Origin of the sequence: Pseudomonas frederiksbergensis (genome assembly GCF_001874645.1) — a bacterium.
Lineage (GTDB): Bacteria > Pseudomonadota > Gammaproteobacteria > Pseudomonadales > Pseudomonadaceae > Aquipseudomonas > Aquipseudomonas frederiksbergensis_B.
This window is the reverse complement of the sequence record NZ_CP017886.1, coordinates 4,560,007-4,617,076: the sequence shown is the minus strand read 5'-3', so window position 1 is coordinate 4,617,076 and position 57,070 is coordinate 4,560,007. Positions and strand designations below refer to the sequence as shown.

54 protein-coding genes and 1 pseudogene (2 of these 55 running past the window's edge) are annotated in these 57,070 nt (G+C 58.5%); 16 read left to right on the top strand and 39 right to left on the bottom strand.

All coding sequences use genetic code 11. The features are described from left to right. The 4 genes from ubiG to BLL42_RS22190 form a co-directional block, all read left to right on the top strand. Positions 1-681 carry the 3' portion of a bifunctional 2-polyprenyl-6-hydroxyphenol methylase/3-demethylubiquinol 3-O-methyltransferase UbiG gene (ubiG, locus tag BLL42_RS22205; RefSeq protein WP_019692990.1) on the top strand. 18 nt of this gene lie to the left of the window's left edge, so 681 of the gene's 699 nt are visible here — the last part of the coding sequence; its start codon lies beyond the left edge, outside the window; the stop codon is at positions 679-681. Between the two features lie 4 nt (positions 682-685). Continuing rightward, complete coding sequence (gene mupP, locus BLL42_RS22200; RefSeq protein WP_071554216.1) at positions 686-1,357, top strand: N-acetylmuramic acid 6-phosphate phosphatase MupP; 672 nt, start codon at positions 686-688, stop codon at positions 1,355-1,357. Between the two features lie 131 nt (positions 1,358-1,488). Further along, on the top strand, positions 1,489-2,229 hold the full coding sequence (locus BLL42_RS22195; RefSeq protein WP_071554214.1) for a YciK family oxidoreductase: 741 nt from the start codon (positions 1,489-1,491) through the stop codon (positions 2,227-2,229). Positions 2,230-2,600: 371 nt separating this feature from the next. Beyond that, on the top strand, positions 2,601-3,527 hold the full coding sequence (locus BLL42_RS22190; RefSeq protein WP_071554212.1) for a GGDEF domain-containing protein: 927 nt from the start codon (positions 2,601-2,603) through the stop codon (positions 3,525-3,527). Positions 3,528-3,638: 111 nt separating this feature from the next. Here BLL42_RS22190 and BLL42_RS22185 read toward each other — a convergent pair whose 3' ends face one another. Then, positions 3,639-4,400 carry an iron-containing redox enzyme family protein gene (locus tag BLL42_RS22185; RefSeq protein ID WP_408004005.1) on the bottom strand — a complete coding sequence of 254 codons (762 nt, stop codon included), beginning with the start codon at positions 4,398-4,400 and terminating at the stop codon, positions 3,639-3,641. A 78-nt stretch (positions 4,401-4,478) separates the two neighbouring features. Then, complete coding sequence (locus BLL42_RS22180; protein ID WP_071554208.1) at positions 4,479-6,938, bottom strand: EAL domain-containing protein; 2,460 nt, start codon at positions 6,936-6,938, stop codon at positions 4,479-4,481. Between the two features lie 255 nt (positions 6,939-7,193). On the opposite strand from BLL42_RS22180, the gene BLL42_RS22175 reads away from it, so the two are divergent. Then, positions 7,194-11,888, top strand: a complete 4,695-nt coding sequence (locus BLL42_RS22175; RefSeq protein WP_071554206.1) for a hypothetical protein — start codon at positions 7,194-7,196, stop codon at positions 11,886-11,888. A 1-nt stretch (position 11,889) separates the two neighbouring features. Here the strand turns inward: BLL42_RS22175 and BLL42_RS22170 are convergent, their stop codons facing one another. The 5 genes from BLL42_RS22170 to BLL42_RS22150 all read right to left on the bottom strand — a co-directional run bounded on the left by BLL42_RS22170 (position 11,890) and on the right by BLL42_RS22150 (position 16,319). Then, entirely contained in the window at positions 11,890-13,707 is a 1,818-nt protein-coding gene (locus tag BLL42_RS22170; protein ID WP_071554204.1) for an ABC transporter ATP-binding protein, read from the bottom strand. After that, on the bottom strand, positions 13,700-14,302 hold the full coding sequence (locus BLL42_RS22165; protein WP_174553372.1) for a DsbA family protein: 603 nt from the start codon (positions 14,300-14,302) through the stop codon (positions 13,700-13,702). The genes BLL42_RS22170 and BLL42_RS22165 overlap by 8 nt, the downstream gene beginning before the upstream one ends. A 36-nt stretch (positions 14,303-14,338) precedes the next feature. Continuing rightward, the gene (gene trhO, locus BLL42_RS22160; protein ID WP_019692998.1) at positions 14,339-15,280 is read right to left on the bottom strand and encodes an oxygen-dependent tRNA uridine(34) hydroxylase TrhO; all 942 of its coding nucleotides are present in this window, start codon (positions 15,278-15,280) and stop codon (positions 14,339-14,341) included. Positions 15,281-15,482: 202 nt separating this feature from the next. After that, positions 15,483-15,782 (bottom strand): BolA family protein, encoded by a 300-nt coding sequence (locus BLL42_RS22155; protein ID WP_071554200.1) that lies wholly within the window; start codon positions 15,780-15,782, stop codon positions 15,483-15,485. A 12-nt stretch (positions 15,783-15,794) separates the two neighbouring features. Further along, on the bottom strand, positions 15,795-16,319 hold the full coding sequence (locus BLL42_RS22150; protein WP_054593477.1) for a DUF2059 domain-containing protein: 525 nt from the start codon (positions 16,317-16,319) through the stop codon (positions 15,795-15,797). Between the two features lie 192 nt (positions 16,320-16,511). Between BLL42_RS22150 and BLL42_RS22145 the strand changes: the two genes are divergently transcribed. After that, a complete protein-coding gene (locus BLL42_RS22145) occupies positions 16,512-17,906 on the top strand; it encodes a class II fumarate hydratase (RefSeq protein WP_071554198.1) in 1,395 nt (464 codons plus the stop codon). A gap of 92 nt (positions 17,907-17,998) precedes the next feature. Here the strand turns inward: BLL42_RS22145 and BLL42_RS22140 are convergent, their stop codons facing one another. Next, positions 17,999-18,961, bottom strand: coding sequence for a DMT family transporter (locus BLL42_RS22140; RefSeq protein ID WP_071554197.1), 963 nt, complete (start codon positions 18,959-18,961; stop codon positions 17,999-18,001). A gap of 209 nt (positions 18,962-19,170) precedes the next feature. Between BLL42_RS22140 and BLL42_RS22135 the strand changes: the two genes are divergently transcribed. Further along, a complete protein-coding gene (locus tag BLL42_RS22135; RefSeq protein ID WP_071554196.1) occupies positions 19,171-19,356 on the top strand; it encodes a DUF6316 family protein in 186 nt (61 codons plus the stop codon). 83 nt (positions 19,357-19,439) lie between these two features. On the opposite strand, the gene pap is transcribed toward BLL42_RS22135, so the two are convergent. Then, entirely contained in the window at positions 19,440-20,963 is a 1,524-nt protein-coding gene (gene pap / locus BLL42_RS22130; RefSeq protein ID WP_071554194.1) for a polyphosphate:AMP phosphotransferase, read from the bottom strand. Positions 20,964-21,102: 139 nt separating this feature from the next. Between pap and mnmC the strand changes: the two genes are divergently transcribed. Next, positions 21,103-23,097, top strand: a complete 1,995-nt coding sequence (gene mnmC / locus BLL42_RS22125) for a bifunctional tRNA (5-methylaminomethyl-2-thiouridine)(34)-methyltransferase MnmC2/FAD-dependent 5-carboxymethylaminomethyl-2-thiouridine(34) oxidoreductase MnmC1 (RefSeq protein ID WP_071554192.1) — start codon at positions 21,103-21,105, stop codon at positions 23,095-23,097. A 167-nt stretch (positions 23,098-23,264) separates the two neighbouring features. After that, positions 23,265-23,492 (top strand): YheU family protein, encoded by a 228-nt coding sequence (locus BLL42_RS22120; RefSeq protein ID WP_071554191.1) that lies wholly within the window; start codon positions 23,265-23,267, stop codon positions 23,490-23,492. 21 nt (positions 23,493-23,513) lie between these two features. On the opposite strand, the gene csrA is transcribed toward BLL42_RS22120, so the two are convergent. The 9 genes from csrA to BLL42_RS22075 all read right to left on the bottom strand — a co-directional run bounded on the left by csrA (position 23,514) and on the right by BLL42_RS22075 (position 32,277). Continuing rightward, positions 23,514-23,699 carry a carbon storage regulator CsrA gene (gene csrA / locus BLL42_RS22115; protein ID WP_071554189.1) on the bottom strand — a complete coding sequence of 62 codons (186 nt, stop codon included), beginning with the start codon at positions 23,697-23,699 and terminating at the stop codon, positions 23,514-23,516. Positions 23,700-23,840: 141 nt separating this feature from the next. Next, entirely contained in the window at positions 23,841-24,173 is a 333-nt protein-coding gene (locus tag BLL42_RS22110; protein ID WP_071554187.1) for a YnfA family protein, read from the bottom strand. A gap of 64 nt (positions 24,174-24,237) precedes the next feature. Next, entirely contained in the window at positions 24,238-25,053 is an 816-nt protein-coding gene (locus BLL42_RS22105; protein ID WP_071554185.1) for an SDR family oxidoreductase, read from the bottom strand. A 218-nt stretch (positions 25,054-25,271) separates the two neighbouring features. Then, positions 25,272-27,365: an LTA synthase family protein gene (locus BLL42_RS22100; protein WP_071554183.1), complete on the bottom strand. Its 2,094-nt coding sequence runs from the start codon at positions 27,363-27,365 to the stop codon at positions 25,272-25,274. A 313-nt stretch (positions 27,366-27,678) separates the two neighbouring features. Then, positions 27,679-28,554 carry a polyamine aminopropyltransferase gene (speE, locus tag BLL42_RS22095; RefSeq protein WP_071554181.1) on the bottom strand — a complete coding sequence of 292 codons (876 nt, stop codon included), beginning with the start codon at positions 28,552-28,554 and terminating at the stop codon, positions 27,679-27,681. A 300-nt stretch (positions 28,555-28,854) separates the two neighbouring features. Continuing rightward, positions 28,855-29,046, bottom strand: a complete 192-nt coding sequence (locus tag BLL42_RS22090) for a PLDc N-terminal domain-containing protein (protein ID WP_071554179.1) — start codon at positions 29,044-29,046, stop codon at positions 28,855-28,857. Positions 29,047-29,134: 88 nt separating this feature from the next. Continuing rightward, positions 29,135-29,665 carry a hypothetical protein gene (locus tag BLL42_RS22085; protein ID WP_071554177.1) on the bottom strand — a complete coding sequence of 177 codons (531 nt, stop codon included), beginning with the start codon at positions 29,663-29,665 and terminating at the stop codon, positions 29,135-29,137. Between the two features lie 157 nt (positions 29,666-29,822). Beyond that, positions 29,823-30,341 carry an ankyrin repeat domain-containing protein gene (locus tag BLL42_RS22080; RefSeq protein ID WP_071554175.1) on the bottom strand — a complete coding sequence of 173 codons (519 nt, stop codon included), beginning with the start codon at positions 30,339-30,341 and terminating at the stop codon, positions 29,823-29,825. Between the two features lie 97 nt (positions 30,342-30,438). Continuing rightward, the gene (locus BLL42_RS22075; RefSeq protein ID WP_071554173.1) at positions 30,439-32,277 is read right to left on the bottom strand and encodes a long-chain-acyl-CoA synthetase; all 1,839 of its coding nucleotides are present in this window, start codon (positions 32,275-32,277) and stop codon (positions 30,439-30,441) included. Between the two features lie 437 nt (positions 32,278-32,714). Here BLL42_RS22075 and BLL42_RS22065 point away from each other — a divergent pair, with 437 nt between their 5' ends. Beyond that, positions 32,715-32,993, top strand: coding sequence for a DUF3509 domain-containing protein (locus tag BLL42_RS22065; RefSeq protein ID WP_071555822.1), 279 nt, complete (start codon positions 32,715-32,717; stop codon positions 32,991-32,993). Positions 32,994-33,060: 67 nt separating this feature from the next. Here BLL42_RS22065 and BLL42_RS22060 read toward each other — a convergent pair whose 3' ends face one another. The 6 genes from BLL42_RS22060 to aroC form a co-directional block, all read right to left on the bottom strand. Then, positions 33,061-33,327 carry a helix-turn-helix domain-containing protein gene (locus BLL42_RS22060; protein ID WP_071554169.1) on the bottom strand — a complete coding sequence of 89 codons (267 nt, stop codon included), beginning with the start codon at positions 33,325-33,327 and terminating at the stop codon, positions 33,061-33,063. Positions 33,328-33,572: 245 nt separating this feature from the next. Continuing rightward, positions 33,573-34,256, bottom strand: coding sequence for an acireductone synthase (gene mtnC, locus BLL42_RS22055; protein WP_071554167.1), 684 nt, complete (start codon positions 34,254-34,256; stop codon positions 33,573-33,575). 4 nt (positions 34,257-34,260) lie between these two features. After that, complete coding sequence (locus BLL42_RS22050; protein WP_071554165.1) at positions 34,261-34,806, bottom strand: 1,2-dihydroxy-3-keto-5-methylthiopentene dioxygenase; 546 nt, start codon at positions 34,804-34,806, stop codon at positions 34,261-34,263. Between the two features lie 99 nt (positions 34,807-34,905). Next, positions 34,906-35,526, bottom strand: a complete 621-nt coding sequence (locus BLL42_RS22045; RefSeq protein WP_071554163.1) for a methylthioribulose 1-phosphate dehydratase — start codon at positions 35,524-35,526, stop codon at positions 34,906-34,908. After that, positions 35,523-36,668 carry an MFS transporter gene (locus tag BLL42_RS22040; protein WP_071554161.1) on the bottom strand — a complete coding sequence of 382 codons (1,146 nt, stop codon included), beginning with the start codon at positions 36,666-36,668 and terminating at the stop codon, positions 35,523-35,525. The genes BLL42_RS22045 and BLL42_RS22040 overlap by 4 nt, the downstream gene beginning before the upstream one ends. A 34-nt stretch (positions 36,669-36,702) precedes the next feature. Continuing rightward, entirely contained in the window at positions 36,703-37,794 is a 1,092-nt protein-coding gene (gene aroC, locus BLL42_RS22035; RefSeq protein ID WP_071554159.1) for a chorismate synthase, read from the bottom strand. A 79-nt stretch (positions 37,795-37,873) separates the two neighbouring features. Between aroC and BLL42_RS22030 the strand changes: the two genes are divergently transcribed. After that, positions 37,874-38,884, top strand: a complete 1,011-nt coding sequence (locus BLL42_RS22030; RefSeq protein ID WP_071554157.1) for an alpha/beta hydrolase — start codon at positions 37,874-37,876, stop codon at positions 38,882-38,884. Between the two features lie 99 nt (positions 38,885-38,983). Further along, entirely contained in the window at positions 38,984-39,775 is a 792-nt protein-coding gene (locus BLL42_RS22025; RefSeq protein ID WP_071554155.1) for a hypothetical protein, read from the top strand. A gap of 88 nt (positions 39,776-39,863) precedes the next feature. Here BLL42_RS22025 and prmB read toward each other — a convergent pair whose 3' ends face one another. Beyond that, a complete protein-coding gene (gene prmB / locus BLL42_RS22020; protein WP_071554153.1) occupies positions 39,864-40,772 on the bottom strand; it encodes a 50S ribosomal protein L3 N(5)-glutamine methyltransferase in 909 nt (302 codons plus the stop codon). Positions 40,773-41,010: 238 nt separating this feature from the next. Here prmB and BLL42_RS22015 point away from each other — a divergent pair, with 238 nt between their 5' ends. From BLL42_RS22015 to BLL42_RS22000, 4 genes are all read left to right on the top strand, one after another. Continuing rightward, the gene (locus tag BLL42_RS22015) at positions 41,011-41,601 is read left to right on the top strand and encodes a cysteine hydrolase family protein (protein WP_071554151.1); all 591 of its coding nucleotides are present in this window, start codon (positions 41,011-41,013) and stop codon (positions 41,599-41,601) included. A gap of 132 nt (positions 41,602-41,733) precedes the next feature. After that, on the top strand, positions 41,734-42,054 hold the full coding sequence (locus BLL42_RS22010) for a hypothetical protein (RefSeq protein WP_071554149.1): 321 nt from the start codon (positions 41,734-41,736) through the stop codon (positions 42,052-42,054). A gap of 75 nt (positions 42,055-42,129) precedes the next feature. Next, entirely contained in the window at positions 42,130-42,687 is a 558-nt protein-coding gene (locus BLL42_RS22005) for a Smr/MutS family protein (RefSeq protein WP_071554147.1), read from the top strand. A 691-nt stretch (positions 42,688-43,378) separates the two neighbouring features. Further along, entirely contained in the window at positions 43,379-43,774 is a 396-nt protein-coding gene (locus BLL42_RS22000; RefSeq protein ID WP_071554145.1) for a type II toxin-antitoxin system PemK/MazF family toxin, read from the top strand. Between the two features lie 4 nt (positions 43,775-43,778). On the opposite strand, the gene BLL42_RS21995 is transcribed toward BLL42_RS22000, so the two are convergent. The 14 genes and pseudogenes from BLL42_RS21995 to BLL42_RS21930 all read right to left on the bottom strand — a co-directional run. Next, positions 43,779-44,300, bottom strand: a complete 522-nt coding sequence (locus BLL42_RS21995) for a lysis system i-spanin subunit Rz (protein ID WP_071554143.1) — start codon at positions 44,298-44,300, stop codon at positions 43,779-43,781. A 5-nt stretch (positions 44,301-44,305) separates the two neighbouring features. Then, positions 44,306-44,731, bottom strand: a complete 426-nt coding sequence (locus tag BLL42_RS21990) for a structural protein (protein ID WP_081427322.1) — start codon at positions 44,729-44,731, stop codon at positions 44,306-44,308. A 51-nt stretch (positions 44,732-44,782) separates the two neighbouring features. Further along, on the bottom strand, positions 44,783-45,733 hold the full coding sequence (locus tag BLL42_RS21985; RefSeq protein ID WP_071554141.1) for a phage tail fiber protein: 951 nt from the start codon (positions 45,731-45,733) through the stop codon (positions 44,783-44,785). Between the two features lie 64 nt (positions 45,734-45,797). Further along, entirely contained in the window at positions 45,798-46,478 is a 681-nt protein-coding gene (locus tag BLL42_RS21980) for a hypothetical protein (RefSeq protein ID WP_071554139.1), read from the bottom strand. Then, on the bottom strand, positions 46,478-46,789 hold the full coding sequence (locus BLL42_RS21975) for a hypothetical protein (RefSeq protein ID WP_071554137.1): 312 nt from the start codon (positions 46,787-46,789) through the stop codon (positions 46,478-46,480). The genes BLL42_RS21980 and BLL42_RS21975 overlap by 1 nt, the downstream gene beginning before the upstream one ends. A 15-nt stretch (positions 46,790-46,804) precedes the next feature. After that, the gene (locus BLL42_RS21970) at positions 46,805-50,437 is read right to left on the bottom strand and encodes a TipJ family phage tail tip protein (RefSeq protein WP_071554135.1); all 3,633 of its coding nucleotides are present in this window, start codon (positions 50,435-50,437) and stop codon (positions 46,805-46,807) included. 56 nt (positions 50,438-50,493) lie between these two features. Continuing rightward, on the bottom strand, positions 50,494-51,054 hold the full coding sequence (locus tag BLL42_RS21965) for a tail assembly protein (RefSeq protein ID WP_081427361.1): 561 nt from the start codon (positions 51,052-51,054) through the stop codon (positions 50,494-50,496). 75 nt (positions 51,055-51,129) lie between these two features. After that, positions 51,130-51,528 carry a hypothetical protein gene (locus tag BLL42_RS21960; protein ID WP_071554131.1) on the bottom strand — a complete coding sequence of 133 codons (399 nt, stop codon included), beginning with the start codon at positions 51,526-51,528 and terminating at the stop codon, positions 51,130-51,132. A 33-nt stretch (positions 51,529-51,561) separates the two neighbouring features. Continuing rightward, positions 51,562-52,317: a C40 family peptidase gene (locus tag BLL42_RS21955; protein ID WP_071554129.1), complete on the bottom strand. Its 756-nt coding sequence runs from the start codon at positions 52,315-52,317 to the stop codon at positions 51,562-51,564. A 2-nt stretch (positions 52,318-52,319) separates the two neighbouring features. After that, positions 52,320-53,068: pseudogene (locus BLL42_RS21950) on the bottom strand (phage minor tail protein L). A gap of 9 nt (positions 53,069-53,077) precedes the next feature. Beyond that, complete coding sequence (locus BLL42_RS21945; protein WP_071554127.1) at positions 53,078-53,416, bottom strand: phage tail protein; 339 nt, start codon at positions 53,414-53,416, stop codon at positions 53,078-53,080. Further along, complete coding sequence (locus tag BLL42_RS21940) at positions 53,416-56,682, bottom strand: phage tail tape measure protein (protein WP_071554125.1); 3,267 nt, start codon at positions 56,680-56,682, stop codon at positions 53,416-53,418. The genes BLL42_RS21945 and BLL42_RS21940 overlap by 1 nt, the downstream gene beginning before the upstream one ends. Then, positions 56,679-56,936: a DUF1799 domain-containing protein gene (locus tag BLL42_RS21935; RefSeq protein WP_071554123.1), complete on the bottom strand. Its 258-nt coding sequence runs from the start codon at positions 56,934-56,936 to the stop codon at positions 56,679-56,681. Before BLL42_RS21935 ends, BLL42_RS21940 begins: the two co-directional genes overlap by 4 nt. A 59-nt stretch (positions 56,937-56,995) precedes the next feature. Further along, positions 56,996-57,070, bottom strand: partial view of a phage tail assembly chaperone gene (locus tag BLL42_RS21930; RefSeq protein ID WP_071554121.1) — the final stretch only. Its footprint extends 306 nt past the window's final position; 75 of the gene's 381 nt are visible here — the last part of the coding sequence; the start codon falls outside the window, past its right edge — the gene reads right to left on this strand; the stop codon is at positions 56,996-56,998.

The window sequence follows — 57,070 nt, the reverse complement described above, 5'->3', positions numbered from 1 at the left end:
GCTGAAATCGCCAAATTCGAAGCCTTGGCTCATCGCTGGTGGGACCGCGAAAGCGAGTTCAAGCCGCTGCACGACATCAACCCGCTGCGGGTCAACTGGATTGACGAGCGCGTCAAACTGGCCGGCAAGAAGGTGCTGGACGTCGGTTGCGGTGGCGGCATCCTCAGCGAATCCATGGCACAACGCGGCGCCACCGTGATGGGCATCGACATGGGCGAAGCGCCGTTGGCGGTCGCGCAACTGCATCAACTGGAATCCGGCGTCAGCGTCGAGTACCGGCAGATCACCGCCGAAGCCCTGGCAGAAGAAATGCCCGAGCAATTCGACGTAGTCACCTGCCTGGAAATGCTTGAGCACGTGCCCGATCCATCGTCGGTCATTCGTGCCTGCTTCCGTATGGTAAAGCCGGGTGGCCAGGTGTTCTTCTCAACCATCAACCGCAACCCGAAAGCTTACCTGTTCGCTATCGTCGGCGCCGAATACATCATGAAGCTGCTGCCGCGCGGCACGCATGATTTCAAGAAATTCATCCGCCCTTCCGAACTCGGTGCCTGGAGCCGCCAGGCCGGCCTGAGCGTCAAGGACATCATCGGTCTGACGTACAACCCACTGACCAAGCACTACAAGCTGGCCGCCGACGTTGACGTCAACTACATGATCCAGACGCTGCGCGAGGAGTAAGCCGATGGCAATCAGAGCAGTTCTTTTTGACATGGACGGCACCCTGCTCGATACCGCGCCGGACTTCATTGCCATCTGCCAAAGCATGCTGGCAGATCGCGGGTTGGCGCCGATCCCGGACAAACACATCCGCGACGAAATTTCCGGCGGGGCGAAAGCCATGGTAGCGGTGACGTTCTCGATGGACCCGGAATCGCCGGGCTTCGAGGAATTGCGACTGGAGTTCCTGGAGCGTTATCTCAAGGGTTGCGCGGTTCACAGCAAACTCTTCGACGGCATGGCAGAGCTACTGGCCGACATTGAGAAAGCCAATCTGATCTGGGGCGTGGTCACCAACAAACCGCTGCGCTTCGCTGAACCGATCATGCAACAGCTGGGACTGGCTGAACGCTCGGCGCTGCTGATTTGCCCAGACCACGTGACCAACAGCAAGCCGGACCCGGAGCCGTTGATCCTCGCGTGCAAAATGCTCGACCTGGACCCGGCCAGCGTGCTGTTTGTGGGTGATGACCTGCGCGACATCGAGTCTGGCCGCGATGCCGGCACCAGGACCGCCGCAGTGACCTTTGGCTACATTCACCCTGATGACAATCCAAGGAATTGGGGTGCCGACGTGGTGGTGGACCACCCTTCGGAGTTGCGCAAGGTGCTCGATAACGCGCTGTGTAGCTGCTAACTCAGTCGGAAGATCGTCCGAACGCGGCCCGAACCTGCGGCAGCTCCTACAGGGGACCTGTGATCAACGTAGGAGCGGCCGAAGGCTGCAATCTTTTTCGTCCCTGTTAATGGATTGTGTAGAGGTTTTTTATGTTTGATTATTCCGCCCGCCCCGAACTGCTCAAAGATCGGGTCATTCTGGTCACTGGCGCCGGTCGTGGTATCGGCGCTGCTGCGGCAAAAACCTATGCTGCTCACGGTGCCACCGTGCTGCTGCTGGGCAAGACCGAAGCCAATCTGACTCAGGTTTACGACGAAATCGAAGCGTCCGGTTATCCACAGCCCGCAGTGATTCCGTTCAATCTGGAAACCGCCTTGCCGCATCAGTACGACGAACTGGCGGCAATGATCGAAACCGAATTCGGCCACCTCGATGGCTTGCTGCACAACGCCTCGATCATTGGCCCGCGCACGCCACTGGAGCAACTCTCCGGCGAAAACTTCATGCGCGTGATGCACGTCAACGTCAACGCCATGTTCATGTTGACCAGCACCCTGCTGCCACTGCTCAAGCTGTCTCAGGACGCCTCGGTGATCTTCACCTCCAGCAGCGTAGGCCGCAAAGGTCGTGCGTACTGGGGCGCTTATGGCGTGTCGAAGTTCGCCACCGAAGGGCTGATGCAAACCCTGGCCGATGAAGTTGACACAGTCGCGCCGGTTCGCTCCAACAGCATCAACCCGGGCGCTACCCGCACCAGCATGCGCGCTCAAGCGTATCCAGGCGAAAACCCGGCCAACAACCCGACGCCCGAAGAGATCATGCCGGTCTACCTGTACCTGATGGGACCGGACAGCACCGGCATCAATGGTCAGGCGTTCAACGCTCAGTAGGCACTTCGCTACGCCCCGCTGCCGCGACGGCATACCGTCGCGGTACGCTCTTCACCCCCTTCAAGCGTCCACTTGAAGTCAAACAAATGCCGCCACATCAGCCATCATTAACGACCATACAACCCAACAAGTTGATCTGGAACGCTTTTTTTTAAAACTGAACCGAATGGCATGACTTTCGCTCTAACCCTGTTTAAACACGCAGCGTGTTAGCGATCGGGCAGCGCCATGTCGAGCTTACTTTTGCTCGACAAAGCGGACTAAAATCTAGCCACATGTCCTACGGGACTGATGGACCAGTATGACGCGCAGCCCAAAGCCGCTCTCACCCAGCCTGTAAGACAGCATTCCTGCTTAGGGGCTCACGCCATATGAAATCTCCAACCCAGACCAACGCAATTGACTTCGATAGCGCCAAAATGCAGCGACTGGGCTTTGGCCAACTGCCTCCCCTCCTGGAGCGCCCCGCCAGTCTCGGTCATTTGCGCCGGCAAATGGGCCTGCAACTGCAAACCAGCCTTGAGCCGCAGCGCATTCTGGGACTGTTTTTCCGCGAAGTTCAGCGCCTTGTCCCACTGGACGCCTTGAACTATCAGCACAAGACCAGCGATCTACGCTTGGAGTTCGGTCAGCGCGGACATCACTCGGTGAGCTACAACCTGAGCCACGAAGGCACACACCTGGGCGAGCTGGTGTTCCGCCGTAATCAGCGCTTCAACGAAAAGGATCAGGGCAACCTCGAATCCCTGCTATCCACCCTGCTCTTCCCGATGCGCAACGCCCTGCTCTATCGAGCAGCCACGCAAAGTGCACTGCGCGACCCACTGACAGGCACTGGTAACCGCATTGCCATGGATCAGACCCTGCAACGGGAGATCGACATGGCCCGGCGGCACATGCAGCCGCTGTCGTTGTTGATGCTCGATATCGATCACTTCAAACAGATCAATGACAACTACGGTCACAGTGCCGGCGATGACGTGTTGAAGGCTGTCGCAACCTCGATCAAAAACCAGTTGCGCAACGTAGACATGGTCTTTCGCTTTGGCGGAGAAGAGTTTCTGATTCTGCTTTCCAACACCAGCCGCGAAGCCGCTGCGATGATAGGCGAACGCCTGCGCTACGCCGCGCAAGCCGAGGAGTATTCGGCGGATGGGACGCCGGTCGGCTTGACGGTCAGCCTCGGATGCTCGACGCTGCTGCCGGGTGAGTCCGCAGATAGCCTGTTACGGCGTGCCGACAGTGCGTTGTATGTGGCCAAGCGCGAAGGGCGTAACCGGTTGGCGATGGCGGGTTGAGCCTTGAACTCAAGTGTTCCTGAAAAAATCGCAGCCTCCGGCAGCTCCTACAGGCTGCGGCCTGTCATGACACCCCACCGAATGTAGGAGCTGCCGCCAGGCTGCGATCTTTTAGCTTTCGACCAGCACCATCCGCTCCCGGGCTACCGGAACCCTTTCCGAGTACTCCAGTTGCATGCAGCGCTCCAGGAACAGGAACATATAGTCGTAGCTCTTGCAGACCGCCTGACGCAGTTCAGCTTGCAGGGATTTGCTGGGGTTCAGACCCGCCAGCGTGCAGATGATTTCCAGGGCTTCCCACGGATGGGCATCATCGTACTGAGCGTGCATTTTCAGCCACTTCATCGCGCGCTTGCGGTCTTCTTCAGGGAACGCAGCCGCATAGACCCCACTGGAACACACCAGCGCCGACCACTCCCCGGTTGCCCCTTCAATGGCATAGTTGGTCGCCGCAATGGCAACAATCAGCGAATCCGACGAGCTGGTATGCCAACACCAATGACTCAACGCATGAAGCTCAGGTGCAACCTGCTGTGCCTGCAAATCCTCCAGGCTCACGCCATGCGCGCGACTCCAGTGCACCCAATAATCAGCATGATTAAGTTCAACCCGAATGTTGCGCATCAGCCAGCGACGCGCCATGTCCTCGCCGGGATGGCGGGCAAAGCGGGTCTTCGTCAGGTTTTGCGCCATGTACAACGCGAACTGTTCAACGACCGGCCAGCCACCAATCAGGTACTGACGCATGGTCCTTGCACTGAGTTTGTTGTCACGCATCCGCTGATACAGTTCATGTTCGACAACCCGACGCTTGCTCTCGCTGCAATCCTGGATCAGTTGCTGAGCCCAGGCTGGGTAACTTGCGGCTTCCATAAGCGGGCCGGATCTGTTGAATGTATCGATCACTGTCGCACTCCTTTTGATTGTGATTGTACGGATCAGCAAGAGATTTCAACGGAACGTGCCAGGCGCCTTGAATAACAGAGGCTGCGGTCTGGCGGGCCGACATTGCAGGCTGTCACAGGTAAACAATTGCGGGCGCTCAATGACATACCCTTGAGCGTAATCCACCCCGATCTCCAGCAATGCCTGCTCGATCTGGGGCGTTTCAACAAACTCGGCAATGGTGCGCTTACCCATGACATGACCGATGTGATTGATCACTTCGACCATTGCACGGTTAATCGGGTCGTCCAGCATATCCTTTACGAAACTCCCGTCGATCTTCAAGAAGTCTACAGGTAAATGTTTCAGATAAGCGAATGAGGACATACCGGCACAAAAGTCATCCAACGAAAAATGGCAACCTAACCCTTTGAGTTCATTAATAAATTTTATTGCACTGGCCAAATTGGAAATCGCGCTGGTTTCAGTGATTTCAAAACAAATCATTTCAGGCGGGATGGCATAGGTCGTGAACTTCTCACGCAGGAAGTGCAGAAAAGCCTCATCTCCGATGGTAATGCCAGACAGATTGATCGCGCACATGGCCAACGGCCCTTTGCGCTCCTGCGCGATGCCCTGCGCAATGATCCTGAAAACATTCTCGACCACCCAACGATCCAGGGACGTCATCAGGCCATAACGCTCGGCAGCAGGAATGAAACTGTCCGGCAGAATCATCCGCCCGGCTTCGTCATGCAGACGCAGCAGGATTTCGATATGCCCACCGCCCCGTTCTGTATGCCCCAGCGCAGCGATTTCCTGTGAGTACAGGCAGAAACGGTTCTCTTCGAGCGCCATGTGCAGGCGCTGGATCCAGGCCATCTCGCCAAAGCGCAGGGACAACTCGGAATCGTCAGCATGATAGACCTGCACCCGGTTGCGGCCCTTTTCCTTGGCCATGTAGCAAGCCATGTCTGCGGCACGCAACGAGGCTTCGAGAGTGTTCGGGGTTTGAATGATGTGCACCAGGCCAATGCTTACGGTGGTCACGAACGGCCGGTCTTTCCAGACAAAATGCAGGTTTTGCACTGTCTGACGCAGGCCCTCGGCGATTTTCTCCGAGGCTTCCGGCGAGCAGTTTTCCAACAGAATGCCGAACTCGTCACCCCCCAATCGGGCCAAGGTGTCACCTTCGCGCAAACCCGACTGCAACAGCGCACAGATATGCCGCAACAGCTCATCACCCGCAGCATGTCCGCAGGTGTCGTTGACCAGTTTGAATTGATCCAGATCGAGGAACATCAAGGCATGTCGGCCAGGTTGGCGCGTCAGGTTGTGCAGCGCCTGCTCCAGGCGATATTCGAATTCGCGGCGGTTGGCCAGCCCGGTTAGCGCGTCGTGGGTGGCCTGCCAGGAAAGATTGGCGATGTACTGCCGTTCCTGGGTCATGTCATGCAACACCAGCACCGTGCCACTGACTTTGCCGGCATTGCGAATCGGCGCCCCCACCAGCGTGACCGAAACCGTGCTGCCATCCAGCCTCTGAATCAGCTTGGAATGCTCACTGCCGCCGCTGAGCTGGCCACTGAGAATATGCTCGATCAGTGTAAAGCCATCCGCCTGGGCATTTTCATCCAGTAGATTGAACAATGCCGCCAGCGGCAGCCCGATCGCCTGTTCAGCCTTCCAGTGAGTCAATTCCTCGGCTGCCGGGTTCATGTAAGCGATGGCGCCTTCAACGTCGGTGGTGATCACGCCATCGCCAATAGACTGCAAGGTGATTTGCGCGCGTTCCTTTTCCAGTTGCAAGGCATTGGCAAACGCGTGGCGTTGCGCCAGAAGCTTATGGGTCCGCAAGAGTGCCAAGGCAATCAACCCCAACGCCGTGGCCAGGTTGGTGAACAGCAACAACCGCAGAATCAGCCGCGACCCCTCGCCCAATGCGTCGCTGAAGGCTTTGGCGGCGGGTGTCACCTCTTCGTTGATGGCAAATATTCGGGCTTTCCAGCGCTGAATGTCGGCGTCGCTCGCCCGGTCGCTGGCAATGCGCCGATGCATTTCAAGGGCGACGTTATCGAGCTGCACCAGGTAAGCATCACCCACGGTCCAGCGATCGATAGCGGTTTCCAGGTAACTGAAATGCCGGAAGTTCAGGTACAGCCAAATCAGGCTTGAAACGTCATCGGGATGGTTACCACCCTTGAGGATACCCCGCCTGGCGGCCTCAAGATCAGGCGGTTGATGATCCAGCGCGACCCGCAGTTCATGCCCGCCCTGGGGAACTGAAATAGCATTCTGGTACTTGAGGAAAATCGACTCGTCGCGACTGTCAGCGTAGAGATTGAGGTAATAGATAGCGTCTTTCTGACCCTTGGACCACAGACTTTCTCCGGCAACGTAGCCGCGAACCGCCGACAAAACGTACAGGCTGACGCCGCCCAACAGGGCCTGAAATAACACGACGGCGATAAATGGCCAGACGATGCCCAACAACCGTGGCGTTCCGAGAGTCCGCGCTTGATTCATGAGGTCCCTTGATTTAGTACTGCTCAATCGCGATCCGGACGAACTCGCTACCGCTAGACTAGGGGGCGTTCTACGTCCCTGCAAGTGAGAACCTGCGGTCTCCAGCAAGTGCCCGCAATAATAAATAAAAACACCCTTCGATCCCCTCGATATACATATACCGCACGGCCTCCATCCAAGCTCGTTGTAATCGGTAGCCATCACCCCTGTAGACCCACAGGGAAGCACCCGAAACAACACAGGAAAAGCCGTATCATGCAAACAGCCCCTTCAAAAGGCGATTCAAGCGTCCCAACCACCTCATCCCCCACCACCGCTCAAGCCCACTCAGGTCAACTCCAGGACTATGAACTGCTATTAACTGCTTTGCGCAGGGAAGTGGGTTCGCTATCTCGATTTTCACAAACGCTACTCAGGCCAAGCGCTTTTTCACCCCTGGATCAGGAAAACGAAACCGGCCAAGGTGCGTTACAGCAATTGATCAAGGATTCCGACTACCGGACATTGTGTCAAAAAAACAAAGTGTCGCCGGACTATTTGATCGTCACTTTGAAAGACGAGGCCTTTGTCTACGAAACATCGAATCGCGACGGAGCAGACAAGACCGAACTGACCCTGACAGGAAACGCGACATGGCAGGGACTTCAAACCCAAATTGAAAAGTCCGTCCCTTTGATGGGTGGACAAATTCGCTATGACCGCCTTGTCTCGGTACCCAGGATTGCCACATTTTACGGAATGACGCCGTGGGATCCGACCCACACTGCTGACCATCAAGCCGCCAGCGACGCCCTTAGAGAAAAGATCGCAAGCTACAAGTTGGGGCTTGAAGAAGATTTCAACATAATGGATCTGAAGCGAGTTCTTTCCAGCGAAGATCGCCAGGTTGTGTTTCAAGGCGTCCCGACAGCCGATTCTCATGACGAACTGCATGTTCAGTTCATGTCGGGGAAAATCAAAAACGCCATCCAAACGTTTCTGCCTGATGGGGTCACATCCCCACTGACCCATCTGGCCAATGACATTCTTGAATCGGCCACGCCTGAAAGGGTTCGTGCGCTGCCAACTGTTTTCCTGAAAAGAGTCCTGCAAAGCCCAGACGCCAGGAAACTGGGAGAGCACTTGCTATCAACGATGGATTGGTACGGCGCAAAGCCCGGTGAAGAGAGCTCGCCTCACATTCGCGTCAAGGTGATAGCCAACGCGTTGCAGATCTGGTTCAAATCGCAACTTATTGAATATCCCGACAGTATCGCCGGTTACGATCTGCAATCGCGCTCAAACTATGGAAAGAGCTATCAGGATATCCGGGCGGAATTTGAAAGGCATTTGTTAACGTCTAAACGGGCTGTTTCGGAAAAAGAAGCCATTGTCATGGCGAGGTTGTACCTCAGCCAATTTCCAGCCGAGTTCCGCATCACCGACATTCCAACAGATCTGCCTTATAAAAGTTCTGCTGTCTGGGTCAATTTTGTTCATGGTCTGAGTCTGGCCGAAGCCAGGGTGCCTGATCGGGTCCGGCACATGTCTTTTCAGCAACTGGTCGACTTTCCTCTACAACAATCTATCGAGGCCAGCGCAGAAGAGCTCGAGATCATTGCCTGCTGCAGAATTCCTCCTGCTCTCGATTGGGCAAACGCCAATGGCGTTGTTCGTGAGCGAGCGGACTCCACATACAGCGATGAGGAACAAGAACGAGCACTGACAGCACTTGAAAAACACACTGACGCTTTGAAAAAAGCGATCCAGGCACTCGACGCAGATCCACCGAAAAGAACCGAACTCGCCGAAGGAGAAATGTGGCAACTTTTCGGACACCCGTTGTTTATCTCTGACGGGCGCATGTTGATTCAGGATTTCGGAGACGATAACAGCGGTGGGTTCATTCAAACACCCACGCTAAAGGAAAAAACCTACTCCTTTAGAGACGTCTACATGTCGGGGATGCTTCGCACCAAGAAGTGGTTCGTGACAGCGCGGGACGGACAAACCAAAACGACCGCCCGGATCCAGATCAATGCAGACGGTGAAGTCATTACCACATCGAAGTGGATTCTTGACGCCGTACAGCAACGTAAGTTGCCTGACTTGGAAAAGTTATTTACATCGCAATTCAACGCATACCTTTCTTCAAGTAAAAGCGCGTACCAAACCGTACTGGAGAGCCTATTTTCTTCACTTCCTCATGATAATCGTCAAGCGATCGAGTATGGGGAGGTAAAGGTCTATACTTTACGTCGAGCGACCAGTGATAGAACACTGAAAAATGAAACGCCCGCCATCACACTACCGCTTAGACTTCGAATGGGCTTCATTGTGGAAATGAGTCATAACGGCAAAACTTCTTATTACGAGTGTTTACCTCGGGTGGGAATTATTCGAAAACGCGAAGACTTTTCGGCCAGCATGCTTAACGGAAAACTGAATTCAGAAACTGTCGACGCCGTTTATGTGGATGAAACTATTACAGTGCGACGTGCCAAGGGGATTCCCTTCGATTGGGCCGCCCATGAAACCGGCAGCCAGCCCCAAAAAAACGCTTCATGTGACGCCATTATTGATCAATTTGGCGAGGCGTTTACTGCTATTACCCCTGATGGCTATCCAATACCTATCTCTTCCAACCGCGCCTCAGAAGTAGCCATATTCATTTCAAAAAAATTCTTTTACTACGATGAAGACAAGCTTCTGGACGCCGCAAGAGCCGAAACAGAGTTGGAGCGCAAGGCCAAGCGCCCCCATTGGCTTCATTCGGTGAAGGACTTCCTGCCGTTCTACGGCAGTATTCAGGATCTGAATTCGGAGGATCCCAATAGAAAAGCATGGGGCATATTTGGTTTGCTCGTCGACATCGCCTCGTTCGCCTTTCCCATTGGAAAGTTTGTTTCAGGCACGGCAAAACTGGCATCTACGGCGGCACGATCAGGTTATCGAGCCGCACTTCCGAAGTTTTCCACGTTGTCCAGAAAGCTGCTGGTGTCCTCTGCGCAAAACCTGAACCCCATTGATGGTTTGCCATCACTGTTCAAAGGGACTGCACGCGGTGTGTACCGCGTGAACACATTTGCATTGAGAGCAGCGGTAAAAAAAATCGAGAGGCTGGCCGGACGATCGGGCAGGTATGACTTTGTCAACGGACTACCGCAGATTACCGATCCAGGTCGCTATCGATTATTGGCTGCTACTGATGATCTGGCGTCCATCAAGGGCATTGACGACGTACCTGTACGCAACGTCGGCAGCTCCGCTTCAGCCGACTTCAGGATGATCGACCCGATTTCCGCCAAGCCCTATGGACCGCGTCTGGCCAGCAATAGTGACAACCTTTCGTTAGGCCGGTCTGCCTACCAGACCCTGGCGAAAACCGATCACCACATCACCGTGGAACTGGCGGAAAAAGCCAAGGTTCGCGAAGTATTGGAAGTCGACGGCCGGACGACGATGTTTATCGACGACGTACCGTATCGACTGGATGGCGACACGCTGCGCCGCGTAGGCATGTTTGATGACAGCGCCGCACTGAAGCTTATCCCCTGCCGCCCGCGCCGTGCACCAGAGGGGACCACCTGCCCTATCAGCTACGTCAATGGAAAACCCTTCGCCACCCCTACTGCCGGCTCGTTCGATGAAACCAAAGATTACGCCCCATGGTTCGGCGACCGGATATCCACCCCAGACGCCAGACCGGGCCAGGACCAGAGTTTTCTGGCCCTTGACGGGGTTGTTTATCAGGGATCGGGGAACACCCTGACGAAGTTCGACGGAGACCTGACAACACTGGGCTTCAGCAAGAAGTGGTTAGTCCCTAACAAGACCATCCCGGCAACACTGGAATTCCAGAAGGGAATTTACGGACGCATCATGGTCAAGGGCACTTATGAAGGTGCTAACGATTCGCACAAAGTCGGAGCGATTGTGGCGCAGTCCCTCGATGAATCGACGACCTATGTTTTCACCCGGCTCAATACAGACAAGTACTACGTCGCGACGCTGTTAAAAGGGCAAGACCTGCGCGAACCACTGGTGCTGAATCGGTTATTGAAAGCCGATGTGGCCCCTGGCACCGTAGGTGCAGAACTGCAGCGGGTGTACACCGGCTCCCTGAGCGCCAACAACATCGCACGCATCCACGGCGTCGACGCACTTGAACGCGCGATGAAGACCATGGATGAAATCGCCATTCCCATCGGAACGACTGCCGCCCCGACCAGCAACATGAAATGGTTGAAGGTCGACACGAGTCCAAGTGAGGCATTGATGTTCGATCACTCGACCCGAATGATTGTCACCAAACTGGAGAACGGTGCGACAACCTGGTCACGCAGCAAGGTAGCACCAGAAGCCTTCCGTCAAAGAACAGTGGAAATTTTCGATACGTTGTTCCTTGAGCCGTCCATCACGCTAAAAAATGCAGACAGCGCCTTGCGAATCGATAGCACGATGAAAAAGCTCCACGACCTGATCCCTCGTAAACAGCGCCCGCGCAATCCGAGGAACATCGCCTACGCGGAAGTGACCAAAACCGACGGAAAACGGGAGGTTTACGTCAGCGTTTCGGGAGCGCAGGGGGCGACCGGACATCTGCCATTGTTCAAGAGGAATCTGGGGGCGGATCAGATCAACGTGGACGAAACGACCTATTTCAATATCGATATGAACGAGGTATTTCCCAGCACCTCACTTCACGTAACTGACCAAGGCAAGCTACTCGCAATACCACCGACAATTAAAAATGTCGGGAGCTACTACCCGGCACTGAGCCACAAACCCACGTCACTGGACAGCGAAAGTAAATTGATCAGCGTGATCCGTGAAAAATACCCCGATACCCAAACGATCAAATCGGTCGACGTCGCCACCACCATGCCACCCTGCGATTCCTGCTCGGTGGTGCTCAAGGAGTTCGGATACGACGGAGGGGGAAATGCCCTGAACGTTTTGTGGCACTAATCTATAGCTGCTGCAAATGCCCATATAACTTGGCGTACAAACCACCATCAGCAATCAACTGCTGATGGTCGCCATCTTCAGCTATGTGGCCGCCATCGAACACCAGTACCCGGTCCGCCTGTTTTACCGCCGACAACCGGTGGGCAATGATCAGTGTTGTGCGACCGCTGAGAAACCGCGCGAGCGCCTGATGGAGGTTGTATTCGGTGGCGGCGTCCAGCGCTGAAGTGGCCTCATCGAGGACCACGACCTTGGGTTCGGCCAGCACCATGCGCGCAATGGCCAGGCGCTGGCGTTGGCCGCCGGACAAACGCACACCGGAACGGCCAACGACGCTGTCCAGGCCTTGCGGCAATGCCTTCACCGTCGCGTCGAGCTGGGCGATTTCCAGCGCCTGCCAACAGGCTTCATCGCTGCGCTCGCGGCCCATGCTCAGGTTGGCCCGGATGGTGTCGTTGAACAGCGCCGGGTGTTGCAAGACCACCGCGACATTCTCGCGCACGGTTTCCAGGCCGATGTCCTGTTGAGTGGCGCCACCAAAACGGATGCTGCCCGATTGCGGCGTATAGAGCCCCAAGAGCAATTGCACCAGTGTGCTTTTACCACCGCCGCTGGCGCCCACGATCGCGACTTTCTCGCCGGGGGCGATGGACAGGTTCATCTGATCCAGCACCCGCTCACCGCCGTAGCCGAAACTCAAGCCTTGCACCTCGATGCCCACCGTCTCGCGCCCTTTGAACGGGTCGACGCCACCTGAGTACTGCGGCTCATCGGCACGCGACAACAGCTCGTTGATTCGCGTCAGCGCACCGCCGGCCGCGTAATAGGCGTATTGCAGATTCAGCAGTTGTTCGACCGGCCCGATCATGAACCAGAGGTAGCTGAACACCGCGAGCATCTGACCGATGGACAAGTCGGAGAACAGCACGGTGAGCATCGCGGCGGCGCGGAAGATATCGATGCCAAACTGGAACAGCAAACCGCTGGCACGGCTCGAGGCGTCGCTTTTCCACTGTGAGTTGACGGCATAGTTGCGCACTTCCTGCGCCCGCAAGCCAAGCCGGCCAAGGAAGAAACCCTGACGATTGCCAGCGCGGATTTCCTGTATCGCGTCCAGGGTTTCGGTCAGCGCCTGAGTGAACCGGGAGGTGCTGTCATTTTCGAGTTTCTTCAGGTGCTTGACCCGTTTGCCCAACTGCACGGTGGCGTAGATCACCAGCGGGTTGAACAGCAGAATCAGCAGCGCCAGCTTCCAGTGCATCCACACCAGAATGCCCGCCGTGCCGACCAGCGTGAGCATCGCCACCAGAAAGCGGCTGAGGGTTTCGCCGACGAATTTGTCGAGCGTGTCCAGGTCGGTAACCAGGTGCGTGGTCACCGTGCCGCTACCCAGACTTTCGTATTCGCCAAGGGAAATGCGCTTGAGCCGTTCGATCAGCCGCACACGAATGCGATAGACGATGTCCTTGGCCAGACCTGCAAACAGACGCGCCTGCAAGACGTTGAACATCAATGCACCGCAACGCAGGGTCAAGGTCACCAGCAACATCAAACCGATATAACCGGCAGCGCTTTGCCAGCCAGTAGGCAGCGCGTGGTTCATGACTTTCAGTGCGGCGTCACCATGCCCCAGCAGCACTTCGTCTACCAGCAATGGCAGCAGTAAAGGGATCGGCACACTGCACAGGGTTGCCAATACGGCGATGCCGTTGGCGATCCACAAGGATTTTTTATGCTGAAGCGCCAGACGACGGATTTCCGCCCAACTCAGCCGATCGACCCGCGTGGGCTGTTGCACATCATCGGGTTGCTCATACACAGGCAGCGCGCTCCAGCCAACGGCCGAGCAACGGTGACAGATCGCTGAGCGGTTGGTAGCCATTGGTCAATAGCGCCAATTGACCATTGCGCTCGGCCAGCAAGGTCGGGAAGCCGGCGATGCCCAGATCCTGAACCCAGGTGAAGTCTGCCGCCGTAGCCGCGTGCTGATCGGCACGGTCGAAAGCTGCGGCGAACTCGATACGTGGCAAACCGGCTTGTTCGGCCAGCTCCACCAACACGCTGGCGCGGGTGACGTCACGACCCTCGACATAAAAAGCCTGCTGGATGAGTTTGAGCAACTTCCAGGCACAATCCGGCGCCAGGCTGCGCGCCGTCACCAGCGCGCGGCAGGCCGGCTCAGTGTCGTAGACAAAACCGTCGGGCAGCGCGCCTTCGAACTTGAACGGCTGGCCGGTGGCTTCGGTGACCGCCTGCCAGTGTTCGAGAATGTAGCGCCGGGTGGTGGGCTCCAGTGCCGCACCACTACCGGTGCGCAAACCGCCCACCACCAGATGCACTTCAACGCCCGCAGCCTGCGCCTGCTCGACCAAGGCCTCGGCCACCGGAGCGAAGCCCCAGCACCAGGAGCACATCGGATCCATTACATAGAGCAGGCGTGCGGACATGGTTCAGGCCTCGGTGTTTGATTGCTTGTAGTTGTAACCAATCGGGTGCGGCTGATTACGGGCCTTGGCCAGTTCGATCTGTTTCTGCCGGTCGATCGCACTGCGACGGGTCTTCTCACTCAGCTTATCCCAGCAATGCGGGCAGCTGATGCCGGCGACGTAGTGCTCGGATGCGCGGTCTTCCACGCTCACTGGCGTACGACAGGCATGACATTGATCGTAGTCGCCTTCACTCAAGTCGTGGCGAACGGTGACGCGGTTATCGAACACAAAGCAGTCGCCCTGCCATTTGGTTTCTTCCTGCGGCACCTCTTCGAGGTACTTCAGGATTCCGCCCTTGAGGTGGAAGACTTCATCGAAGCCCTGGCTGAGCATGTAGCTCGAAGCCTTTTCGCAACGAATGCCGCCGGTGCAGAACATCGCGACCTTCTTGTGCCTGGCCGGATCGAAGTTGGCTTTGATGTAGTCGGGGAACTCGCGAAAACTGGTGGTTTTCGGATCGATCGCGCCTTCGAAGGTGCCTATCGACACTTCGTAGTCGTTGCGGGTATCGATCAGCAGCACTTCAGGGTCGCTGATCAAGGCGTTCCAGTTCTGCGGATCAACGTAGGTGCCGACCTTCTTGTTCGGGTCAACGCCTTCAACACCCAGGGTGACGATCTCTTTCTTGAGTTTAACCTTGGTGCGGTAGAACGGCTGCTCATCGCAGTACGACTCTTTGTGGTCGATGTCGTCCATGCGCGGGTCGTTCTTGAGCCAGGCCATCAGCCCGTCGATGCCTTCGCGGCTACCGGAAACCGTACCGTTGATGCCTTCTTCGGCAATCAGCAAGGTGCCTTTGATGCCGTTGTCGACCATCGCCTGCAACAGTGGTTCGCGCAAGGCGACGTAATCTTCAAGGGTGACGAACTTATACAGTGCCGCCACGACAATCTGTTGTGTCATGGATGATTCTCCAGGTGGCTACCCGCGTAAGGGGTGAACCGGATGCGAAAAAAAACGCGCCGGCTAAGCGGCGCGTTGCGGATTCTAGCAAAAACTGTTGCGATTGGCTGCAGACCGTCAAGATCGCAGCCTGCGGCATCGCCTACAAAGCCCAGCCTTGCGCAACCCCGTAGGAGCTGCCGCAGGCGGCGATCTTTTGATCTTAATGCTTGCTACCGCCAGCGCAGGTCGGCGAGGCAGGTGCCGCGCCGGTCTTCGCCCACTCCTCAGGCGTATAGGTATGCAGCGCCAACGCATGGAATTCGCCCATCAGGTCACCCAACGTGGCGTAGACCTTCTGGTGACGCTTGACGCTGTTGAGCCCGGTAAACTGCTCGCTGACCACCACGGCCTTGAAGTGGGTTTGCAACCCACGGCTGTGCATATGGCTTTCGTCCAGCACATCCAGATGCGCAGGTTGCAAAGCGCTCAGCGCCGATTCAATACGTTGTTGCATGGTCATTGGGGGCTCCGCTCAAGGCTTTTTCTTGGCTGGAGCGGCGGCGTCTTTCGGCGTCAGCTCGGCAGTCATGTCAGCCAGCAGTTTGTTGACCACAGGCACCGCGCTTTCCAGTTTGGCTTGAGTCATCTGGGCCGATTGTTGAGTCAGCTGAGGCATTTTTTCCAGGACTTTCTTGCCCAGTGGCGACTGGTAGAACGCGACCAGATCCTTGAGTTCGGATTCACTGAAGTTGGTGGTGTAGAGCTTGACCATGTCCGGCTTCAGTTTGTTCCAGCCAATGGCCTGGTCCAGAGCAGCGTTGGCCTTGGCCTGGTAGGTTTCCAGCAGGGCTTTTTTCGATTCTGGCGCTTTGGTTTGTTCAAAGCGCTGGGCGAACATTTGCTGCACTTGCATGTACACCGGAGTGCCCAGTTTGTCAGCGTGCGCCAGGGTCAGGAAAGCTTCGGCACTGGCGTTGTGGCTGGCGGTATCGGCGAAAACCTGGCCGCTGGCACAGACCAGAGCAACCGCGGTACAGATGGCACGAAGACGAGTCATCGAGTTTCCTTTTCTAGCAGGCGAGGTAAAACCCCAAGGGGCGCCATTCTGCGCCTAAAAAACTCGTGCGCTCAACCCCTCCCCCTTGCCAGGCCTGATTTTCAGGAGCGAACGGTAGAAAAAACGACTGATGGAACCCCAAGCGCCAATCACGGCCTAAACTGCGCTATCAGACCTACAGGAATGTGACCGATGAGCCGTATCGAAACCGACAGCCTTGGCCAAGTGGAAGTCCCGGATGAAGCCTACTGGGGCGCTCAGACGCAGCGCTCGCTGATCAACTTTGCGATCGGCAACGAACGCATGCCGCTGGCTGTACTGCATGCCCTGGCCCTGATCAAGAAAGCCGCAGCGCGGGTCAATAATCGCAATGGTGATCTGCCCGCCGACATTGCCCGGCTGATCGAACAGGCCGCCGACGAGGTGCTCGACGGCCAGCATGACGACCAGTTCCCGCTAGTGGTCTGGCAGACCGGCAGTGGCACCCAAAGCAACATGAACGTCAACGAAGTGATCGCCGGTCGCGCCAACGAACTGGCCGGCAACCCCCGTGGCGGCAAGGTCCCGGTGCACCCCAACGACCATGTCAATCGCTCGCAAAGCTCCAACGACTGCTTCCCCACCGCCATGCACATCGCCACGGTGCAGGCGGTGCAACAGCATCTGTTGCCGGCGATCTCTGAACTCTCCGGAGGTTTGGCAGAGCTGGCAGCCCGACACATGAACCTGGTGAAGACCGGTCGCACGCATTTGATGGATGCCACGCCGATCACCTTCGGCCAGGAGCTTTCGGCGTTCATCGCGCAGCTCGATTACGCCGAACGCGCCATCCGCAGCGCCTTGCCCGCCGTCTGCGAGCTGGCTCAAGGCGGCACTGCGGTGGGGACCGGCCTGAACTCGCCCCATGGCTTTGGCGAGGCGATTGCCTCCGAACTGGCCGCCCTCTCAGGTCTGCCGTTTATCACCGCGCCGAACAAGTTTGCCGCGCTGGCCGGGCATGAGCCGCTGACCAGCCTGTCGGGCGCGCTGAAAACCCTCGCCGTGACCCTGATGAAAATCGCCAACGACCTGCGCTTGCTGGGTTCCGGGCCGCGGGCCGGTTTTGCCGAGGTCAAGCTGCCCGCCAACGAGCCCGGCAGTTCGATCATGCCGGGCAAGGTCAACCCGACTCAGTGCGAAGCGCTGTCGATGCTCGCCTGTCAGGTGCTGGGCAACGACGTGGCGATTGGTTTCGCCGCGAGCCAGGGTCACCTGCAACTGAACGTGTTCAAGCCGGTGATCATTCACAACCTGCTGCAATCGATCCGCTTGCTCGGCGATGGCTGCAGTAACTTCCAGCAGCATTGCATCGCGGGCCTCGAGCCGGACGCCGAGCAGATGGCCGCTCACCTGGAACGCGGTTTAATGCTGGTGACAGCGCTGAACCCACACATCGGCTACGACAAATCCGCCGAAATCGCCAAGAAAGCCTATGGCGAAGGGCTGACCCTGCGCGAGGCAGCGTTGCAGCTGGGTTATCTGACGGATGAGCAGTTCGATGCCTGGGTAAGGCCAGAGAATATGCTGGAGGCCGGGAAGCAGGGTTAATAATCCGTAGGCGCTGGCGAAGCCTGCGATCTTTTGCGCGCGCTGACGGTAAATGCCGAGCCCATTGAAAAGATCGCAGCCTGCGGCAGCTCCTACGAGTTATTCACAAGCCGCATCCGCCGGGCCTTGAGCCCGGCGATCAGCGACGGCCCCAACGCGACGAGTGCAGAACCCAGCACCACCAGCACTGCACCGCCGTACGCCAGGCGGTTGATCTGTTCGGCACGCACATAATCGGGCCATAACCAGGCGGCCAGCGCCACGGCCGCGAAGGTCACCAACGGTGTGATGGCGAGCGTCGCACTGACCCTCGACGCCTCCCAATGGGCCAACGCCTCGGCAAAAGCGCCATAGGCAATCAGTGTGTTCAGGCAGCACGCCAGCAGCAACCAGCCTTGCAGCGGGCTCAGTTGCAAGGCTTCCAGTGGACGCACCCACGGCGTCAGCAACAAGGCGCAAAACAGGTAGATCACCATCATCACCTGCAACGAATTCCACACCGACAGCAGTTGTTTCTGGCCCAGCGCATAGAAGGTCCAGACGGTCGACGCCGCCAGCACCAGCAACACGCCTGCGGTGTAATCACTCAACGACGTCAGCAACTCGCTCAGCCGCTGATTGAAAAACAGCCCGAAGCCCAACAACAGCACCAGCAGGCCCATCCCCTGCCCCACGCTGAAACGCTCCTTGAACACAAACAGACTGGCGATCAGCAACAGGATCGGGCCCATCTGCACCACCAACTGCGCGGTCCCCGGACTCAACAGGTTCAGGCCCATCAGGTACAGCACGTAATTGCCCACCAACCCGAGTACCGCCATCAGTACCAGCCAGCCACCTTTAGGCCCGAGCGCTCGTCGGCTCGGCAGACGTCTGGTCGCTGCCAGATAAAGGAACAGCACGCTGCCGGACACCATCAATCGAAACCAGGTCACCGTGACCGGGTCCATCACCAGCAGCACTTGCTTGAGTTTGATCGGCAGGACTCCCCACAAAAACGCAGTCAGCAAGGCGAGGAACAGACCATAAACCCAGCGACCGGAAGAAATGTGCATGGAAACCCCAAAGGCCAACGGCGAGAAAACCCATTCTAGGCTGCCGTCGAGGCATCACACAGGGACAGTTGGCGACAAGCCGCAAATGAAACGGTATCGGTCGCACCGATAAATTGACGGTCTGCCGCTGATCGGATGATCAGGCACTTCAAGTGATTCGGACATAAGCTGATTTTGTTCCGACTCAAGGTCCGCTCAAGGAGACCGCCATGTACGGCATGCGTGCCCAAGACACCACCCCTGCCACGCACTTTCGCAGTGCCCGGTTGTGTCGGGTGAATGGTGATTTGTACTTCAGTACCCGGGAGAACACCCAGGAAGGACCGTTCGCCAGCCATGAAGCGGCCGAGCGGGAGATTCGTGCGTACATCGAGCGGATGCAGTTTCGCACATGAACGCATGACCGCAGCGCCTGCATCGCGAGCAAGCGGAACGCCGCCTGGCCGCTCCCACCGCTCGCGTATGCAAACCCATCGGACTACTTCTTGTCCTTTTTCAACTTCTTCTCGTGCTTGTCGGATTTCTCGAAGGCGTCTTCCAGCGCGCGGTTGAGGGTGCGCAGCACTTTGACCCGGGCCCAGCGCTTGTCGTTAGCTTCCACCAGGGTCCAGGGCGAGACCTCGGTGCTGGTGCGGTCAACCATATCGCCGACGGCAGTCCGGTAGTCGTCCCACTTCTCGCGGTTGCGCCAGTCGTCTTCGGTGATCTTGAAGCGCTTGAAGGGAATTGTTTCGCGCTCCTGGAAACGCTCCAGCTGGGTCTGTTTGTCGATGGCCAGCCAGAATTTGACCACGATCACCCCGGACGCGCTGACCTGCTCTTCGAAATCGTTGATTTCGCCATAGGCTCGCATCCAGTCGGCCGGGCTGCAAAAGCCCTCGATGCGTTCCACCAGCACCCGGCCGTACCAGGAACGGTCAAAAATGGTGAATTTGCCCCGTGCAGGAATCTGTCGCCAGAAACGCCAAAGATAGGGCTGGGCACGCTCATCCTCGGTGGGCGCGGCAATCGGCACGATGCTGTACTGGCGCGGGTCGAGTGCGGCAGCCACACGACGAATCGCCCCGCCCTTGCCCGCAGCGTCATTGCCCTCGAATACCGCGACCAGTGCGTGTCGACGCATGCGTTTGTCGCGCATCAGGCCGGATAAGCGCGCCTGTTCGGTAACCAGTTGCTCCTCGTAATCGTTCTTTTCCAGCCGCTGGCTCATGTCCAGACTACCCAGCAGGCTCTTTTGATCGACACTCGCCAGCAGCGGCGCGGCGCTGACTTTGTCCGGGCGAACCTTGGGCCGTTCGAGGGCGTGTTGCAGACCATCGAGCAGGATCTTGCCAACCGTCAGACTGCGGTAATGGGCGTCCACGCCTTCGATCACATGCCAGGGCGCGTAGTCACGGCTGGTCCGGCGAATCACGCGCTCGCCGTATTTCACGAACTTGTCGTAGGTTTGCGATTGCTGCCAGTCCAGCGGGCTGATGCGCCAGCTGTGCAACGGGTCGTCCTGCAAGGCCTTGAGGCGCGCCTTCATTTGTTGCTTGGACAGGTGAAACCAGAACTTGAAGATCAGCGCGCCTTCATCGCAGAGCATTTTCTCCAGGCGCTCGGTCTGATTGATCGCTTGATCAAGCACCGCGTCCTTGAACTCACCATGAACCCGCCCCTGCAGCATCTGGCTGTACCAGTTGCCAAAAAACACCCCCATCCGCCCCTTCGCCGGGAGCATCCGCCAATAGCGCCAGGCCGGTGGTCGCGCCAGCTCTTCATCGGTTTGCTGATCGAAAGTGCGCACTTCGATCAGTCGCGGGTCCATCCACTCATTGAGCAATTTGACCGTCTCGCCCTTGCCCGCGCCTTCGATCCCGTTGATCAGCACGATCACCGGAAAACGGCCCTGCTGCTGGAGGTCGAACTGGGCCTCGAGCAAAGCCTCACGCAGCGCGGGTACTTCAGCTTCGTAGGTTTCTTTATCAATCGCATGACCGATTTCGGCAGATTCGAACATGAGCGGCTCCCTTCCAAGATTGAGCAAGATTAGCGGATTGGCCGAGCGTTTGTCCGGGCATTCCAATCCGCGTTGCCATGGATCAATCGGCTTTGTCGCGATCGGCTAGAATGACCGCCTTGCTTCGCCTGAGCCGACCATGAATCCTGAAACACTGCCGAACCCCGTACCGCATGCCCAGCTCGACTGGGACGACCAAGGTCGCCCGCGCTCGCGGGTGTTTGACGACGTGTATTTCTCCGACCAGTCGGGCCTTGATGAAACCCGTTATGTGTTCATCGAGCAAAACCGCCTGAGTGAACGTTTTGCCGAACTGCCGGCCGGCGAAAGGTTGGTGATTGGCGAGACCGGTTTCGGTACCGGGCTGAATTTTCTCTGCGCCTGGCAGCTGTTCGAGCAGCAGGCTGTGGCTGGCGCACGGCTGCATTTCATCAGCGTCGAGAAGTACCCGCTGAGCCCAGCAGATATGCAACGGGCCCTGGCACTCTGGCCCGACCTCAAACCCTTTGCCGATCAGTTGTTGGCGCAGTACGTCGCCATCCACCAGGGCTTTCAGCGGCTGGTGCTGGACAATGGCCGCGTGACCCTGACGCTGTTGATCGGTGACGCGCTGGAGCAACTGCCACAGCTGGACGCGCAAATCGACGTGTGGTTTCTCGACGGTTTCGCCCCGGCGAAAAACCCTGACATGTGGACCGCCGAACTGTTTGCCGAACTGGCGCGTCTGGCGGCACCTGGTTCGACCATCAGCACCTTCACCAGCACCGGCTGGGTACGCCGCCTGCTTAATGCGGCGGGCTTCAAAATGCGTCGCACGCCGGGCATCGGTCACAAATGGGAAATCCTGCGTGGTGCATTCGTCGGCTGGCCGCAAGAGACACCGGCTCCGGCAACCGCCAAGCCATGGTTTGCTCGCCCGAATCAGGTTACCGGCGAGCGTCGTGCGCTGGTGATCGGCGCCGGGCTGGCCGGTTGCGCCAGTGCTGCCAGCCTCGCCGCGCGCGGTTGGCAGGTCAGCCTGCTGGAACGGCATGCCGATCTGGCGCAAGAAGCCTCGGGCAACCCCCAAGGCGTGCTGTACCTGAAACTCTCGGCCCACGGCACTGCGCTTTCACAATTGATCGTCAGCGGTTTCGGGCATACCCGGCGCCTGCTTGAACACTTGCAGCGGGGTGTTGATTGGGACGACTGCGGCGTGCTGCAACTGGCATTCAATGCCAAGGAGGCCGAGCGGCAGGCGCAACTGGCGGCGGCTTTCCCCGCTGATTTATTGCACCTGCTGGACCAGCCGCACGCGCAGGCCCAGGCCGGAATCGGCCTGGCCCACGGTGGGCTGTTCTATCCAGAAGGCGGTTGGGTTCATCCGCCGGCCCTGTGCCAGTGGCAAGCGTCGCCCCCCAATGTCCAACTGCTGGCGCACCGCGATGTTCTGGAACTGCGCAAGGTTGATGATCAATGGCAAGCCTGGGACGGCGAAACCCTGCTCGCCAGTGCGCCCGCGGTGGTACTGGCCGGCGCGGCGGAAATCAAACGCTTCGCGCAAAGTGCCGAGCTGCCGCTCAAACGCATTCGCGGGCAAATCACCCGATTGGCGCAAACCGCTGAAAGCCAGCGTCTAGCGACCGTGGTCTGCGCTGAAGGTTACGTCGCACCCGCACGTTTGGGTGAACACACCCTGGGCGCCAGCTTCGACTTCAAGAGCGACGACCTCACCCCGACGACCGCCGAACACCTCGGCAACCTTGAGTTGCTCGAGGAAATATCCAGCGATCTGGTCGCTCGCCTGCACGCCCGACAGCTGGACCCGGAACAGCTTCAAGGTCGCGCAGCATTCCGCTGCACCAGCCCCGATTACCTGCCAATCGTCGGCCCGTTGGCTGACAGCCAGGCGTTTGCCCAGGCCTACGCCGCACTGAGCAAGGACGCCCGACAGGTGCCGGACATCGCTTGCCCATGGCTCGACGGCTTGTACGTCAACAGCGGTCACGGTTCACGCGGATTGATCACCGCGCCGCTGTCTGGCGAGTTGCTGGCCGCGTGGCTGGACAACGAACCGTTGCCACTGCCCAGAAGCGTCGCCGAGGCCTGCCATCCGAACCGGTTTGCTTTGCGCAAGTTGATTCGCGGCAGCTGAATCGACAGCGCAATGCCGCCTTCCCCGCGTAGGAGCTGCCGCAGGCTGCGATCTTTTGATCTTAGGCGCCATTGAGGGCGCTAAAAAGATCGCAGCCTGCGGCAGCTCCTACTGGCCGTTGATGTTCATCCGCCGTAGGATCGCCGGATTGATGACCCGAGGTGCCTATGCTGATTCCCCACGACCAACTTGAAGTCAACACCCTGACCCGCCTGATCGAAGACTTCGTCACCCGTGACGGTACCGACAATGGCGACGAAACTCCGCTGGAAACCCGCGTGTTGCGGGTCCGCCATGCGTTGAGCAAAGGCCAGGCGCTGATTGTCTTCGATCCGGAAAGTCAGCAATGCCAGCTGATGCTCAAGCACGATGTGCCCAAGCACCTGTTTGACTGAGCAGCTATTTGACCGAGAGCTTCAGCTGCGTTTGCCCTGCGCCCGTTTGGCCTGAATGCGCTCATAGACTTCGGCGCGATACACGTTGATGTTTTGCGGCGCTTCGACACCGAACCGAACGCTGCTTCCGTTCACGGCGAGGATACGCACAGAGATGGTGTCGCCAATGGAGATCAATTCGCCCACAACGCGGCTGAGTACGAGCATGGCTCTAGTCCTTGAGGTTACCGGGCCTTGAAGATGACCGGCTGACGCCGGGTCTACAATGCAACAGCGGCAAAACAGTCCCCCCCTACGCAGCAAAACGACTCCTCTTACAGACTTTCCTTTCACCGCAATGCCAAGGACTCAAGGTGCAGTGAAGCGCGGGCCAAACAGTATGATGCTCGCGCCTAATACGCACAGCGCAACGCCCAGCCAATCCGAGCCCAGCGGCCGAATCCGCTCGACCACGCCGAGCCAGCCGATGGACGCGATGATGTAGATGCCGCCGTAGGCTGCATAAGCGCGGCCCGCGTAGGTCGATTCGACTTTGGTCAGCAGAATGGCGAACAGCGTCAGGCTCAGCAGCGCCGGCACGACCCACCAGGCGCTTTTGCCCTGCCGCAACCACATCCAGAAGGCGTAACAGCCAGCGATTTCGAACAACGCGGCGAGGAAGAACCACAGGTAATTGAGCATGCACACATCTCGTCAAGGCTGCCAGATGCGGCAACCCTAACGACGTGACCCGTTACTCGCAAGTTCAACTGGCGCTTTGCCTGGCCTTGGCGCGCATCTTGTCGGCCATTACGGTCATTTCGTTGTAGAGCAGTTGCGGGTTCTTCTGTTTGAGCGCCCAGGCCATACGACCCTGCTCGTGGGGCAGGATCATGAACTCGCCGGCGGCAACGTGCTGGTAGATGTAGTCGGCGATATCGCTGGCGGTAATCGGCGAGCTTTCGAGCAACTTGCCGACCTGGGCTTTCATCGCTGGGGTCGGGCCACGGAAGGAGTCCAGCAGGTTGGTCTGAAAGAACGACGGACAGACCACATGCACACTGATTTCCTGCTGTGCCAGTTCAATCAGCAGGCTCTCGGACAGTGCCACCACACCGGCCTTGGCCACGTTGTAGTTGCTCATGGCCGGCCCCTGCATCAACGCGGCCATCGAGGCAATGTTGATGATCTTGCCTTTGCTCTCTTCCAGCAGCGGCAGGAACGCCTTGCAGCCTTTGACCACGCCCATCAGGTTGATCGCAATCTGCCAATCCCAGTCTTCCAGCGACAGCTCACTGAAGAAACCACCAGAGGCCACACCAGCGTTGTTGACGATCACATCGATACCGCCCAGCTTCACCTCACAGGCTTGTGCGAAAGCGGTCAGCTGGCTGTAGTCGCGCACATCGCAACGCTGAATGAAACCATCACCACCGGCCTCGCGAACCTGTTTCAGGGTTTCTTGCAGACCCGACTCGCTGACATCGGACAAGGCCAACTGCCAACCTTCTCGAGCCCAGCGCAGAGCGATTTCACGACCCAGGCCGGACCCGGCACCAGTGATCATCATGCGATTTTGCATAGGGAGTTGCCTTGTTGTTCTGGGGGAAGATGCTCGCAGTGTAGCGAAGGATTTTCCTACACCCATGACCATCAAATTGCTGAATGCCCCAGGCAAACCGTGGCGATTACAGGGCGCGAGACCGCGTCAAGCCGCTCGGATTTTCGGCAGAGTTTGACCACCAACAGATGCTGCAGACAAAAAAAGAGGCCCTTGCAGGCCTCTTTTTTATTGCAGAATTACTTGTTCTGCATGCTTTCGGTTACACCCGCGGTGTTATCCAGCAAGCTCTTGGTCGCGGTCTGCAGGAACGCTTCCAGCTTGAGCTTCAGCTCAGCGGTACGCGGTGCATTCGGGATGACTTCGGCATGCGGGTTGGCACCCAGTTGGTACTGGTACATCTTCGGATCCATTTCCTTTTCCTTGGGCAGAATCAGGATCTGGTCAGCCGTGACGATGGCCGTGGTCTGCTCGGTGCCCGATGGCTTGATCACGCCAAAACCGGTGTCACCTTGCGGCAGGTTGAGCAGGTCACGCCCCCAGCACTGATGACGCACTTCGCCACCGAGTCGCCCCATGATGGTCGGCACGATGTCGATCTGAGTACCCACGGTGTGGTCACGCTGGCCGAACTTTTCCTGGATGCCGGGTGCAATCATCAGCATCGGCACGTTGAAGCGGCCCAGGTCCATTTCGGTGATTTGACGCTCGTTGCCAAAACCATGATCGCCCACGATGACAAACAGGGTTTCCTTGAAGTACGGCTCTTTCCGGGCCTTTTCAAAGAACTGCCCCAACGCCCAGTCGGCGTAGCGCATGGCGGTCAAATGCTCGTTCAGGCTACCACGATCGGTAACTTTTTCGACCGGCAATGGCGTCGGCAAGGCGTATGGGGTGTGGTTGGACAGGGTTTGCAGCAGCGCGTAGAACGGCTTGCCTTCGCGCGCCTTGAGCTCCTGCAGGCCACGGTCAAACATGTCCTGGTCGGACACGCCCCATGTCGGGTCGGAGAACACCGGGTTGACGTAGTCGTTACGCCCGATGAAGTTGGTCATGCCCTGGTTGCTGAAGAAGCCCGACTGGTTGTCCCAGGCAAAATCGCCGTTATAGACATACACGTCGTCGTACTTACGGGCGCTGAGCAACTGTGGCAGGCCCGACAGCTTGTGGCTGCCTTCCGGGGTCTGCATCAGGTATTCGAAACCCGGCAGGTTCGGGAAGCAGGCCATGGTGGCGAACATACCCTGATGGGTATGGGTGCCGTTGGAGAAGAAGCGGTCGAACAACAGGCCTTCCTTCGACAGTTTGTCGAGGTTTGGCGTGATGTTGCCAGGCGCGCCCAAGGCACCTACCGAGTGACCGGCCATGCTTTCCATCAGGATCACAACGACGTTCTTGATCGGCAGGGTCTTGTCGGCCGGTGGCGTGTAATCGCGACGTACCGCAGCGATATCGGAATCAACCAGCTTCTCGTCTGACAGCAACAGCATATCGCGGACGATTTTCTGGGCTTCAGACTGCTCCATGGTCGGCTTCCAGATGTTGTCGCGCTCTTCGGACATGCGGCTCTTCGCGGCAGCAACCAACTGCAGCGTGCCGTTCAGGCCCAACTGGTTGGCGAAGTTCGAATCGGTGGTGTAAACGTCACCCCAACGCAGCGGTGGACCTTGACGCAGCGTGCCACGAGCCGCCACGACGCAGATCAACAGGCAGACCACGAACACCACGATGCGCGCATACCACGGGGCGACTTGACGGGTGCTGATGGTGCCACCGCTGAACGGGCCGCGTGGGCGGGTTGCACGGTCGGCACCCTTGAACGCCAGGCTCAGCAGCCAGGTGCCAACAGCCCAGGCCAACAGATAACGGACTACCGGGAAGCCGTACCAGAGCATGCTCATGACGGTTTTCGGATCTTCCTTCACATACTGGAAGACCAGACCGTTGAGGCGCTGGTGGAACTCACGGTAGAAGTCCATTTCCATCAGGCCAAGGAACAGCGCGATGCTCGAGGCAATGGTCAACCAGAACCGGAACAGACCACGGGCCGCCATCGCCCGGACACTGAACAGCGCCAGCAACAGCGGAATGCTGAGGTAAACCACCAGACGCAGGTCGAAACGCAAGCCGTTGGCGAACGCTTCGAGGAAGGTCGAGGCGGGTGTGTCGAGGATCATCTCTCGGTTGTACACCAGCAGCGCAACGCGCAGCAGGGAGAGCATCACCATCATGACCAGGGCGCAGAGCAGCGTATAAGCCAGATGCGATTTGACGGTCGGTTGCAGCAAGCGATTCGAAGCTCGCTGCTGACTCAGGGCGTCCGGGTTTGCCATGTCGTTTCTAGGACTCATTGGAAGTTGAAGTTTCAAAGATGTTGCGGCCCCTGCCCTTTGATTGCGGTTACTTACAGGAATTGGCCGGGAGCCTTGCGCGATGCGCAAATGTTGCACGATCACTCACGGCATTGCCATTCATTACTGGCAAGCCCCCCAAAAGCCTGGCCTCCAGGGCTCTGGAACAAGAGTCTCAGGGGATTGAGTGTTAAATCGGCGCGGGTGAATTGTCTTGGAGCGTTCGTGAAAATTTCGTGCAACGCATATCTGGAAACACAAAAAGGGCCTCGCGGCCCTTTTTAGTCAGACCGGCCTAATCATTACTTGGCTTGTTCACCGCTTGCAGCACGTACTGCGGAAGAGCGAATGCGCCGATATGGATTTCCGGATTGTAGTAGCGCGTGATGATGCCGCTGCCGGCAAAACGCTGACTCAGGGTTTCGCGCGACAGTTTGCGGTAAGCCGTGTTGGTCGCGCCCCAGGCAAACGTCATGGCACCGCCGATATAGGTTGGCACCGCGGCCTGATAGAAGTGCCAGTCCGGGAACAAACTACGCAGGCGCCCGGCGGTGGTTTTCACTTCTTCGATCTGCATGAACGGCGTGCCGTTCTGGGTCACCAGAATGCCGCCTTCGTTCAGGCAACGGCGGCACGCCTGATAGAAGTTCTCCGAGAACAGCACTTCACCCGGACCGATCGGGTCGGTGGAGTCGGAGATAATCACGTCGAATTTTTCCTGGGTGGTGGCGACGAAACGCATGCCGTCGTCGATCACCAGGCTCAGGCGCGGATCATCAAACGCACCTTTGGAATGGTTCGGCAGGAATTCCTTGCACATGTCGACCACCGTGCCGTCGATTTCGACCATGGTGATATGTTCGACGCTGCGGTGCTTGGCCACTTCACGCAGCATACCGCCGTCGCCACCGCCGATGATCAACACGCGTTTGGCGCTGCCGTGAGCAAGGATCGGCACGTGGGTGAGCATCTCGTGGTAGATGAACTCGTCGGCTTCGGTCGTCTGGATCACGCCGTCCAGCGCCATGACCCGACCCATGCGCGGGTTCTCGAAAATCACCAGGTGCTGGTGCTCGGTGCGCACTTCATGCAGTAGCTTTTCCATGCGAAAACGCTGGCCGTAGCCTTCGTAGAGGGTTTCCAGGTACTCGCAGGTTGTGGTGGTGCTCATGGGAAGTCCCCCGGTGAATGCTGGTGGCAACGGACGGTTACCCGCCCATGATGGACAATCGCAGACGCTGGGTAGGCGATTGACCAAGGAATGGCGCGCATTCTACGTCGCCTAACATGACAGGTCGAACCTTCTGGTGAGGTCTTTATGCCAAGCACTACTTCCCCCGTAGGAGCTGCCACAGGCTGCGATCTTTTCTACAGACTCTGCGGTGCGTTGGCCCAGGATCAAAAGATCGTCCGAACGCGGCCCGAGGCTTCGCCAGCTCCTACAGAAGCCATTCAGCGTTGCACGATGGATTCAGAACCGTACATTGCCTCGGGGACCCGCAATCGCCCAAATAACCAGGCCCAGCACCGGGAGCAGGAGAATCAGCAGCACCCAGATGATTTTCATCCCGGTTTCTGCGCTGCTTTTAAACACGTTGATGATCGCCCAGATATCCAGCGCGAGGATGATCAGGCCAACCAGACCATTGAAGGTGGCACCCATGGTGTCGCTCCCAAGAGAAGAATTTCCCCCTTAGGATAGTCGGGACTGACGAAGGCTCCGTTTTATTACGCTTGGCGCCGTAATGGCCTTAAACGTGAATCGCCACTTTCAGCGCTTCCAGCGACGGTGCCGCGGCAATTCCGATTTGCGCACACAACTCAAGCACCCGCGGAACGTCGTTGCCATAGACCAGCACGGTCTGGATCTCGTCATCGAGCAGTTGGCTGAAGTTCATCAGCGTGTAGCCGCCGTTTTCCGGGTTCATGCTGCCCATCTGGATCTGGATACGGTTGAGTGCAGTCAACGCTTCGGTCTTGGCCAGTTGCTTGGGTTTGATGTTGAACGCCACGCCCGGGCCGAAAGACGCAACGATCTGCGCGAACAGGTCCATGTAGGTGTCGGCCTGGAACAGCACGGTGTCCGGCAGGCTGCCGACCACCACCCATTCACCCAGCGGGATCGGGAAAGTGTCGTCGTAGTTGATGTCCGGGTTGGCCGCCAGAAAAGCCTCGGGATTGGCGTAGGCCTGGGCGGCTTCATCGGCGATCTGCACAATTTCCGCCTCGCTCATGCAGCCGGAGCCGATTTTGCTGATGAGTTCGATGAGTTCGGCTTTCATGGACGGATCCTGTAGCGAGGGAATTTTGAGGGCGCGAAGGATAGCTCAAAGGTTTGCTGCAAGGTATCTGGGCTACAAAAGATCGCAGCCTTCGGCAGCGCCTACGGTCTATGCCGGTTCTGTAGGAGCTGGCGCAGCCTGCGAACTTTCTGAGGGATCAGCCGAGCAGCTTCTGCAACTGTGCCGTGGTGTCTGCAGCGCCCATGGTTCTGGCCGCGTCCAGTGCGCTGACACCATTGGCATCCTTGGCCTTGGGATCAGCACCTTTGCTGATCAGGTAGTCAACGATTGCGGTGCGATTGAACATCGCGGCCATCATCAACGCCGTGCGGCCGTCAAAGGAAGAACCTTCAACCTCGGCGCCACCTTCAACCAAGGCGGTGACCACTGCCAGATCGCCTTTGAACGCCGCGCCGGCAATCGGGCTTTGGCCGTTTTCGTTGCGGATCTCTGGATCGGCCTTGTGCTCAAGCAGCACTTTTACTGCCTCGACGTGGCCGTGATAGGCGGCCAGCATCAGCAAGGTGTCGCCCTTGTGGTTGCGCAGGTTCGGCGGCAGGCCTTTGCTCAGCAGTGCGGCAAGCATCGCCGCGTCGCCATCACGGGCCTTGTTGAACACCTGCTCGGCAAACTCCGCGGCTTCTTCCGGGGTCATCTGGCGGGATTTGTCTGACATTGGGGACTCCACATTCGGTCAATCGCAAAACCGCTAGTTTCCTTAAGCGGCCTTACACCTGTCACCCCTTTTTTCTCTCGCCCGGCCATAGCCAGAATCAATAATGGAACTTGCCACCGTGGATATCCGCCAGTACCTGTTCGGTGATCTGCACGTAAGTGTCCGAGCCTGGCAGCCAGGCGTAGATTGGATCGCCGTCGGTTTTGCGCGGATCGAACGCTTCATCCTTGAGGCGGGTCTTCTGGTACTTGAAGGTCCCGGTGGTCTCCATTTTCACTTTCACCCGCAAAAACAGCGGCACCGCATAGGCCGGCATGTGTTGGCGAGCGAAACTCAGCAACTCACTGAAGTCCAGGGTCGCCAGGGATTCCGCCGGGGTGATCGCCACCATGCCGGCGCGGCCATTGGTATTGCTGATCTCCACGCCATAGGCCACCGCCTCGGCGATCAGCGGGTGCTGCAAAAGGATGTTCTCGACTTCGGTGGTCGAGACGTTTTCGCCCTTCCAGCGATAGGTATCGCCGAGGCGGTCGACGAACTGGGCGTGACCAAAACCGATACTGCGCAGCAAGTCGCCGGTATTGAAGTAGCGATCGCCCTTCTCGAAGACATCGTGGAGCACGACTTTTTCGGTCTTCTGCGGGTCGGTGTAGCCGTCCAGCGGCGCCTTGTCGTCGATCTTTGCCAGCAACAGACCTTGCCGGCCTTTGCCGACTTTCTGCATGAACCCCTTGCTGTTGCGGATCGGCGCACAACTGTCGTGCGCGTATTCGACCAACGCCCAGGACATCAGCGAGAAGCCAATAGTGTTCTCAAAGTTGAGGATGTTGCTAAAACCGATGTTGCCGTCACTGGCGGCGTACAACTCGCAGATGTGATTGACCCCAAAGCGCCGCTTGAACTCGCTCCAGACGCCGGGGCGCAAGCCGTTGCCAATCATCTTCACCACCGCGTTATCACGGTCGTTGGCGCTCGGCGGTTGATCGATCAGGTAACGGCACAACTCGCCAACGTAACCGATGGTGGTGGCCTGGTACTTTCGCACGTCGTTCCAGAACTGGCTGGCGCTGAACTTGCGCCGAATGGCAAAACCCGACGCCCCGTAAATTGCCGAGCCCCAGCACACGCACAACCCCGTGGCGTGGTACAGCGGCAAGGTGCAATAGACGACATCGTCGGGGCGCATATCCAGGGCGACCAAGCCGAAAACGGTGGATGTCTTCAGCCAGCGGCCATGCTTGAACACCCCGGCCTTGGGCAACCCGGTCGTGCCGGAGGTGTAGATATAGAAACAAGGATCGTCGAGATACACCTGCTGGCTGCTGGCCGGGTTGCCTGTCGGGCAATCGGCGCTGGCGCGCATCAGGCTGATGAAACCTGCCGGGACTTCGTCGGGGTCGCGCAAGGTGTCCTGATCGGCCACCCACCAGGTTCTCGCGGCATCGATTGCAACTTGCGCGCGGATCACCGAATACGCCTCGACCAACTCACCGCCCACAACGATTGCCACAGGCTCGACCAGATTCACGCTATGCACCAGCGCCTGTTGGGTTTGCGAGGTATTGAGCATCGCGCTGATCGCGCCAACCTTGGCCACCGCCAGTACAGTGACCAGCAGTTCCGGGCGGTTTTCGATGAAGACCCCGACCACATCACCTTTGCCAATACCCTGGGTAATCAAATAGTGAGCAATGCGGTTGGCCCATTGGTTGACCTGTGCATAACTGAGTTTGACCTCCCCTTGCAGCAGCGCCGGGCCATCGGGATTGCGATGCGTCGCGTGCTCGAAGCTCCAACCGAGGCCGCAGGGTTGATCCGGCTGTTTGACATTGGCGACGTTGAGACCCTTGACCACCCGCGGCAGAGCCTTGGCAATCGACGGCAATTTTCGGAGCATCATGCCCCAAGTGATCATGTCGTTTGACGCACGGCTCATGGTTGCTCCCGGTCGGCCCATGATGTCAGGCCTGTTTTGTTAGTGTCGGGCGAACATGTATTCGGGGGGGCAGGCAACTTCATCCCTGTATGAGAGACGGCAGATAACCTCTGGTTAGAGACTCAAAAAAACGTGGAAGAGTTGATTCAGGCCAAAAAGTACGCCCGCACTTGTGTCGCTGTACACGCGGTTTTTGAAATGTTTTGTATCCGGGTCGATACCGCCGGCAACCACCGCACGGTTGTCCACGTACTGTTGCGGCGAGCGCGCAAAATGCAGGATGCACGATGGCCATTCATGCAGAATGCACGACACCGAAAAAATGTATGTATTTTATGCCATTGATTTATAAGGACTTTTATAAACAGTCGTACTGGCACAACCTGTGCACCTATTACTCCATGCTTGCCATTCAAGTGCAAACGGAGCTAATCGACATGAGCCTGATCCAGGAAAAATTTTCGTCCCTGTTCTCCAACTTCGACGTCACCACGCAAGCACGCCCTGACGGCGGTATTCTGCTGACGCTCAATAGCAGCGATGGCCGCGTGTTCAAACGCTCGATTTCCTACGCCCAATTGCATGCCGGTGATCAACTGTCCTGGGTGATCAGTGCCATTCGCCGTGACTTGGCCGAACAGGCCAGCGAACTGCCGCAGATTTCGATGCTGCAAAGCCAACAGCGTTTCGCCCTGCCGACCTATCACTCGACGTAAGCAGCAACCGTTCAAACCTTTCAGGTCGTGCAAGCCTTGTGCTGCACGGCCTGAGTGCGTTTTGAGTTCAGCTCAACAAGCCACGATTGACCGCCTCGCCGACCGCTTGAGCACGGTTGGTGACTTCGAGCTTGGAGTAGATATTGCCCAGGTGAAACTTCACTGTCGCCTCGGAAATGTCGCGAATCACGCTGATTTCCCACACCGTTTTCCCGGCCTTGGCCCAATGCAGAATCTCCAGTTCCTTCTTGCTCAGCGGTTTGCCTGCCTGATCCGGACGCTGTCGCTTAGGCACTTTCAACACGGGAGCGTCGACCCGGTTTGGTGTTTTCATCCTTGCCCCTCTCAGCCGGAGTCCGCACCATTGCCAAGCGCGAAAAGTGCCTGGATAAGCGAACAGACTTAAGGGCCGAAGAGTTACACAGGGACAAGATTAAACAAGTAAGGAAAACCACAAACAGGCATGGCCGACTTATCAACAGGCAACTTCCTACACGTCCTACAGACGTGCATTGGCCGTGATGTTAGTCCCTGATGGAATGACGGCTGACCGCGAGGGTTGCAGTCAGCCGTTGCCACTCAGAAAGTGGCTGGATCGATCTGCGAAAAGCTGTCGACGTTCAGATGCCCGGCGAGCTCACCGCCTTCGCGTACCAGTCCGCAAGTGGCCATGCCGGCCTCACGGGCGGCATCCAGTTCCTGAACGATGTCGGACAGAAAGAGGATCTGTGAAGACTCGCAGCCAATCGCCTGAGTAATGCGCTGATAGGACGGCGCCTCGCGCTTGGGTCCCGACGTGGTGTCGAAATAGCCGCTGAACAGCGGCGTCAGGTCACCGGCCTCGGAGCAACCGAAGATAAGCTTCTGGGCCTGGATCGAACCTGACGAGTAAACAAACAGTTGATAACCCGCCTGATGCCAGCGCTTCAGCGCGTCGACCGCGTCCGGGTAAACATGGCCCTTCAGCTGCCCGACCTGATAACCCTGCTCCCAGACCATCCCTTGCAATGCCTTGAGTGGCGTGGCCTTGCGGTCTTCGGCAATCCAGCCCAGCAAAATTTCAATCACCCGTTCAACGTCAGCGCCAGGCTCGGCGCTGTCCTGGCGAACCGCGTCGATCTGCCGGGCAACGTCGGCCCGTTGCGCTTGCTGACGGACGAAGTCCGGTAAATGTTTGGCGGCATAGGGAAACAGCACGTCGAACACAAAGCTCACTGCGCTGGTGGTGCCTTCGATGTCGGTGAGAATGGCTTTGATGGTCATGCCCTCAGTCCTCAAGGCGCGGGAAGCGACTGGCGATGTCTTCGCCGGTGAAGTTGGCCACCCAGCCTTCGGGATTGTTGAACAGACGAATCGCCACGAAGTGCGGATGCTCACCCATATCGAACCAGTGTGCTGTACCCGCCGGCACCGAAATCAGGTCGTTTTTCTCGCAGAGCACGGCATACACGTAGTCGTCGATGTGCAAAGTAAACAGGCCACGGCCAGCGACGAAAAATCGTACTTCGTCTTCAGCGTGACGGTGCTCATCGAGGAATTTGGCACGTAACTCGGCTTTTTGCGGGTGATCGCTGTTGAGGCTGATCACGTCGACGGTGATGTAACCGCGCTCGGTCATCAACAGGTCGATCTGCACCTGATAAGCGGCAATCACTGCTTCCTGACTGGCGCCTGGCTGGATCTTCGCGGCGGCTTGCCAACGGTCGAACCGCACACCTTTTTCGGCCAGCGTCGAGGCAATATCCTCGAAGTGGGTCAGGACCTTGTTCGGCAGGTCCGGGCTTGAAACGTGGTAAACGGACAGGCTGCTCATGTTGGCAATTCCTCGTTAGCGGCGCTGCCGTCCGGCTTTTACAGACCGGTCAGGCAACGCGTTTCATCAGGCAGTTGGCGACTTCAGGTGAAGTAAGCCTTAACGGTTAATCAACGCGCGCATTTTCAGCTCGCATTCAAACAGGAACTCAAACGCTTCAATCTGCCGCAGCGCATCGCTCATCTTCGGGCCCCAGGTGTAAAGGCCATGACCGCGAATCAGATAACCGACACAGTCAGGATGACTGTCGAGCCATGGCTGCACGTTGGACGCCAGACGCTCGATGTCCTGATCGTTGTCGAAGATCGGTACCCGCACCTTGGACTCATGGGTCGAGATCCCACTGAAGGCTTTTTGCAGTTCGTAGTCTTCGAACGTGATGAGCGGACTCTGCAGCAGCCGCGACAACACCGTGGCATTGACCGAATGGGTGTGCAGCACCGCGCCGATGTCGGCCCGCCAATTATATAACTGGGTGTGCAGCAGGGTTTCGGCAGACGGTTTCTTGTCCGGTTCCAGGCTGTTGCCCGACAAATCCGTGGCCAGCACGTCATCAATCCCCAACTGCCCTTTGTGTTTACCGGAAACGGTCAACAGGACTTCGGTGGCCGACAGTCGCGTCGAATAGTTGCTGCTGGTGGCGGGCGACCAGCCACGTCCATACAAAAAACGCCCGGCATCGATGATGTCCTGGGCGAGCTGTTCACGGGTAAGGCTCATGGCCTGTCCTCTTGCATACGTGTGGCAATGATAACGGCTGCAGCGAACGCTGCGAGGCTGGCAATACTAAAGGTCAATGTCGCGCCCAGGGCATTCCAGCTGTAACCGGAATACAACGCGCCCAACGCGCCGCCAGTACCCGCCAGTGCTGCATACAACGCCTGGCCCTGCCCTTGCTGGCGTGCGCCGAAGCTGCGTTGCACGAAATGGATGGCAGCGGCGTGAAAGCTGCCGAACGTCGCTGCATGCAGAATCTGCGCAAACAGCAATACCCACAAGAATTCGGCGAACGAGCCGAGCAGCAACCAGCGCAACGCCGCCAGCAGGAAACTCGCCATCAACACCCGGCGCACCGAGAAGCGCGCAAGGATCTTGCTCATGAGTAAAAACATCAAGACTTCGGCAACCACTCCCAGCGCCCAAAGCATGCCGATCACGCCACGGTTATAACCCAGACGTTCAAGGTGCAGGGTGAGAAAGGTGTAATACGGTCCATGGCTCATCTGCATCAGTGCCACGCACCCGTAAAACGCCAACACGCCGGGGCTGCGCAGTTGCTTGAGAAAGCCCTCGCCCGTCAGCCGATTACCTTGCGGCGGCTGGGCGTTCGGCACCCAGAGGCTGCTGATGACAATCGCGCCCATGATCACCACCAGCGTCACCGGGTAGATGTCCAGGCTTAAGCCTTCGAACAACCGCCCCAAGGCGACCACGGTAATGATGAAACCGATCGACCCCCACAAGCGGATCTGGCTGTAGCGCGACGTCTGGCCCTGTAAATGCGTCAGGGTGATGACCTCGAACTGCGGCAACACCGCGTGCCAGAAAAACGCATGCAGCGCCATGACCATCGCCAGCCAGGCGTAGCTTTTGCTGATGAAGATCAGCGAAAAGGTCAGCAGCGTACAGATTGCGCCGAAGCGCACGATGGCCAGGCGCCGGCCGGTGTAGTCACCGAGCCAGCCCCAAATGTTCGGTGCGACGCAGCGCATCAACATCGGGATCGCCACCAGCTCGCCAATGCGCGCGCTGGAAAAACCCAGGTGATCGAAGTACAACGCCAGGAACGGCGCGGTCGAACCGAGCAAGGCGAAATAGAACAGATAGAAGCTGGATAACCGCCAGTACGCAAGTGCAGCCACGGCCGTCAGACCGCGGCGACGTCAGGGCAAGGCTTCACAGCTGGCCCAGCACCGGGGTGCTGACGCGCACGTCGGCGTTTTGCCCGCGATTACGCAGCAGATGATCCATCAACACGATGGCCATCATCGCTTCGGCAATCGGTGTGGCGCGGATGCCAACGCAAGGGTCATGACGGCCCTTGGTGATAACGTCCACCGGGTTGCCATGAATGTCGATCGAACGGCCCGGGGTGGTGATGCTCGACGTTGGCTTGAGTGCCAGGTGCGCGACAATCGGTTGACCCGAAGAGATGCCGCCCAGAATGCCGCCGGCGTTGTTGCTGAGGAAACCTTCGGGGGTCATTTCGTCACGGTGCTCGGTGCCGCGTTGGGCGACACTGGCGAAGCCGGCGCCGATTTCCACGCCTTTGACCGCGTTGATGCTCATCAGCGCATGAGCCAGCTCGGCATCCAGACGGTCGAAGATCGGCTCGCCGAGACCCGGCTTCACACCTTCCGCAACCACGGTGATCTTCGCGCCGACCGAGTCCTGATCGCGACGCAACTGATCCATATAGGCCTCAAGCTCTGGCACTTTGTCTGGATCAGGGCTGAAGAAGGCGTTTTGTTCTACCGAATCCCAGGTCTTGAACGGAATTTCGATAGGGCCGAGCTGGCTCATGTAGCCGCGAATGACAATGCCCTGAGTGGCCAGGTACTTTTTCGCAATCGCACCCGCTGCCACACGCATGGCGGTTTCCCGCGCCGAGCTGCGACCACCGCCACGGTAATCGCGCTCGCCGTATTTGTGGTGATAGGTGTAGTCGGCGTGGGCCGGGCGGAACAAATCCTTGATCGCCGAGTAGTCCTTGGACTTCTGGTCGGTATTGCGGATCAGCAGGCCAATCGCGCAACCGGTGGTGCGGCCTTCGAACACGCCCGACAGAATTTCGACTTCGTCGGCTTCCTGACGCTGGGTGGTGTGGCGGCTGGTGCCGGGTTTGCGGCGGTCCAGATCACGCTGCAAGTCTTCCAGAGACAGCTCGAGGCCCGGCGGGCAGCCGTCGACAATGGCGACCAACGCCGGACCATGGCTTTCGCCCGCGGTGGTGACAGTGAACAGCTTGCCGTAGGTATTGCCGGACATGCAGGGCGCTCCGTGAAATCACTTAACTAATTGCGCGCCAGTATACGCAGGCTCCCCAACTAGTTCATCCTCGAACCTTATCGGTGCCTGCGAGTCCAACCGACACCTTGTGAATGATGGCGTGATGATGCTGCGAGTTATTGCCTTGAGCCTTACCCTGTTTACCGGCCTGCTTGCCAATATGGTCCAGGCCTCTGTTCTGCAACGTCCGGTCAGCCTGGATACCGGCAGCGGCGAGCTTTTCGGCTCGATGTTGCTGCCAAAGTCCGACAGCCCGGTGCCGGTTGTGCTGATCATTTCTGGCTCGGGCCCTACGGATCGTAACGGCAATAACCCGGACGGCGGCAACAATGACAGCCTCAAGCGCCTGGCTTGGGTGCTGGCCAAACACAACATCGCCAGCGTGCGTTACGACAAGCGCGGCGTGGCGGCCAGCCTCGCGGCGACCCCGGATGAGCGCAATCTGACCCTTGAAGCCTACGTTGCCGACGCAGTGGCCTGGGGTCAGAAGCTCAAGTCCGACCCGCGTATGGGACCGTTGATTTTGCTCGGCCATAGCGAAGGTGCGTTGGTGGCTACGCTCGCCGCCCCGCAAGTCGATGCCGCCGCGGTGATTTCCCTGTCCGGCAGCGCCCGACCGGTGGATCAGGTTTTGCGCCAGCAGTTGAGCTATCGCTTGCCACCCCCGCTGATGCTGCGCAGCAATGAGATTCTGGACAGCCTCAAGGCCGGACAGGTCGATGAAAACGTCCCGCCAGCGTTGCAAGTACTCTTTCGCCCCAGCGTGCAGCCGTACCTGATTACGCTGTTTCGCCAGGACCCGGCGGCGGCTTTCGCCAAGTTGAAAATGCCGGCGCTGATCATCCAGGGCAGCAACGACATTCAGGTCGGCGTCGGGGATGCGCAGATGCTCAAAGCCGCAAAACCGGACGCGCAACTGGCGTTGATCGAAGGCATGAACCATGTGATGCGCATCGTGCCCAACGATCTCAAGCGTCAAATAGCCTCCTACAAAGACCCGCAATTGCCGCTCGCCGCGGAACTGGGTTCAAGGATCTTGAGCTTTATTGACGGACTTCGTGCCAGTTAAGCCGGTTTTACCCTCCAGTCCTGGAAAAAACTGCCGATAAGCCTGTGTCGGCAGCCCATTGGCTGCCGCCGAGCAGGGCTTGGACAGGATCTCGCCGTTATGACTGATACCCAGATTTCACCCGACACCGTGCTAGAAACCACCGCCACAGAAGCGGTCGAATTGCCGTGGTCGGACGTCACTGCCGAGCACCACAAGATGCTTCGTCTGGCGCCGCTGAAGACCGACCGAGCGACCGGTGGACGGCCATTGCGCTTTGTTGAATTCGGCTATGCCGAGCGCAACAACAAAGAACGCAGCCTGCTGCGCATGAGCATTTCGCTGCCTGGCCAACGGGTGCGTAAAGAACAGAACCACCTGGATGTCTGGGTCGACCATGAGACCCGCAGCGTTCATTTCGGCCCCGCCAGCGGTCTGCAGATTGAACCGATGAATCGCGGCATTGGCCGTTTCCTGGCCGCTCAGGGCATCACCTGGGCGAAGAAGAAGTGGTCGAGTTACACCGTCGACGGTGCGGACCTGAACAACAAGGACGCCCTCAACGAAGACACCCGCCTGCGCCGTGACCACTTCCTGCGGGTACACGGTTTTGACGTGGTCTACGCCGACGCCCAGCATTTGAAGGGCAGCGTCAAAACAGTAAAGGTCGGCGATCTGCTGGGGGATTGGAACGCCGAAAAGCTGCAGTTCGTGGAAATCCTCGAAGCCGCGCAGATGCTGCAACAAGCCGAGCAGAATCTGGCGGAGCAGGAAGTCAAACTGCAACAGCAGGAAGAGAAAGTCAGCAAATACAAACGCGAGGACACCGGACTACGCTTCACCATCAGCTGTCTGGTGGCGTTTGCGGTGTTCCAGGCGGGGCTGCTGATCTGGATCGCTACGCACCGCTGAGCAAAAAGATCGCAGCCTGCGGCAGTTCCTACGGGGTGTACACGTTCCCACTGCAGGAGCTGGCGAAGCCTGCGATCTTTTGCATGAATCAGACGCGTGAAGCGAACAACGCCTGATGCTGGCGGCATTGCTCGGCGCTGAGCATGAATACGCCATGACCGCCACGCTCGAACTCCAGCCAGGCGAAATCGACTTCCGGGTACAACGCCTCGACGTGCACCTGGCTGTTGCCCACTTCAACGATCAGCAAGCCCTTCTCGCTCAGGTGGTCCGCCGCTTCGGCGAGCATGCGCCGTACCAGGTTCAAACCATCATCGCCGCAGGCCAGACCCAGTTCGGGTTCGTGCTGGTATTCGTCCGGCATGTCGGCAAAATCTTCGGCGTCCACATAAGGCGGGTTGGACACGATCAAGTCGAAACGTTGCCCCGGCAAACCGTCGAAGCCATCACCTTGAACGGTGTACACCCGCTCATCGACGCCGTGGCGCTCGATGTTCTGGTTGGCCACTTCCAGCGCTTCGAAGGACAGATCCGCCAACACCACTTCTGCATTCTGGAACTCATAGGCGCAGGCAATACCGATGCAACCGGAACCGGTGCACAGGTCAAGAATCCGTGCTGGTTCAGCGTCCAGCCACGGCTCGAAACGTTTTTCGATCAGCTCGCCAATCGGCGAACGCGGGATCAACACGCGCTCGTCAACGATGAACGACATGCCACAGAACCAGGCTTCGCCCAACAGGTAAGCCGTCGGGATACGCTCCTCGATACGGCGCTTGAGCAAGCGCTGCAGGTTCACCAGTTCGTCGTCTTCCAGACGGCAGTCCAGGTAGCTGTCGGCGATTTCCCACGGCAGGTGCAACGCCCCCAACACCAGTTGACGGGCTTCGTCCCAGGCGTTGTCGGTCCCATGGCCGAAAAACAGATCCTCCCCATGAAAACGGCTGACGGCCCAACGAATGTGGTCGCGCAAGGTGCGCAGGCGGGAAGTGATCACGGGGCAAACTCCTGAAAAAACGACTGGCGATTCTATCAGCCTAAACCCGCCCCGACGACGCAAGAAAAATCACGAGACGAACGTAGGAATTATCCTGATTTTCAGCTTTTGGTTGAACATCCGGTCAGCTCTTGACAGGCTGCAGGCCAGCAACGACGGTGCCTACGATGGTAGCGATTCACAGAAGCGCTCAGCCAGAGGACAATGTCGCAAAAGCCCCACTCGAAGGAGCCCCAGAATGTCCGTTCCAAAAACGATGTTTCAACTCAGCGGTCGTGGTTACGCGCCGGCCAATCTGGCCCACGCGACGCTGGTGATCATCGATGCCCAGAAAGAATACTTGAGCGGCCCCTTGGCCCTTTCCGGTATGGACGCCGCCGTCGACAACATCAAGCAATTGCTCACTGCTGCCCGCAAGGCTAGCCGGCCGATCGTCCATGTGCGCCACCTCGGCACCGTCGGTGGCCTGTTCGACCCACAAGGCGAACGCGGTGAATTCATCCCGGGCCTAGAACCACTGGCTGACGAAACCATCATTGGCAAATTGCTGCCCAGCGCTTTCCACGGCACCCCGTTGGAAAAACGCCTGCAAGACCTCGGTTCACTGGACCTGATCGTCTGCGGTTTCATGAGTCACTCCAGCGTCAGCACCACCGTTCGCGCCGCCAAGAACCTGGGCTTTCGCTGCACCCTGGTCGAAGACGCCTGCGCCACGCGGGACCTGCCTTACAAAGGTGGAATCCTCAGCGCCGAACATGTCCAACAGACTGAAATGGCGATTATGGCCGACAACTTCGCCACCCTTGCCCAGACCCAGGACCTGATCTGATCGAGCGCTTGATGAGCGGCCAGCGCAGCCGCTCATCCGCAAAAGCCTCTCCTCCCCTGCAATTGCCTTAGCCTCAGGAACCACCCGGTCAACTCCCGGTCGAAGGGCCGATACCCATTGAGGAAGGTCGGAATGAAGATATCCGATGGTTTTGACGCTCGCCGCTTGCGGCCCAAAGGCCCACGCAACTGGCGTTATCGCTTTGGCGCGGCATTTTCCGCGCTGCTGGCGACCCTGGGCGTGTTGCTGGCGATGGCCGGTGCCGCCAGCCTGTTGGGCCACCCGCCGGCTCTCGGCGAGCTGAACGCCAGCCCGGCCGGCGCGACGGTGGTCCTGGCGATTGGCCTGTTGTTGCTGTATGTCGGTGTTGCGTTGTGGCGCCGCTGCCGCCGCCGGATGCGTCAGCCCCGCGAACTGAACCTGGCTCCGCATTTGATGAAAAAACATGACTGAGTGGTGCGCGTTGCGTTTTGACGCGCCCGATTCACTTCGACTTGGGTAAACTGGCCGCCCTTCGCGGAGGCTGACATGCAAGACGACGATTTTTCCCTGTTCAAAAGCGCGATCCAAGGCGTTAAGCCGATCAAGCACGATCGCGCCGAAACCGGTAAACCCAAAGCTGACCGCGCGCACATCGCCAAACTGCGTCAGGCCGCCACCGTGCGCACCGATGCCACCACCGTTGACGGTCTGTCCGATCAGTTCGTGATCGATGTCGGCCCGGAAGACGAGTTGATGTGGGCGCGTGACGGGGTGCAGGAAAGCCAGATGCGCAAGCTGAAGGTCGGGCAGATCCCGTTCGAAGGCAGCCTCGACCTGCACGGTATGACCGTCGAGAAAGCCCGCGAGACGCTGTGGGCTTTTCTCGCCGAAGCGACAAAATTCGAAATCCGCTGCGTACGCGTGACCCACGGCAAAGCTGTGCGCCTGGACGGCAAACGGCCCATGATCAAAAGTCACGTCAACACTTGGCTGCGCCAGCATCAGCAAGTGCTTGGCTTCACTTCGTGCCAAGCCAGACACGGCGGTGCCGGAGCGGTTTATGTGATGCTCAAACGGACCATGATGGAAGGTCGTGACGAGTAAAGCTGATGCGCTATGCTTGCAGCGCCGTGTCCGCCACCGTACCCTTGCCCTTTGCGTAAAATCCCACAGGTAGTTTCATGTCCCTGGAACAGAATTACACGGCGATTTTAAAGGGGTAAGGCAAAGTACTCTGAGCCAATGAAACCGGGCACTTCCTTACTTTGGGATACCCGGTTTTAACCTGCTTTACGCATGCAGTGGTACAAAAATTGGTACAAGAAACGATCCTCTCTCCGGCGTCCTGCCGACCAAACACAATCCACCTATCGCAGTAATGAATCACCGACTCAACACTGGTAGTCTCGCCGCCACGTTCGCCAGACATTAAGGGATGTAGGCGAAAATAGAAGCCCCGGAGCCGCGAACCTTCGGGGCTTTGCTTTTTATGGGGTGGTCAAAGTGTGTGGCGACACGTTTTCAAAATATATAAACCGTGTCGCGGCACGCCGCAAGTCATTGAGTTTGTTAGGCCTGGCCTCTCGCCATACCGCTCTATACCGCTCCACGCCGTACAAACTGGCTTGAATTTTGTATTGCCAATAGCCATAATTGGCTTGTCACCAGCGAAAGCTGGCAGGAGTCTGGATCCTTTTCGGGGTTGATCCAGCGGCGCAGAAGGGGCGATGCAAGCTCAGCTGCGTGTCGATTGAAGCCGCCTTCGGGCGGCTTTGCTTTATATGGGAATCAAGGATTGCCTCTCTACTACCACCCCAAGCAAGGCGATGTTCTTCTGTGCGACTTCACGCGGGGCTTTGTTGCTCCCGAAATGCTGAAGATACGCAAAGTCGTGGTGATATCCCCTACCGCCACCCACAATCGCAAACTCTGCACTGTAGTCCCGATATCCTCTACCGCACCAGAGGTTCAGCAGGACTGGCATCACCTATTGCGTACCAACCCGCTTCAGAGCGATGGCTATAAAGAGCTGTGGGTAAAGTGCGACATGATTTACACAGTCAGCTTTGAACGCTTGGACAAGCTGCACAGGAAGACTCGCACCAAGGGTCGAGAGTACTTTGTCCCGCGCCTAAGCGACGAGGATATGCAGGGCGTGATTGCCTGCGTGAAGGCATACCTACCGCTCTGATTTGCTACCCCTCCTTTCTAGTAACCTCCCGCACGTACGCCTGGCACGCAGCCAGCGCAATCAGTCCTTGGTCGCCGTCATCGGTGATGCCGATAATTCGTTGAGCATGCGCCGGGTCAAGTCGGGCGCGCGCTCCTCCATGAACCACGCCGCCGGCGCCGGTAGCGGTTGGCACTGCGCAACCACCGTCTGAATCCGCTGCGTCGATGAGGACTGACAACCGTAGATCGGAAGTAGCAAGGCGATCGCGCAGGCGAGCCTGGTCTTTTTGAGCATTGGTCAAAGCCTCGTAGTGGGTTTGGTCACTGGCCGCCAGGCGCTGCTCGAGCGCGAGGCGTTTGTCTTGTTCGGCGCGCTGCTGGGCTGCGGCGGCGAGGGTCAGCTGATTCAGCGTCTCGCCCTGAATCCTCGCCTGCTCTGCCAGTTGCCGGCCGTAGCGCCAGTCCTGAAGCTGCCAAGCCAACGCCGCCGCGCCGCCAGCCACTATGGCCAGCAATGCAGCGATGCCGATCAGGCGCCCCGACATGGAACTCACAGCAGTGCCCTGCGCACGCCTTCCACCAGCACTGCGTCCGGATAAGCAAAGCCAGCGTTCTCGTGGTGGATGATGGCTTTCACGAAGCCCTGCATCACCGCCGGTTTGACCAGATCGATTTCGGCGCCGGGCGCGGTGCCAGTGTTCGCCTCGACGGCGCGCACGTAAGCGCCGGTGTCGTTCTCGATGCTCGGCGCCCAGCGGTTAATGATCGCCTTCACCGTCTTCAACCCATGCTTGCGCTGGTAGGTCAGTAGAGTTTTGCCCAAGGCCCTGATACCGTTCTCTGGCGTGTCGAAGCGGGCGAACCGTTTCTCGATAGCCGGATCTGGTGCGAGCTGGCCCAGCCATGAGTTGGCCGGGCTGTAGTCGATGTTTCCAGGGTTTCGGTTGCGCACTCCGCGCATCTCGGTAATGGTCATGCTTTACTCCAGGCAAAAAGAAGCCCGCTCAGTGGCGGGCTGTTATTCGGTTTAGGCGGCCGGCGGCAACGGCGGCGTGTCCTGCCGCGGCATCTCCAGCCGCACGTCGATCCAGCTGCTCAGCGGCACATCCAAAGGAGCCCCGCGGCCAGGGATCATTTCGCCGTCTTCCGAGAGCGTCCAACGCCGCTTGAATAATTTGATGACGATCGTACCGTCAGGGGCCTGCTGGGATTCGGTAATGCCCAGCGTTCGACCACCGTCCGGCGAACAAGGGTCTTGCGTGCGCCACCCTTCAAGGGCCAAGCCAAGGCTGCCCGTGACGCGGTACTCACCAACACCGAGGCGCTCAACGCTCACACCGCGCGCCTCGCTGTTCGACACGCCCCACTCGCCGGAAGGCTCAAATATCTGCTCTTGCAGGTCGCGCCGCTGGCTGTCAGCTACATTGGCTATTCGCAGGATGGGGGAAGCCGCCGACAGAACGCCGCCTGAGCCGCGTGTGGTGTTGCCGGTGTGATAGATCTCCTGAAACGGCGTAGCGTTGTCGCCGTAGATCGATTGAAACTTGATCGTCCCGCTACTGCCACCAGTCCCATAGGGCCACGCGATAATCAGCCGGTTGAAGCCAGCCCCGAAGCGAATGGTTTGCTTGTAGTAGTAGCCCGTTCCACCAGTAGGTGCGCCCGGCGAGCCCGGGCCGTACAGATTTGAATCAAAGCCGGGGGAGGCATCCGCCATCCAGCTTTTGCTGGGGTCCGCGGTCTGCGCCCAACCCAAGTCTTCCGCTTTAGCCAGTCCACCTATGGTGCGGCCAGCATTGAGCGTAGCTGCCGACCCCAAACCGAGAGCTACTCTCGCCTTTGGTGTAGTGAGTGTGTCACCTCCTAGAAGGCTATACAGTTCATCAAAGTTTGCGGCGATTTTGATATTGGCGCTGCGTGGCGTATCGCCACCCACGCCAGAGGGTGGTGTGCCGAGCTGAATAGTTTGCTTGCTCATCCGAGTATCCAAATTTGGTCGATAAAAAACCCGCACAGGGCGGGCTTGATATGAGTCTGTGCTGTCAGGCGTTCATCTTTGCGAACACAGCCGGGAGAAAAAACGCAGTCGGGTTTGTTGCGGCAATCGTGATGGCGTACAGCGTGTTGTTGGGGAAGTCCCACCAACAGTACAGCTGTCTGGGCATGCCGCTGCCCGAGGTCATGTTCATGCCGAAGTTATTGAGCAGCAGGTACTCGTTCTGCGGGAAGTTAAACGGGACGGTGTAATAGATCCTTGTCAGGCCTTGCGAGTCTTTGTCGTATTTGACGTAGTTCCAGTTCTGAAACGCACGGGTGAACGTGGCGCAAGATGTTCCGGAGTCGAACAATAGCTTGCCCGCCCCATCCCAAAGACGCATGCCGTACTGCGCAATCGGCTGCGCCCCAAACGCGGCAACGAAGTACCGTCCATTCGGCTGAGCTGTGTTGACGTTGTAGGCCCGGACATAGAATCCGGTCCAGTTACCCGCTGAGCCGAGCAGCCTCATCATGCAAAGCCCGGCCACGCCATTGACCGTATCGGGGCGAACGAAGACCAGCGGAGGTTCTTGTGATGTAACTGGCCTGGCGAAGTAGGTGGTCGACCCCATGCCTGACTCCTCCGTTGGCGCAAACCTCCCGGAAGAAATGACCATTAGCCTCGCGTATTCCGAATCGAGCACCACGGTGTTGCTGTTGTTGGTGAACTGAAGTCCGTAGCTCATCAGCTGAACCTCATCACGATCAGTCGCATGGTTCCACTGGCGGTAGTGCTCGCCGCAAAACCACGGGTGTGGTTGTAAACGCGCACGACGTTATCGAGCAGCTCTGTTTCGAACTGCATCTGGCTATCGCTGTAGGCACCAATAGGAACAACAATCGCCGAACCGTTACCCGGGCCGACGCCCGGCACCGAGAAGTCCTGATTGCTCTTGTTTCCACCAACAGGGAACGTCACCAGGATCGATAACGCGACACGAATCGTAAAAGAGTTCTCATCGAGCTGGAGCCCCCCATCGGCGCCCCAAACTCGCATTCCATAAGCCATATCTCACCCCAGATAGCCAAGACGCACGCGCAGCACGTTGTTCAAGTCGTAGACCGAGACGTTCAGCGAGTTGATGACCAGCCTTCCCTGCCCAGGAACGATGCCGTTGATCTCCAGCGTCCCGTCCTTGTTGAGAATCCAGCCCTGCTGACCCGCGATGTAGTTAACCGAACTGATGTAGCTGCCGATCTTGGCGTTGGTGATCGTGCCGTCCTGGATGAACGCATCACGAATAAACGTCTGTCCGCCCGACACCGTAAACGGCGAGACAGGCGTGCCGTTGATCAGGTTCAGCAGCATGAAGGTGTCAGCCCTGACGACGAACTGGGACGACACGCCAGATGGATCGACCTGAAGGCCGAGCCCGAACGATGCGGCGTACTTCTGGCCACCGGCCGTGGTCTCCATTTTCACCGACCAGAGCGTGCTGAGCTTGCCGTCGGTGCTGGCTTGCGCCTGGCTGAGTTGCTGGACTTGCGCGGAGTTTTCGCCCACCTGAACCTGAACGGCATCAATCTTCTGTCCCGTTGCTACGTCCCCCTCAATGACGGCAGATTGGATCGAGTAGACACCGACATACGCCTGTTCGGAACCGGCATAGCCGTCGGTGGCACCTGCCAGCGGCGGATTAATCTGCGCGTAAACACCATCCACCTTCTCTGCGGCGGCGGTGACCTTGCCGTCGAGATTGGTCACGGTACCCTTCAGCGAACTCAAGCCACTGGCAGTTGCCACAACCCCGGTCACTGGATCAGTGATCGTCGTGTTGATGGCGCGGATCTGCTCGGCCTGGGCGGTAATTTTCCCTTCGTGCTCGGTGATCTTTGCGCTGTTCTGCTGGATCTGCTGCGCAAGTGCCTCGGTCGTCTGGGCGAGTGTGCCGATGTCGAACCAGTACGCGGCATCAGGCGGCGAGTGTCCGGTGGTGGCCTGAGCTGCCTGGAACAGCCGATTGCCGAGACGAACGATCTCACCGGCGGCATAAGCCTTAGCGTTGTCGTACTCCAGCGCGTCGGTGACCTGATCAATGAGCTCTTCCAGCTCCTGCTTGGCATGCTCAATGCGACCATTGACCGAGCCGGGCCCGCTGCCAGAAATCAAACCGATCTCATCCAGCAGATTTTTGCCCAGCTCTGTATCGGTGATCTTGCCGACCAGCAGATCGAGAATCGGTGCGGCATCCGAACTGGCCTGCCCCATCACCCCGTTGCCGACCGGATAGAACGGCCCGATGTTGCCGGTTCGATCGATAAGGCGCGCCCAGAAGAAGAACCGCGCACCAGCCTGCAGGCTCTGCATGTTGTAGTCGCTTTGCGGATACGCCAGATCCGCCAGCTTGGTCGCGGCCTCCAAGCTGGTAGTCGGCCCGTACCAGATCTCCGTGCGCTGGGTGTCCTCGGCGCCAGCGGGGAAGCCCCACTTGAGACCGATGCCGAACAGCAGGCTGGCGGCGTTCAGGTACGACACCGCCGGCGGCAGGCCTTCCTTGCCTTTCAGGTGTGTCAGGTTCGAGCTTTTCCAGATCGACGAGATATCGAAGGCGCTCACGGCGCGGACGCGGGCGAGGTAAGCGCCGGCGTAGATGCCCACGACGTCGATACCAGTTGAGCCGGTGCGCTGCAGCTTGATCCAGTTCCCGCTGTCCTTGCGCCACTCGACGTCATACCCGACAGCGCCGTTCACCGCCGGCCAAGTGATAGTCATGGTGGCGACGGCGATGCCTTGAGACACGACAGAGTTTGACGTGACCGTAACGCTGGTCGGCGCCGGAACCACGGTGATCGGGATCACGCTGATCGGACGCTCTTCCAGTCGGGCGCCTGTGTCGATATAAGCGAACTTGCTCGGTTCGTACTGCAGCGCGCTGATCTCAAAGTCGCCCTCGGTGGTGCGCCTGGTGCGCAGCACGCGATACAGCGGAATCGCCAGATCATCGGCGTCCAGCGCCCACTGCAATTGTGGCAACGGTGCTTCGCTGTAGCTGGTGGTCACGGTTACAGCGCGCTTGTTGACGCTCTGCACTGTGCGGCCCTCAGCGCGCCCGCCCGGCAAGTTGATGATCAGCCGGTCGCCAGCCTTGGCCTGGGTGTCACGGTCCAGCGTCACAACGCGACCAGCAACAGCAGAGATGCGCCCGCCCACCTCGCGACCGGCCAGCAGCGAATCCGCCACCGGGATGATGTGGCCCGGAAGCGGGATCACTCCTTCCATGCCGGTCTTGAATGAGACGGTGCGGTCTTGGTTGTTGCTCAGGATCGCCCACTTGCCGCGGCGCTGCGCTTCCGACGCTCGAGTGCAGCCAATAGCACTCAACTCGGTCGGCTTATCGCCCAGGCGGCGCTGAAGATTCAGATCCGCGAACGGAATGACGTCGGTATCGTAGTTGTTCGCCGGGTTGTCGTAGCTGACCAGGGCTCGGGTATAACGAGTCTTTGCCGAGGCGCTGCCATAGGAGAACTTGCCGTCGATGACGTTCGCCCGGGTGAAGACGTAATCGAAGTCCTGCGCGCGCGGCATGTCGGCTTGCATCACCAGCTGGCCCTGGGCCCAGTAGGTCATTCCCCGGTATATACCGGCGATATCGCGCAACAGCGACCAGGCATCAGCCTTGCCCTGAAGGTTCATGTCGCACAGGAAGCGCGGCTCGGTTCCGCCGAGACCGTTCGGCACCAGCTGGTCGCAATACTGGGCGATCCGGTACAGCTCCCATTTGTCGACCATGAACGACTTGATGCGCTTACCCAGGCCGAAACGGTCCTCAGTGCAGATACCGAACGTGATCCAGGCCGGATTATTGGTCCAGGCCTGCTTCATGGTGCCGTCCCAAGTGCCAGTGTAAGTACGGGCGACTGGGTCGTAGTTACTCGGCACCTGCCACTTGCGCGCCTTGCACTTGACCGTCACAGCGGGAATGTTCGTGAACTGCTCAGCATCAAACTCGATGTAAAGCAGCGCGGTGTTCGGGTACCGCAGCTTCGCATCGATCACTTCTGTGTAGCCGGCAATCAGCATCGTGTCGGCGACTTTGTTGCTGTTCTGGTTGGGGGTGATCCGGCGGACGCGTATCTGCCAGCCACTGGTGGCCGCCGGCAGGTCAACACGACGCGAACGCTCGTAGCGGGTGGTGGTCTTCCCGTCTACAGCCTCGACCAAGGCCTGCTGGTAGGCGCCGCCGTCTGCTGCCACATCAATGGCGTATTCGATCCGGTACCCGCCAACGTTGCCGCTATCGTCCTGCCGCTGAAGCGCTGGCCAGGCCAAGCGTATGCGAACAGCTGAAAGCTGCGTGTTGGTGAGCGAGCGCACCCATGCTGTGTCACTGTGCAATTCGATGTTCAGCGTGGTTTCGTTCTCGACAGACGGAATGCCGGGGATGTACGTCTGATCGACAGAGCCGGGCCGCCAGTCCCACTTCACGTTCGGGAAATTGACGTTACCACTCGCATCCTTGATTGGTGTGTTGTCCAGATAGATGTCGTAGTCGGTCGGAGCACCGTCGAACTCACCTTCGCCAACGGCGATCAAGAGCTTGGCCAAGTTCGTCGAGCGCAGGCTGTCACTGGCTTCAACCGGCGCCTTCGGACTGCTGCCGCCCCCCTTCTCACCGTGAATATCGATTCTCTGTGCTGCGCCCATGCTTTCCTCCAGGCAAAAAAAACCGCCTCATGGGCGGCCCGCGTGCTGCGTGATGACTACGTTTTGTCTTCGGCGTAGATCGATGCAGAAATGATTGCCCCACCCCACCGGCGCTCGCCGATGCAGATCGGCACAGGGTTACCGCTGGCAGTGGTGTTCTTGGCGCTGCCGAAGGCGTACGACGGCATGTTGTCGGGGGATGCGCTCTGCTTGAGGCCAGACGCCTGGGGGCTGAGCATCTGGATAACGCCACCAGCGACCAGGGCCACGCCCATCTGAACAGCCCAACCCTGCCCGAAGTAAGTGCCTGCTGCGATAAGCACTGCCCCGATGATCGTCTGGAGAAGTCCGGCACGCTTGCTGCCCGCGATCACCGGGACAATTCGGATCTCCTGAGCCCCTCCCAACGAGAAATCTTTCTCGGAAACATTCCGCCGGTTGCGGAAGATTGCAAACTGCATTCCGCGCTGCTCAAGACTTTTGATTGCTGCCTCAAATCCATCGAGCGTGCATTTCAGCGCCCTGAAGGCCTCGCCCACAGAATTACTCCCAAGCTCCCTGTAGTGAACCCTGCCGAAAAGCTTGATTAATGGACCTGACAGCAAGATGGTGGTCATCGACTGATTGGCGTTCGTTATCGTTGCCACGGCTTTCTCCAGGTGTAAAAAAAGCCGCCCGTAGGCGGCTTATAGTTAGAACGATGTTGGCGATAAATCCATGCTCATCGCAGAGTCGATGGATATTCTGAAGCGCTTTGTGCTTCCTGACTTAATGCTTGCTTCGCGCTCTTTCAGGCCGCTGCCACACGATGATGCAGAGACGATATGGTCGCCGGATGGCACGAAAAATTTAGCCGTCTCCCCCGATCCGATCTCAGCAGATTTACGACCATCAATGCTGACAGTTGTATTGCAACCGCTGCCAACAAAACCTTTGTCCCGGGTCACGATCAAAGTCGAGTAACCGGTGGTTGGCTTCTGATACGAGAACAGTCTAGAGGTTGGGACCGGGTCAGCTTCATTTGATGGAACTGGCGAGGTCGCACATCCAGCCAGCAACGCAACAGCCAACGCTCCTACGATAAATCTCATGCAGGTCACTCCTGTGGAAAGGCGCCAACCATATCACCGAGCATCCCGATGGCGCAGCACCAAGCGCGTGCGCTGGAGCCATGGCCCGCCGAAGACAATCATCTCCGATGGTCTTCCATGCAGGTGGTGCAGCAGGAACGGCCCAGGGCCAAATGCCGCTGAATCCTCGCCGGGTAACGACGGATCAGCACCGAGAAAAATCCCGGCATGGTTTGGGTGAACCGTCCGCCCAACCTCCATAACAATCATGTCACCGCGCTGCGGCTGATCGACCTTGTAAAATCCGGCCGCCTCGAAATTCGCCTCGTACAGACTGGTATTGTCGGTGCTTTCCCACCAACCATCCGCACGCTTGAAGGCTTCGAACTCAATACCGTATTCGCGCTTGTAGAACTCCTCGCAGATCGCCCAGCAATCCCACGCACCATGTACAAACGGCCGTTTCAGAAGTGGCGTGCTGCCGGTCGGAACGATGGTGCGCAGGTCTGCCTCGGGCCAACTCAAAATGTGCCAAGGCAAAGCCGTTGCTTCACACATGGCTAGATCGCGCGGTGACGGTCGACTGGTAGCGTCGGGGTGTGAGTGAACGATTCCGACCACCTCGCCCAGATCTTCAGCCGCGGCATAGTCCTCTGGATCAAGCCGGAACTCTTCGTTCGGTTCACTGGCGATGTTCCGGCACGGAAAGTATTGCTGCTTCCGCCCAATCGCCAGCAAGAGACCGCAGCACTCTTTCGGGTACTCGGCAGCCGCATGCGCCTGTATCGCGCTCAGTATGTGCTTGCGCATGGTCAGCTCCGGGCGATCAGGGAAACTGCGGGATACCCCCAAAAGGCAAGGCGTTGCCGACGCCGAACCGTGGATTACACCCCTTCCCCAGCGTGGCGTCGCACTCATCCTTTTCCGGGTCGTCGGTGCGGTTGCCGTCCTTGTCCACATAAGGCCCCGTATAGCCACAGTTCGGGCCGCGATACCCGCCAGTGAGGCACCAGTGACACAGGGTCGTCATCTGCCGGCCTATCGACTCACCGCCAACGTCGCCCGGGCTGGCCAACTCCCAACTGACCGCTTCCCCGTCCTCGTTCGTCTTCTGGTCGATGTACCAGACCTCAATCGTCTCTTGGGTTGGGTCAGCACCCAGGTTGCCGGCCGGGAAGTTCTGCGCGTCCAGGTAACTACCCAGGGTGTGGCGCATCGTCAGTTTGAACTCGAGCAGATCGTCGAAGGCCAGGCACAGCGCAGTGATGCGCCCGTTGACGTTGCCGACCGATAACTTTGGTCGTACCGCCGTGCCGTCACCGTTCGCCTCGATGCCATCGATCTGCATTGGCCAGGCACTGTACTCGCTGCCTTGCCACCAAATCGCTTTCGCCGGAAGTTGGTTGGCATCGGCGCCGGCGGCGATAAGCTCCGCCTGTGTGTGCGGGATTGCGTGCCCATGGAAGCGCAACACGTCCGCCCCGTAGTCCGAGCCGTCCAATTCAAAGAGCAGCACTTCGCTGCCGGGCTCAAGAACCTGGATGTCACTGATCAGCGGCATGGTTACCCCTTATGGTTGAAAAGCACGGTCAAAGGTGGCCGTGAGCTTAAATACGCCGCCGCCCACTGGAGTGGGTGCGGGGTTCTTGCAGGTGAACAGGCCGAGCTGTCCGAGAGGAGTTGTCCAGAGGAATGCCTTCGCCCCAGCGTGCCGGTCAAAGAACGCCATGATCTCCAGCACTTTGGCTTTTTGGCCGCTGTAGGTGATTGGGTAGGAGTCCTCTTTGTTGTTCGGCCCATCGCCAACCTCCTGTTTGTAACCGTCGCCGAACTGCGCGGTGCGCAACCGATACGTAATCTCGGGTGAGCTGCCGCGCTCGGTTGGCCATGTGAATGTCTCGATCGCCATTAACCCCTCCCGTTTGTCAGGCGCCAGATCGAGCCGCCGGGTTGCAGCGCTCTGGCGATTGCCGTTTCAGCCTCGACCTTTGCGGCCTGCTGAATGCCTTTGCCGAACTGGCTGGATGCTTCCTGCGAGGCTGCGCCGCCCGCCTCGCCAGACGTCTGTACCGAAACAGCAACTGGGAAGTTGTAAGTGTTGCCACCATTGCCGCCGCTGCTTATCGCTGCGACACCCGGCCCTGCACCAGAAGTCAGCGGCGTGACACTGCCGCCCGCAGCACCGGTCATCAGGTAGGACCGACCGCCCTGACTGAACAGCTCCGGCCCCTTCTCGTTCACTTCATACAGCGTGTTGGGATCAACACCGCCACCCGAAGCCCGGCCACCACCGAAGGTCACCGAGGCGGAGCTGGCATCAAATTGACTGCCGAAACTCTGCGCTCCCGCCTCCGCACCGCCAGCCGTCGCAGCACCTGTTGCGCCGGAACCACTGCCAGTGAAATAACTGATGCCAGCACCGACCAGGCTGCTTAGCAACGCCGAGCTGGCCTGCCGCGCGGCAATCCGCGCCATGTCCGCCAAAATCGATTTGGTGAAGTCGGCGAACGACAACTTCCCGGTCATGGCGAAGTTGACGACCGCGTCCTCCATCGAACTGAAGGCGTTGCTGAACAGGCTCTTGGTCTGGCCGGCGACGTTCTGCGCCGAATCCAGATAGTTCTGCCAGGCGGAGGTGGCGCCCTTCGTCCAATCTCCCTGCGCCGCTTCGACATCGGCATAGTTCTGCTGAATCTGGTCGGTCGCCGCCTTGTTCGCGTCTGCGAGGGCTTGGGATTTGCGGGTGAACTCTTCGTCCGACATATTGCGCGACGGGTCGGAGCGTTGGTTTTCCAACTCCAGCGACTGCTGAGCGAGCCGGTCTTGCTGGTTGTTCAACTCGCCGCTGAGTGCATTCTGGCGGTCACCTTGGCCAACACCGATAACGGCGCGCTGGCCGGCCAACTCCAACGCCTTCTGTTGCTGACTCAGCGCCTGAGCGTACGAAGTGATCGCGCGTTCTTGCTTGGCGAGTCGGCCGGTTTCATTTGTCGCGAGCACTTCAAGCTGGCTGTCGGCATCCTTCTGCGCCTTGACCATCGCCGTGCGTGCATCGGCGATCTTCTGGTCAAGCTGGATACGCTGGGCGGCCGAAGTGCTGGTCTTACCCCTTGCTGCCTCAAGCGCGGCGATTTCTGCCTGGTAACCCTGGCTGACCTCGACGGCTTGCTGCTTGATTAGGTTGACGCGTTGCTCGGTGTAACTTGCTTGCGAGATCACGCCGGCATGCTGCGACGCTTCGAGTTCCTTCTCGGCGTTTTTGTAATAGCTCAGCGTTTCGGCGAGGGCGTTTTTCGAGTTGTTGAAACCGGTCAAGTCGACCGCGGCACTGGCAGCCTTGGGGTCCTTGTTCTTGTCCTTGATGTTCTCGATGGTTTTGGCAACGTAATCCGCCTGAACCAGAGGATCATTCGGATTGGCTTTGCGCAGAGCATCAACTTCCCGCCGGTAATCCTTGAGCAGCTTGTTGCGCTTTTCCTCGCTACTGAGGTTGGCATCGCTGATAGCCTTCAGGCGGCGGTGCGCTTCCTGCGCCTCGTCTTGTATCCGAGTGTTATCGCCCTGGGCTTTGGAGTTTGCCTCAATTTCAGTTTTCCGCTTCTGCAGTGCTGAAATCTGCCCCTCAAGGAATTTGCTGGACTGACTACCGCCCCCCAAATCATCAGGAAACAGCTTGGCCAGAAAGCCTGACTTTCGATCATCGAGAATCTTTTGATAGTTGGCGATCTGGGTGTCAATTGACTGGGTTCGGCCCACATCCAGGGTGGCGTCCAGCGCTTCGGCCGCCGCCGACTTGATAGATTTCCAGCCTTGCTCGATCAGCCCAAGGTTCTGAGTTATCTCGCCAGCCCGTGACTTGACGGTATCGGCATAGGTGTCGGTGAGCAGCTTGACTGCACCAACCTCGTCGCCCTGCTCCTTCAAAGCCACGATCTGCGAATACACGGACGCGGTGAGGAAATGATACTGATCGTTCAGCGACTTCGCTGCAGCGACCGGGTCATCGGCGATCTTGACGAACTCGGCCACCGTCGCGTCGACGGACTTGCCCGTAGCCTTCTCCATCGACAGCGCGGCTTCAGTGATTTCGACAAAACTGCTGCCGGCCAGCTTGCCGTTACCGGCCAGGGTCGCCAGAACATCCGCGGCGGCACCGGTAGTGCCAACGGTTGCGCTGACCTGGCGCGCCATGTCGCTCAACTGATTTGAGCTGGAGCCCGCAAAGTTGCCCGTCAGAATCAGCGATTTGTTGAAGGCATCCTGCTCTTTGCTGCCCTGGTAGTACGCGACAGCCAACCCGCCAATCGCGGCGGCAACCAGACCTACCGGAGCAACAAGTGCCAGCATGCCGGCCGCCGACGCTCCGGCGCCCGCACCGAGCTGAGCCACAGCACGAACGCCGCTCCCCCAGTCACTAGACGACAACGCGTTACCAAGCTGCACGACATTTTCCTGAGCCTGGCGGCTGCCGAGCTTCAGTTTGTCGAATGCCGTCTCTGTGGCGGTGAGTGCCGAGCGGTCCTTGCCGATCTTGGCCAGCGCCTCGTTGTAGCGATTCGCATCAACCACACCGGCCTTGTGCGCAGCCTCCAGCGCCTTTTCCTGCGCCTCAAGCTTGGCCAGCTTTGCAGTAACCGGATCGATGCTGTTGACCGTGCGCTTCAGCGCCTCGATCTGGCGATTTTCCGCGTCGATCAGGCGCTGTTTCTGCGCCGCTTCCTTGGCCTCGGCTTTTTCGATCTTGTCGTAGGCCTTGCCCAACTGGTCCTGATAGCGGGCCTGTTCCTCAATGGTGACCAGCCCGCCTTTTCGGGCGCGCTCCAGAAGTCCTTCAGCCTGGATCAGTTGTTCCATGCTGCCGATGTTGCCGGACATCGCCTTTTCGAGTTGGCTGATGATGGCGATTTCACTGGTCGCACTTGCGCCTGATTTCCGTCTTGCCTCGGCCTGACGCTGCGTGGCACCAGTGGACTTTTCGACACCCTGAGCGGCTTCCGATTCGGCCTGCGCAACCTTCTTGCCGGTGTTGGCCAGGCTGTCGCTGGCCTTGCCGAGACCATCGACGGCTTTTTCGGCGCCCTCGGCCGCAACGACCAGTTTGTCCAGGTCGCCGGCCGCACTGACGGCCTGTGACGAATTGACCTCGATACCCAAGGACGTGAAGTTGACGCTCATTTGTTGTCTCTCTGTTCCGCCATCACCTGCAGGGCTTCAGCTTCCATGTGACGGATATCGCTGAAGATGCTTTGCCGCTCACCGAGAGGCACGCCACACATTCGAATCACGCTGGGCAGAACGCCGTAGTCCAATCCCGTTGCGCCGCACGCGCCTGTACGCCACTGAGTACTCATCGCCTCGAAGACCGTGAAAGCCGGCCAGTTGTCCGGCCAGATATCGATCTGCTCGACCGGAATGTCATTGCGCGACATGCCGAACGCCGCCAGATCTGCATCTGACGGGCCGGCTTCGTACAGGGCGCGCGAAGCGCTTAGGAGTTTCCCAGGCGGGCCTGGCTGAACGCCTCGGAGTACGCCGCTAACACCGCACTAGGCGTAGAGGCGAT

Bases quoted from the DNA above. Each gene is read 5' to 3' on its own strand.
- mupP (WP_071554216.1), top strand. From the start codon at position 686: ATGGCAATCAGAGCAGTTCTTTTTGACATGGACGGCACCCTGCTCGAT.
- BLL42_RS22195 (WP_071554214.1), top strand. From the start codon at position 1,489: ATGTTTGATTATTCCGCCCGCCCCGAACTGCTCAAAGATCGGGTCATT.
- BLL42_RS22190 (WP_071554212.1), top strand. From the start codon at position 2,601: ATGAAATCTCCAACCCAGACCAACGCAATTGACTTCGATAGCGCCAAA.
- BLL42_RS22185 (WP_408004005.1), bottom strand. From the start codon at position 4,400: ATGGAAGCCGCAAGTTACCCAGCCTGGGCTCAGCAACTGATCCAGGAT.
- BLL42_RS22180 (WP_071554208.1), bottom strand. From the start codon at position 6,938: ATGAATCAAGCGCGGACTCTCGGAACGCCACGGTTGTTGGGCATCGTC.
- BLL42_RS22175 (WP_071554206.1), top strand. From the start codon at position 7,194: ATGCAAACAGCCCCTTCAAAAGGCGATTCAAGCGTCCCAACCACCTCA.
- BLL42_RS22165 (WP_174553372.1), bottom strand. From the start codon at position 14,302: ATGTGCTCCTGGTGCTGGGGCTTCGCTCCGGTGGCCGAGGCCTTGGTC.
- trhO (WP_019692998.1), bottom strand. From the start codon at position 15,280: ATGACACAACAGATTGTCGTGGCGGCACTGTATAAGTTCGTCACCCTT.
- BLL42_RS22155 (WP_071554200.1), bottom strand. From the start codon at position 15,782: ATGACCATGCAACAACGTATTGAATCGGCGCTGAGCGCTTTGCAACCT.
- BLL42_RS22150 (WP_054593477.1), bottom strand. From the start codon at position 16,319: ATGACTCGTCTTCGTGCCATCTGTACCGCGGTTGCTCTGGTCTGTGCC.
- BLL42_RS22145 (WP_071554198.1), top strand. From the start codon at position 16,512: ATGAGCCGTATCGAAACCGACAGCCTTGGCCAAGTGGAAGTCCCGGAT.
- BLL42_RS22140 (WP_071554197.1), bottom strand. From the start codon at position 18,961: ATGCACATTTCTTCCGGTCGCTGGGTTTATGGTCTGTTCCTCGCCTTG.
- BLL42_RS22135 (WP_071554196.1), top strand. From the start codon at position 19,171: ATGTACGGCATGCGTGCCCAAGACACCACCCCTGCCACGCACTTTCGC.
- pap (WP_071554194.1), bottom strand. From the start codon at position 20,963: ATGTTCGAATCTGCCGAAATCGGTCATGCGATTGATAAAGAAACCTAC.
- mnmC (WP_071554192.1), top strand. From the start codon at position 21,103: ATGAATCCTGAAACACTGCCGAACCCCGTACCGCATGCCCAGCTCGAC.
- BLL42_RS22120 (WP_071554191.1), top strand. From the start codon at position 23,265: ATGCTGATTCCCCACGACCAACTTGAAGTCAACACCCTGACCCGCCTG.
- csrA (WP_071554189.1), bottom strand. From the start codon at position 23,699: ATGCTCGTACTCAGCCGCGTTGTGGGCGAATTGATCTCCATTGGCGAC.
- BLL42_RS22110 (WP_071554187.1), bottom strand. From the start codon at position 24,173: ATGCTCAATTACCTGTGGTTCTTCCTCGCCGCGTTGTTCGAAATCGCT.
- BLL42_RS22105 (WP_071554185.1), bottom strand. From the start codon at position 25,053: ATGCAAAATCGCATGATGATCACTGGTGCCGGGTCCGGCCTGGGTCGT.
- BLL42_RS22100 (WP_071554183.1), bottom strand. From the start codon at position 27,365: ATGGCAAACCCGGACGCCCTGAGTCAGCAGCGAGCTTCGAATCGCTTG.
- speE (WP_071554181.1), bottom strand. From the start codon at position 28,554: ATGAGCACCACCACAACCTGCGAGTACCTGGAAACCCTCTACGAAGGC.
- BLL42_RS22090 (WP_071554179.1), bottom strand. From the start codon at position 29,046: ATGGGTGCCACCTTCAATGGTCTGGTTGGCCTGATCATCCTCGCGCTG.
- BLL42_RS22085 (WP_071554177.1), bottom strand. From the start codon at position 29,665: ATGAAAGCCGAACTCATCGAACTCATCAGCAAAATCGGCTCCGGCTGC.
- BLL42_RS22080 (WP_071554175.1), bottom strand. From the start codon at position 30,341: ATGTCAGACAAATCCCGCCAGATGACCCCGGAAGAAGCCGCGGAGTTT.
- BLL42_RS22075 (WP_071554173.1), bottom strand. From the start codon at position 32,277: ATGAGCCGTGCGTCAAACGACATGATCACTTGGGGCATGATGCTCCGA.
- BLL42_RS22065 (WP_071555822.1), top strand. From the start codon at position 32,715: ATGAGCCTGATCCAGGAAAAATTTTCGTCCCTGTTCTCCAACTTCGAC.
- BLL42_RS22060 (WP_071554169.1), bottom strand. From the start codon at position 33,327: ATGAAAACACCAAACCGGGTCGACGCTCCCGTGTTGAAAGTGCCTAAG.
- mtnC (WP_071554167.1), bottom strand. From the start codon at position 34,256: ATGACCATCAAAGCCATTCTCACCGACATCGAAGGCACCACCAGCGCA.
- BLL42_RS22050 (WP_071554165.1), bottom strand. From the start codon at position 34,806: ATGAGCAGCCTGTCCGTTTACCACGTTTCAAGCCCGGACCTGCCGAAC.
- BLL42_RS22045 (WP_071554163.1), bottom strand. From the start codon at position 35,526: ATGAGCCTTACCCGTGAACAGCTCGCCCAGGACATCATCGATGCCGGG.
- aroC (WP_071554159.1), bottom strand. From the start codon at position 37,794: ATGTCCGGCAATACCTACGGCAAGCTGTTCACTGTCACCACCGCGGGC.
- BLL42_RS22025 (WP_071554155.1), top strand. From the start codon at position 38,984: ATGACTGATACCCAGATTTCACCCGACACCGTGCTAGAAACCACCGCC.
- BLL42_RS22015 (WP_071554151.1), top strand. From the start codon at position 41,011: ATGTCCGTTCCAAAAACGATGTTTCAACTCAGCGGTCGTGGTTACGCG.
- BLL42_RS22010 (WP_071554149.1), top strand. From the start codon at position 41,734: ATGAAGATATCCGATGGTTTTGACGCTCGCCGCTTGCGGCCCAAAGGC.
- BLL42_RS22005 (WP_071554147.1), top strand. From the start codon at position 42,130: ATGCAAGACGACGATTTTTCCCTGTTCAAAAGCGCGATCCAAGGCGTT.
- BLL42_RS21995 (WP_071554143.1), bottom strand. From the start codon at position 44,300: ATGTCGGGGCGCCTGATCGGCATCGCTGCATTGCTGGCCATAGTGGCT.
- BLL42_RS21990 (WP_081427322.1), bottom strand. From the start codon at position 44,731: ATGACCATTACCGAGATGCGCGGAGTGCGCAACCGAAACCCTGGAAAC.
- BLL42_RS21985 (WP_071554141.1), bottom strand. From the start codon at position 45,733: ATGAGCAAGCAAACTATTCAGCTCGGCACACCACCCTCTGGCGTGGGT.
- BLL42_RS21980 (WP_071554139.1), bottom strand. From the start codon at position 46,478: ATGAGCTACGGACTTCAGTTCACCAACAACAGCAACACCGTGGTGCTC.
- BLL42_RS21975 (WP_071554137.1), bottom strand. From the start codon at position 46,789: ATGCGAGTTTGGGGCGCCGATGGGGGGCTCCAGCTCGATGAGAACTCT.
- BLL42_RS21970 (WP_071554135.1), bottom strand. From the start codon at position 50,437: ATGGGCGCAGCACAGAGAATCGATATTCACGGTGAGAAGGGGGGCGGC.
- BLL42_RS21965 (WP_081427361.1), bottom strand. From the start codon at position 51,054: ATGACCACCATCTTGCTGTCAGGTCCATTAATCAAGCTTTTCGGCAGG.
- BLL42_RS21960 (WP_071554131.1), bottom strand. From the start codon at position 51,528: ATGAGATTTATCGTAGGAGCGTTGGCTGTTGCGTTGCTGGCTGGATGT.
- BLL42_RS21955 (WP_071554129.1), bottom strand. From the start codon at position 52,317: ATGCGCAAGCACATACTGAGCGCGATACAGGCGCATGCGGCTGCCGAG.
- BLL42_RS21945 (WP_071554127.1), bottom strand. From the start codon at position 53,416: ATGGCGATCGAGACATTCACATGGCCAACCGAGCGCGGCAGCTCACCC.
- BLL42_RS21940 (WP_071554125.1), bottom strand. From the start codon at position 56,682: ATGAGCGTCAACTTCACGTCCTTGGGTATCGAGGTCAATTCGTCACAG.
- BLL42_RS21935 (WP_071554123.1), bottom strand. From the start codon at position 56,936: ATGTCGCGCAATGACATTCCGGTCGAGCAGATCGATATCTGGCCGGAC.